Consider the following 57,671-nt stretch of genomic DNA (forward strand, 5'->3'; position numbering starts at 1 on the left):
GGGGGGGGCCGGCGGCGCGGGCGTCCGCCCACGATCGGGCGCCGGGTTTGTTTTTTCTGTTCTGCCCCGGTGGCCCCCCCGCCGCTTTGGTGTGGGGTTTTTGGGGCGGGCCCCCGCCCAAAAAACCCCAAGACCATCGCGGCTGGGGTCACAGCGGCTCAGAACAGAAAACTCATCCACGGCGCCGGATCGTGCGAGAACGCCCGCGCCGCGTGCCCCACCGCGCCCGGTCGCAGTTCGGCCACCAGACCCGCCCCGGCGAGCTGCGTCGCACTGGTGCCGCCGAGGAACAACGAGCCCAGCTCCCGGATGTCCAGGCGCAGATCCGCGGAGTCCGCCGTACGCTCGCACTTCGCGCTTTTCTCATCACCGGAAAGTCGCCACCGGCCCGCGTTCCACGGGCAGAAGCCGTCGACGACGTCGAGCACCAGATCGATCGGCGCACTGTAGGCACGGGACGCGAGCGCGCGGTCCACATCCACCAAGCGCACGTAGACTCCGTCGGCTGTACGGATCTGAGCCTTGCGCGGGTCCGCGAGCAGGAGGAACAGCGGGTCGTCCACTGGCAGGTGCTGCGCCCGCACCGACGTGGTCAGGTCGAGGTCGAGGAGGAACCGCCACAGCGCCGCATACGCCTCAGGATCACGCGCCAGAACTTCCCGCACGGAAACGGTGCCGTCCGGGCCACTCTCGCCCCACACCGGCGTTGTGGAGAAATACGCGTACCCCCGCACCCCGGTCCCGTCCTCGACCAGCACACAGCGCAGCGGCGAAGCCCCGTTGCGCGCCGAAGGCGGGTCCACGAGCTGCCGGGTGGCCCACGCGCCACTGCGCGAGATCATGCCGGGCCGGGTCGGCACAAGGTCTTCGTAGAGCGCCCCGCAGCGGTCGACCGACAGCGCCGGGTCGGCGAACCGCAGTCCCACGCCCCGGCCCAGCTCCGGGTCGCGCAGCGCGTTCGCGTCGCGGGGGACGGCCACCCCCGCCCGCCAGCTGGCGAGCCCGTACCCGAACCGGCCGTAGATCACCGGCTCGGAGGCGGTCAGTGCAGCCACCGGCTCCAGACCGGCCTCGTGCATGCCGTGCAGTTGATGTTTCATCAGGCCGCTGAGCAGGCCCCGCCGCCGGTGCGTGGGGAGCACCCCCGCCGCGCTGATCCCCGCCGTCGGCACCGTGCCCCCGCCCGGCACCGTCATGGAGAACGAGAACGACGCCGCGCCGCCGTTCACGTTGCCGTCCGGGTCGTAGGAGCCGATGCACCGCGCCGGCTCGGCCACCTGGGCCCAGAAAGCCTGCATCTCGGGTGCGGCGGCCCCGCCGAACGCCAGTGCGCTGGTGTCGCTCCAGCGGCGCCAGTCGGTGGGCCCGACGGTGCGGACGGGAGGCTTCCCGGCGAAAAACACTCTGGCCGGGACGGTGGCAGGTACGGCAGCAGGGACAGCGAGCGGGACGGCAACAGGGACAGCAGGTGGGACAGCAGGTGGGACTGCGGGGGGCTCAGTGCTCATCGCTCCTGCCTACCATCCGTCACGTTCTTCAGCGACAGTGTTTCCGGCCCTGCTGCGGCCTGGGACGGCCGGAACCGGATCTCGACCACGTGTTCGGGCCCCACGGAAACCGCCTGTGGTCGATAGGGTCGGCGATCGTGACGACCACGGCGCCCATGGCGGGCAGCACGGCCCCAACCGACGACCTCCCGTCGTCTCCGGCCGCACGGCCCGCGGAACACCGCAGCGGTGCGGGCCTCCTGCCCGCCCTGAACCGGGCGTGGAACTGGATCAGGCGCACCATGCTGCCCTCCGACAGGTTCGCGCTGGTCGTCCTGCTCATCGTGGTGACACTCTGCGGCGTCCTGCCCTCCTCCGCCGTCCGCTGGTTCCCGCCCACCGCCCTGGTCGTGCCGGTCCTCGTCGGCGGCCTGATGCTGCGGATGTCCAGCCTGCTGCTGCTCTACGCGGCGACCGGCGGCGTCCTCATCGCGCAGACCCAGGTGCAGGACCCGGGCACAGTGACCCCCGGCGCGCTCGGGGTGATCGGCGCGGTGGCGGCGATCGTGCTGCTCATGGCCCGGATGCGCACCCGGCTCGGCGTCCAGGGCACCCGCGGCGAGTCGATGCTGTTCGACCTGCGTGACCGCCTCCAGTCCCAGGGCAGGATCCCGCGACTGCCCGCCCACTGGCACACAGAGGCGGTTCTGCGCCCGGCCGGCGGCCAGTCGTTCTCCGGCGACTTCCTGGTGGCCACCCGGGGCACCAGCGGGCGCTACCTCGAAGTCGTCCTGGTGGACGTCTCCGGTAAGGGACTGGACGCCGGAACCCGCGCGCTGTTGCTCTCCGGCGCCTTCGGCGGACTCCTCGGCTCGCTGCCCCCGGCCGACTTCCTCCCCGCCGCCAACGCCTACCTGCTGCGCCAGGACTGGGAGGAGGGCTTCGCCACCGCGGTGTACGTAGTCCTGGACCTCCAGACGGGGGAGTACGAACTGCGGTCAGCCGGCCACCCGCCGGGCGTGCAGTGGACGGCGGGATCCGGTCAGTGGCAGGTCCGCGAGGAGGCCGAAGGCCCGCTGCTCGGCGTGATCGAGGGCGCGGAGTTCAACGTCGTCACCGGACGGCTCGACTCGGGGGACGCCCTGCTGCTTTTCACCGACGGCATGGTCGAAGTCCCGGGGCAGGACATCGCCACCGGAATCGACCGGCTGCTGGGCGTGGCCGAGCACCTGGTGGCGGTGAACTTCAAGGACGGCGCGCGGCGCATCGTGGAGAATGCCGGGCGCAACGTCAACGACGACCGGGCCGTGGTGCTGCTCCGCTGCCGCTGAGCCGAGCCCGGAATCCACCTGCGTCGATCATGTACAAAAGCCCCCTCCGGAGCGCAAAAAGGGACTTCTTCACCTGATCGAAACGGCGGACTTTTGTGATCTGGACCACGGGCCGACGTGTCGCCGCACGCACGTGGTCTGACACCTGATCAACACCTGAGGGCACCCGCGGAACGCGGGTGCCCTCAGTCATTTTCCGGCGATGTTGTGCCGCGTTGATTTCCGTTGTACGGAGTGCACCCGGGAAAAGCGCGTCAGCCACGGGTTTCGAAGGTCCGCCGCATCCCCGTGCGCCAGTCCACCGTGCACGGGCCGGTGACCGAGGCCCGCTTGGCGGTGTCCTGCACCTGGCCCCGCAGGGACCCGGGCTGCTCGCGGACGACGACCTCCGCCTTCAGGCCCGCCAGTTCACCGGTGTAGGCGACCCACTCCTGCACGCTCACCGGCTCGTCGCCGCCCCAGTTCACAATCGTCGCCGGAGTCGACGCGGCGTCAAGAAGGGCCTCGGTCTGCGTGTTGATGTCGTCCTGGTGGATCGGGCTGTACACGCACGGATCCCAGCGGGTCACCACCGGCTTCCCCCGGAGGACGGTGTCCAGGTGCATCGTCGGCAGCCCGCCGTTCGGCCCGTACGACGCGTTCATCCGCGCGATGGTCACCGGCAGGCCGAACGCCCGCGCGCAGTACCGCGCCACGGCCTCCTCGGCGATCTTCGAGATCGAGTACGTGGGGGAGTGGGCCGCGTGCACATCACCCAGCGGAGCGGACTCTCCGTACACGTGCAGCGGATCCCCGTGCGGACGCAGCACCGACGCCGTCGACATCACCAGCGCGCCCTTGGCCCTGCGGCAGTGCTGGAGGAGCAGACCCGTCCCCTCGGCGTTGACCGTCAAGGCGTGGTCGAAGTCGTCACCCGGGCCCTGGAAGGTCGCCAGGTGGACGACGTAGGTGAAGTCCTGCGGGAGATCGCCGAACTCCCCGGAACCCAGGTCGACCCGGCGGGTGGTGACACCCAGCGCGTCGACCTTCGCCCGCTGGGCCGGGTCCGAGAAGCGGGCGATGCCCCACACCTCGTTGTCCCGCGCGAGGTGCTCGGTCAGCGGGTAGGCGATCTGTCCGGCCGGACCGGTGATCAGGATCTTTTCTCCGGACAGCATTCCGGGCCCCTTCTCGGCTACGTGCTCATGAACGACCGTCATATGTCGCTACCCCGCGAAGGGGTGATGACGATGACCGTCATATCCAAGAAGAGGCCCGGATCACCGGCAAAGTGGCGCAGGTCTCCCGGCGCGGGGCCGGGCCCGGGCTCAGACTTCGAGCTCTTCTTCGACACTCTTGAGCTGGTGCCGGGCCATCGCGAGGTTCGCGCGCTGCTTGTCCAGGACCAGGTAGATGAACAGGCCCTTGCCCGCCCGCCCGGTCAGCGGCCGGATCACGTGGTACTGGCCGCCCAGCGTGATGAGGATGTCCTCGATGTGGTCGTTGAGGTTGAGCATCTCCATCGTGCGCATCTTCGCGCGCATCACGTCGGTGTTGCCGGCCGCCGCGACCGTGAGGTCGAGCTCCTTGCCGCCGCCGAGCATCCCCAGGGCCATGCCGCTGGTGTAGTCGACCAGCGCTACACCCTTGGCGCCCTCGATGCCCATCGCGTTCTTGAGTGCCGCTTCCATGTCTGCCATGTCGATGCTCCGCTCCGCGCGTCTGATAGGCCCGTGCTAGGGGCCTGGTGACACCGGCGACCCCTCCGATTCCGGAGCGTACGGTCGGTCCATGGTCACGTTGCCAGCTTTACGACTGAATTTGTCGAAACCGGGTGCAAGGCGTTGCCGATCAGTAAAATGTCGCTTCGGTCCGCACGCCGCCGCCCCGACCGCACGGTGCCACCCCGCCTTGCTCTTGATCAGCCCGCGACGCTACGGTCGCAACCGCCATGGTGCTCGGGAAACCGGTGGGCTGGACAACCTCGTCTACGAGGAGCCTCCAGCCAGTCCGGTGCGGCCCTCGCCACTGTGATCGGGGAGTTCCCCTCCACCCGCACGAACCTGTGCGGAAGCCACTGGACCACGCAAGTCGGTCCGGGAAGGCGGAGGAAGAACGTTACGACCCGTCAGCCAGGAGACCGGCCATGGCAACGGGCAACCGTCAGCAGGTCTCGCCGCCTCGCGACTCCTGACACGGCACCTCGCGTCGTCGCCCGCACACCGACGCCCCGGAAAGGGCGACGGTGCACGGCCGCCAAGCGAGGCACCGCGCCAGAAGCCGCTCCTTGACCGGCGATGCCGACTGACGGTCGCTCTTCCGTCCATCCACGAGGTGTGGGAGAGGGCTTAACAGCCATGCATATCGCCGAGGGTTACCTGCCCTGGGAGCACGCCGCCGCCTGGGGCGTCGCGTCTGCTCCCTTCGTCGTACACGGGGCCCGCGCGCTCAGCCGCGAAGTCCGCCAACGACCTGAGAACACGCTCATGCTCGGCGCGGCCGGAGCGTTCTCGTTCGTCCTGTCCGCACTCAAAATCCCCTCAGTGACCGGAAGTTGCTCGCACCCCACCGGCACGGGACTCGGCGCGATCCTGTTCCGCCCCCCGGTGATGGCCGTGCTCGGCACCATCACCCTGCTGTTCCAAGCACTGCTCCTGGCGCACGGCGGCCTCACGACACTCGGTGCCAACGTCTTCTCGATGGCCATCGCCGGACCGTGGGCCGGATACGGGGCCTACCGCCTCATCCGCCTGGCCGCACCCGAGCGCCCGGGCGGAGCCGCCCGGCTCGATATAGCGGTTTTCGCCGGGGCGTTCACCGCTGACCTGGTCACCTACTGCGTGACCACCGTCCAACTGTCGCTGGCCTTCCCCGACCCCAGCAGCGGATTCCTGGGCGCGATCGGCAAGTTCGGCGCCATCTTCGCCGTCACCCAGATCCCCCTGGCCGTCAGCGAAGGCCTGCTCACCGTCCTGGTCGTCCGCCTGCTCCGGCAGGCCGGGCGCGCCGACGTCCTGGAACCGGCGGTGGCGAAGTGAAGAAGTCCACGAAGATCAACCTGCTGCTCCTGCTCACCGTCGCGTTCCTCGCCGTCCTGCCGCTGCTCATCGGTGCCGCGGACGGCCACGAGGAGCCGTTCACCGGCGCCGACACCAAAGCCACCTCGGCGATCACCGAGAACAAACCGGACTACGAGCCCTGGTTCAGCCCGCTCTACGAACCGCCGTCCGGTGAGATCGAGTCCGGCCTCTTCGCGCTCCAGGCCGCCGTCGGCGCAGGTGTGGTGGGCTACTTCCTCGGTGTGGTCCGCACTAAGAAGCGCCTGGCGGACGCGGCAGACCCCCTGAAGACCGACGTCGTACGGGTCGACCAACCGCGCGCCGAAGCTCCCGGCACGGTGGACACCGGGTCCGCCGTACGAGCGAACCCGTAGTAGACGGCGATGCTGCCGATCGATGCGGCGGCCCACGCGAGTCCGTGGCGCCGCCGCAACCCCCTGGACAAAGCCGTACTCGCGTTCGGACTGCTCGGCTCCGCACTGGTGTCCACCGCCGCCGCGCTGCTCGCCGGAACAGCCGCCGTACTCCTGCTCCTCATCGCCGCCAGGGTCCCGCCGGTCCGGCTCTGGAAGGCGGCCCGCGCACCGCTCGGATTCGCCGTCACCGGCGCGGTCACCCTCCTCGTCTCCATCGGCGCCCACGGCGTCGGCTACGCCCCCGACGGAGCCCGGCACGCCGCCGAACTCCTCGCCCGCACCGTCGCAGCCTCCCTGTGCGTACTCCTGTTCGCCTTCACCACACCCCTGTCCGACGTACTCCCACGCCTCACCCGGATCGGCGTCCCCGCCCCCGTCGTCGACGTCGCCGCGGTGATGTACCGCATGGTCTTCCTGCTCCTCGACACGACAGGCCGCATCCACCAGGCCCAGGCCGGACGACTCGGCCACCAGACCCGCCGCGCCCAGCTCCGCGCCACCGCGGGCACCGGCGCCACCGTGCTCCTCCACGCCTTCGCCCGCGCCGAACGCCTCCAGACCGGCCTGGCCGGACGCGGCTACGAAGGCTCCCTGCGCGTACTCGTCGACAACCACCCCGCGTCCCCGCGCTTCATCACCGCATCCGTCGGCCTCACCGCCGCCCTCGTCTGTCTGGCCGTCACATGCTTCTGAGACTCCACCGCGCCGGCTACCGCTACGACCAGGGGCCCGACGTGTTCACCGAACTGACCCTGGACGTCCCGGAAGGCCGTACCCTCGCCCTCCTCGGCCCCAACGGCAGCGGAAAGACAACCCTCCTGCGGCTGCTCACCGGAAGCCACCAGCCTTCTGGCGGCACCCTCGAACTCGACAACGAAGCCGTCACCTACGACCGCAAAGGCCTCACCCGCCTGCGCCGCGCCGTGCAACTCGTCTTCCAGGACCCCGACGACCAACTGTTCTCCGCCGACGTCGCGCAGGACGTCTCCTTCGGCCCGCTCAACCTCGGCCTGGACGAGGCTGAAGTCCGTACGCGAGTGTCCGAAGCACTGGACGCCCTGGAGATCGCCCATCTCCGCGAGCGCCCCGTACACCTGCTGTCGTTCGGACAACGCAAACGCGTCGCCATCGCCGGGGCAGTGGCGATGCGGCCCCAGGTCCTGGTCCTGGACGAACCCACGGCGGGCCTCGACCCGGCAGGGCAAGAGGCACTCCTGGACACGCTGGACGGTCTGCGCAAGGGCGGAACCACTGTGGTCATGGCCACCCACGACGTCGATCTCGCACTGCGCTGGGCCGACGACGCTGCGGTCTTCGCCGGGGGAGTGCTGCACACCGGGCCGACCGATGACCTGCTCGCGGATACAACGCTGCTGAAGGCCGCCCACCTGCGCCCCACCTGGGCGCACGCCGTAGCGGCCGTCCTGGCCGCCCACGGGATCAGCGCCCCCGTCGCGCACACACCCGAAGCACTGCTCCGACTGTGTGACGAGCACCGGGCAGACCTGTCGCCCAACGATTAGGTTCGGATATATGCGGACACGCGCCGAGCGCTATCTCACGTGGGAGAAGGCCACCACCCCGTGGCTGACCGGGCTTGCGGTGGTATCCCTCGTGACCTTCGTCGTCAATGGCGCGGTCGAGGAGCGAAACGACTACGTCCACCTCCTCGACTACGGGATCTGGGGCATCTTCGTCATCGACTACGTGGTCCGGCTCAAGATCAGCCCGAAGAAGTGGTTGTTCATCCGCACCCACCCGCTGGACCTGGCCGCCGTGATCCTGCCCGAGGTCCGGGTCCTGCGCCTGGTCGGCATCATCGGCCGGATCGGGATGCTCTCCCGCCGGGGACGCGGCGAGCAACTGCTGCTGACCACCGCCGCACTCGCCGCCACGATCGTCGCGGCCAGCGCCGCCGCCGTCCTCGGCCCCGAGCGGCGCGCACCCGGCGGAAACATCGAGAACTACGGCGACGCTGTCTGGTGGGCGATAACCACCATCACCACCGTCGGGTACGGGGACCGCTTCCCGGTCACCGCCGAAGGCCGCACCATCGGCGTTGTGCTCATGGTCGTCGGAATCGCCACCATGGGTATGGTCACCGCCACCATCGCCGCCCGCCTGGTGGCCGACGGCGATGCCGCCTACCTCGCCGAGGATGACCGCCACGAACGGGGCCAGGACGACAAGATGGCGGCGCTGGAGACCCGGATGGCCGAACTGAGCGCGCTGATCAGGAAGAGCCACGGGGAACCGGGCGCCTGAGCTGTTGTCGTGCCGCGTTTGGTGATCACGCGTTTTCCACCTTTGAACGCAGCCTGAAACGTGGAAAACCCGTGATCACCGAGCGTGGGAAGATTCCGCTCTCCGCAGCTTGCCGCGCAGCGCGCGCCTGCCCAGCGGGCCCAGCTCGTCCAGCACCGCCGTCAGCGCGCCCAGTTGGTCGAGTGCGTCGAGGGCCTGGAGCGCCCCGGACCCGTCGACGCCCTCGTAGAGCTCAAGCCCCACAAAGGTCGCCGCGGCAGCCTTCGCCAGACCCGTGACGTCGACGAACTCAGCCAGCGGAGTGCCGGTCAGGACCCGCCCCAGGACCTGCTCGATCTCGGCGACCCACAGGTTCAGCCCGGCGGCGGTGGCGGGGGCCAGCTTCGCGTCGGTCTGCGCCCCGGCGAGCATCTGCGCGAGGAAGGCGACGTTTCCTTCGGCCTGCTCCTTGGCGTGCAACCTGCGCCCCAGGGACAGGAGTTCGCCCAGTGAGGAGACCTTGTCGAACTCCTCCCGCCACGCGGCGACCCGCTGCGCCGCGCCGTGCTTGCAGGCGGCGGCGAGCAGTTCGTCCACACTGCCGAAGTGGTAGAAGACCAACGCCTGGTTGACCCCCGCGGCGGTGGCGATCGCCCGCGCGGAGGCCCCGCTGATGCCTTGGGTCTTCAACGTCTCCAGCGCGCCCGCGAGCAGTTTGGCGCGTGTGTCGCTCATGGGACTCCCGCGGTTCAGCAGCGCACCTCCTCGCGCTGTGGTTTCACCGTACTGGGCACACCGTGCCCGGAGACATCGGCGTACGAAGCGGTGAAGGTCCCGCGATAGCCGAAGATCGGGCCGAATGTACGGTTTCCAACCTGAACGTCGATTCGGAAACACCCCGCGAGGCGGTCGGACTCAGACCAGGCGGCGGATCTCCCCCTGTGCCCGGTAGAACCCGCCCTGCCCCGACTGGCGGACGGCGTCGACCACGTACCGGGCCCCGGGCTCGCGGATGTCCTTGGGGAACTGGACGTTCCAGCCGCCCTCGTAACCCGGCGTACGGACGTGGACCCGCAGCTTGCCGCCGGACTCCACACACTCCACGAGCACACCGCCGCCGATCTCGGTGGTGGTCTCCGCGGTGACGGTCGGCAGCGCCGCCTCCAAGGTGGCCGCCTTCACGTCCCGGACCTCGGGGACAGTGCCCTCTTCGGCCGCCCGGACGGCCGCCTCGCTGACGTCGACGCAGGCGAGCGCGCCGGTGGTGGTCACCACGTACAGCCGGTCGTCGCGGTACTGCATCGAGTACGCCGAACCGCAGCCCGTGCCGAGCTTCCACAGCCGCTTCCCGGACTTGTCGAAGCAGTAGACCGAAGAGTGGCTGTCGCCGGCGAAGACGTATTCGCCGTCCTCGGCGGTCGCGCAGGAGAACACGGCCGCGTCGCAGTCATAGGTGGCCTTGAGCGCGCCGTCCTTCTTCGCGATCCGCTGCACCTTGTGACCCGAAGTCCCCGCGTACACGTCGTCCTCCTCCTGCCAACCGAACAGCACCGAGCCCCCGGTGCGGGTGTGCCACAGCGGTTTCCCGTCGACGGCGGAGAAGGCCTCCACGCCGTTCGAGTGCCCGTGGTAGACCGCGTCGGAGCCGCACCGCACCATCCAGGCGCTCGTACCTGATCCGCCGCGCGCCCACAGGGATTCGTCCTCGTGGTCGATCGTGGTGATGCCGCCCTTGACGTCGGAGACACCGAGCACGCCGTCGAAGATGTCGAGCCAGTAGATGTCGATGTTCCGGGCGATCGTGTACGCCGCACGCGGCAGTTTGCCGCTGATGTCGTAGACGTTGCCGTCGTCGCAACCGGCGTAGGTCCAGAAGTCGTCGGTCACGATGCATTTGACGCCGTCCGGGAGTTGGAGCCGCCCGGTGACCTCGCCGCTGTGCGTGAGCGTCCAGATGTCGCCCTTCTCGTTGCCGACGAGGACCCGGTCGTCGTCGACCGATATGCCGAACGCCGGGGCACCCGAGTTGTACTTCCACAGCACCGGCGCCCGCCGGGCTGTGGACGCCTGACTCTCGATCGCCCTGCGGGTCACCGCCCTGCGCTGCCGGCCCCCGCGCACGGCCGGGGCGTACCCCTTGCGGGTCTTCTCGCCGAGCTTCTTCCGCGCCGCGGCCTCGGCCTTCTCCACGGTGGCGAACGTCGTGGTCTTCGCCTGACCACCCTCGCCGATCCGCCCGTACGTGATCGTCACGTCGACACCGTCGACCACGACCTCGTAGAACTTGTGCGCACTTCCGGAGTCTTCGGACAGTTCGAGGTAGCTGCTGGTCCGGGGCATGCGAACTCCTTGGACGGGGTGGGGGTTGCCAAAACCGGCGGCCGGTGGGGCCTGCGCTTCGATGGTTCGGAACCTATCCACCGCCTCTGACAAGGGGCTGGCGGCTACGGAAACGACGAAGGCCCAGACCGGAGAGAATCTCTCTGATCTGGGCCTTCGTATGGAGCGGGCGACGAGAATCGAACTCGCGTGGTCAGTTTGGAAGACTGGGGCTCTACCATTGAGCTACGCCCGCAAGGGTGGCACGTGCACTGCGCTCGTGACATGCCTAGAGTAGCGGATGCGACCGCGTCGATGGCAACGTGATGAGTGCAGTGCAGACTTTACCGTGCAGTCCTCTAGACTTCGGCAAGCGCCACGGGGCGTAGCGTAGTGGCTAGCGCGCCTGCTTTGGGAGCAGGAGATCGGGAGTTCGAGTCTCCCCGCCCCGACCATGCGTGACGTGGGTCATGACGTGGACACAACGTGATCGCAAGAGGGCGGACCGGGCGACCGGTCCGGCCCTTCAGCGCGCGAAGCGGGAATACCCGGAGGCTCTCAGTCCGTTGGACTGGGAGAATCCGGGCATATCGCGTGTAAGCAGCGTAATGCCCGCAGGCAACCCAATGCCTGCGGGCTGCACAGACCAGAACTGCCCCCAGCAAGGAGACCGCAACCGTGAAGAGCGCCGTCGAGACGTTGAACCCGACTCGGGTCCGACTCACCGTTGAGGTTCCCTCCGAGGAGCTCAAGCCCAGCCTCGACGCGGCGTACAAGAAGATCGCCGGTCAGGTGTCGGTTCCGGGCTTCCGTAAGGGAAAGATCCCGACCCGCATCATCGACCAGCGCTTCGGCCGCGAAGCGGTCTACGCCGAGGCTTTTGACGACATCCTCTCCACCGCGTACGGCAAGGCCGTCGAGGAGAACGAGGTTCGCGTCCTGGGTCAGCCGGAGATCACCGAGGTGACGGACGTCGAGGAACTCGCCAAGGGCGGCGACCTCAAGTTCACCGCGGAACTGGACACCCGTCCGGTCATCGAGCTCCCGGCGTACGAAGGCATCGAGGTCGAACTCGATGACCTGACCGTGTCCGACGACGACGTGGACAAGCAGCTCGAAGAGCTGCGCGGCCGCTTCTCCTCACTCGTCACCGTCGAGCGCGCCGCCGAGGAGGGTGACACCCTCACCCTCGACCTCGAGGCCAAGGTCGACGGCGAGGTCCTCGAAGACGGTGTCGCCAAGGGCATGACCTACGAGCTCGGCACCGGCCGCATGCTCGACGGTCTGGACGAGGCCGTCACCGGCGCGTCGGCCGGCGAGACCAAGACCTTCTCCACCGAGCTCCAGGGTGGCAGCAAGGCCGGTTCGGCCGCGGAGATCACCGTCGTCGTCGAGTCCGTCAAGGCCAAGGAGCTCCCGGAGCTGGACGACGAGTTCGCCCAGACGGCCAGCGAGTTCGACACCATCGTCGAGCTGAAGGCCGACCTTCGCGAGAAGGCCGAGCACACCAAGCTCCACGAGCAGCAGGCCGACGGCCGGGACAAGGTCCTCGAGGCCATCCTGGCGCAGATCGAGGTGCCGCTCCCGGAGAAGGTCGTCGAGGCCGAGATCGCCGAGCGCAAGTCCCAGCTGGAGCAGCAGCTCGGCTACATGGGCATGGACCTCGAAGCGTGGCTGAAGATGCAGGAGAAGACCAAGGAGGAGTACGACTCCGAGGTCGACACCGACATCCGCAAGGGCATGCGCGCCCAGTTCGTCCTGGACGAGATCGTCAAGAAGGAAGAGATCTCGGTCAACCAGGAGGAGCTGACCAAGCACCTCATCGAGCGCTCGCAGCAGTCCGGCATGAGCCCGGACCAGTTCGCGCAGCAGGTCATGCAGTCCGGCTACGTTCCGGTGCTGGTCGGCGAGGTCGCCCGCGCCAAGGCGCTTGAGGTCGTCTCCAAGGCCGCCAAGGCCAAGGACTCCGCGGGCAACGAGATCGATCTGGTCAAGGACCTGCACGCGGACGACAAGGCCGCTGAGGCCGTTGACGCCGCGTCGGACGAGACCGCAGAGGTTCCGGCCGAGGCCTGATCCGACCCCGTACGCCCCTGGGGCGTGCGGTGCGACATGAACAGGACCCGGGCACCGTAAAGGTGCCCGGGTCCTGTGTGTTCCCCGGGGTGCGGCCCGACTTGAATGCGCTCACGGCGAACAATGCGGAGTCCAGGATTCTTCTGGCCGGTCAGCGCGTTAGGGTCGCTGTAAGAGGGGGCCATTGCGGCACTGGTCCGCAGCCCCCAGTCAGGTCGACGTCATGACGGCTCTGAGTCGCCGTCGGAAACGAGCAGGTGGATACGTGACGAATCCGCAGATCGTAACTCCGGGGCCCTCCATGCGCAGCTCGCAGGGTGGTATGGGGCTTGAGGACGGGGTCTACAACCGACTGTTGCGCGAGCGGATTATTTTCCTCGGCTCGCAGGTCGATGACCAGATCGCCAACTCGCTCTCCGCACAGCTGCTTCTGCTGAACGCCGAGGACCCCGACAAGGACATCTGGCTGTACATCAACTCGCCGGGTGGATCCATCACCGCGGGTATGGCGCTGTACGACACGATGCAGTACATCAGCAACGATGTCGCGACCGTCGCGATGGGCATGGCCGCCTCGATGGGGCAGTTCCTGCTCACCGCCGGCGCGCCCGGCAAGCGCATCGCGCTGGCCAACGCTGAGATCCTGATGCACCAGCCGTCCGCCGGTCTCGGTGGTTCGGCTTCGGACATCCAGATCCAGGCCGAGCAGCTCCTGCGCACCAAGGCCAAGATGATCCGGCTGATCTCGCAGCACTCCGGGCAGAGCCAGGAGAACATCGAACGCGACTCCGACCGCGACCGCTGGTTCAGCGCGGAGCAGGCCAAGGACTACGGCCTGGTCGACCATGTGGTCACCAGTGCCGCCGAGGTGCAGAACACGGGTAGCACCAGCTGATTCCACCGGGCGATACCGCAGTGGTAGCCCAGCCTGTCCGCCGCTGATCCCAGATGGTCGGCACAGCACTCAGCAGTCCGGAGGATGAAGAAAACCATGAGTGGCATGAACGAACTTTCGCGACCGTACGGTGTCGCGCCGACAGGGGCCGAGAGCCGGTACGTGCTGCCGCGTTTCGTCGAGCGCACGTCGCAGGGCGTCCGTGAGTACGACCCGTACGCCAAGCTCTTCGAAGAGCGCATCATCTTCCTCGGCGTCCAGATCGACGACGCCTCGGCCAACGATGTGATGGCGCAGCTGCTCACGCTGGAGTCCATGGACCCCGACCGTGACATCTCCATCTACATCAACTCGCCCGGTGGATCGTTCACCGCGCTGACGGCGATCTACGACACGATGCAGTTCGTGCGCCCCGACATCCAGACGGTCTGCATGGGTCAGGCGGCTTCGGCGGCGGCGATCCTGCTGGCCTCGGGAACTCCCGGCAAGCGAATGGCGCTTCCGAACTCCCGGATCCTCATCCACCAGCCGTACAGTGAAACGGGACGGGCGCAGGTCTCCGACCTGGAGATCCAGGCCCGCGAGATCATGCGGATGCGTGCGATGCTCGAATCGATGCTGGCTGAGCACACCACGCAGCCGATCGAGAAGATCCGCGAGGACATCGAGCGCGACAAGATCCTCACGGCTCAGGATGCACTGGCGTACGGCATCATCGACGAGGTCACCTCGCCGCGGAAGTCGCCCGTCCGTTCGAAGAACTGATCCGTACCGACCGGTCGCACCGTGCAGGCTTGCGCGGCACCGTGCGACCGGCCGGGCCGGCGGGGCGGACCCCTCGTTTGTGGGCCTGATGGTCGAAACCACCGGGGTCGGCAGCGATGACGGGGTAACGTCGAAGACCAGCACCAGGTCCGGCATCCGTCGGGGCCTACGCGAAGGAGATGCACCTCGTGGCACGCATCGGTGACGGTGGCGACCTGCTCAAGTGCTCGTTCTGCGGCAAGAGCCAGAAGCAGGTGAAGAAGCTCATTGCCGGTCCGGGTGTCTACATCTGCGACGAGTGCATCGACCTGTGCAACGAGATCATCGAGGAGGAGCTCTCCGAGGCGACCGAGTTGCGCTTCGACGAGCTTCCCAAACCGCGGGAGATCTACGAGTTCCTGGACGGCTACGTCGTCGGCCAGGACACCGCGAAGAAGGCGTTGTCCGTCGCCGTCTACAACCACTACAAACGGGTGCAGGCGGGCGAGAACGGCAAGGCGTCCGGCCAGGACGGCGTGGAGCTGGCGAAGTCCAACATCCTGCTGCTCGGCCCCACCGGCTGTGGCAAGACCCTCCTGGCGCAGACCCTGGCCCGGATGCTGAACGTGCCGTTCGCGATCGCGGACGCCACGGCGCTGACGGAGGCCGGCTACGTCGGCGAGGACGTCGAGAACATCCTCCTCAAGCTCATCCAGGCCGCTGACTACGACGTCAAGAAGGCCGAGACCGGCATCATCTACATCGATGAGGTCGACAAGATCGCCCGCAAGAGCGAGAACCCGTCGATCACCCGCGACGTGTCCGGTGAGGGCGTCCAGCAGGCGCTGCTGAAGATCCTGGAGGGGACGACCGCGAGTGTCCCGCCGCAGGGCGGACGCAAGCACCCGCACCAGGAGTTCATCCAGATCGACACGACGAACGTGCTCTTCATCGTCGGCGGCGCGTTCGCCGGCCTGGAGAAGATCGTCGAGGGCCGGGTGGGCCGCAAGGGCATCGGCTTCGGTGCGCAGATCCGCTCGCGCCACGACGTCGACACGCTCGACATGTTCGCCGACGCGATGCCCGAGGACCTGCTCAAGTACGGGCTGATCCCCGAGTTCATCGGCCGCCTCCCGGTGCTGACCTCGGTGCACAACCTGGACCGCGAAGCGCTCATCCAGATCCTCACCGAGCCGAAGAACGCGCTGATCAAGCAGTACCAGCGGTTGTTCGAACTCGACGGCGTGGAGCTGGAGTTCGACCAGGAGTCCCTGGAGGCCATCGCCGGCCAGGCGATCCTGCGGGGCACGGGGGCGCGCGGACTGCGGGCGATCCTCGAAGAGGTGCTGATGTCCGTGATGTACGACGTACCGTCCCGCAAGGACGTGGCGCGGGTGGTCATCACCGGCGACGTCGTGCTCAAGCACGTCAACCCGACGCTGGTCCCGCGCGACGTGCTGCGTCGCGAGCGCCGCGAGAAGAGCGCCTGAGAAAAAGTCCTCCGTACGGGAAAAGGCCGGGCCCCATGGGGTCCGGCCTTTCCTGTGTGTCCGGCCGTCAGCTCATGACCTGCATCGCTGTGCGGAGCTGTTTGGTCGTCTCAGCGAGGGCGGTGAGGTCGGGCTTGTCCAGGTGCTTGGGGTTGTAGTCGAAGGTAATCAACATGAACCCGGAGTCGGACACCCAGACGCAGGTGCCGATGGCTTTGGATGAAACCTTGGCGGTGAAGGCGCCGCACTCCAGGACGGAGCCCTTCATGCCAGCGTCGAAGGACTTGCGTTCCCCCACGGCGCCGGAGCTCTTGCCGTCCGTGAAGAAGACTTCCGCTTCAGCGGCGGGGAGCAGGACCCGGGCGGTGCGCGCGTTGACCAGGATCGTCGGGGAGGCCGCGCCGGACGGCCCGTAACCGGTGATCACCTGTTTGGTGACCACGGCGGGTACCGGGGTGTTCTTCCGGGTCTCTGTGACGACGGCTGAGTCGTCCATCTTCTGGAGCGAACCGACGGTGTCCGGGGCGATGATGTCGGAGGTGCCCGTTTTGCGGGACGGGGGAGCGGACGGCGACGGGGTCGAGCTCTTGGTCCACGACGGCGTCGGGCTGGCGTTGCCGTTGTTGGCGAACGGGCCGGCGGACGTCGTGGGTGAGTCGCTCGTCTTCGCCACGTTGTCTTTGTCGTCCGAGCCGCCGCGCAGCACCAGCACCGTTCCGACACCCGCGACGATCACCAGGACGATGCCGGCGGCCACCAGGCCGATGAAGCGGTTGCGGTTCGGCGGCGGCTGCGGGGTCCAGCCGCCGGGCGCGCCGTAACCGGGCTGCTGCGGCGGCTGCTGGCCGTAGCCGCCGCCGGGCGGCGGGGGAGTCCCGTAGCCGGGCTGGCCGCCGTAGGGCGGCTGCTGGCTGTAACCCGGCTGACCGCCGTACGGGGGCTGCTGGCCGTAACCCGGCTGACCGCCGTACGGGGGCTGCTGGCCGTAACCCGGCTGACCGCCGTACGGGGGCTGCTGGCCGTACCCGCCCGCCGGCGGGCCGTACGGGCCGGGGGGAGGTCCGGGCGGCGGAGGGGGAGAGCCCATCGTTTTTCCTGTCCCTGGTGGTGAGGCTTACGACGCTTGCGGTGCTTGCGGTGCGCCGGTGAGTCCGGAGACAGATTTTGTACGGAGATCTCGCCCGGCGACGAATGTTGGGCTGATCGTGTCAGAACCCTGGCCGTGAAATGGAAGAAGACTGCCAGATTGAGACCGAAGTCCAGGGATCGCTCCGGGTGCAGCCTCCGGCGGAATCGGCCGGCGGCACCCGGAGCGATCTCCTCGGCAGGAGGCTCAGGAGCCCTCGACCGCCGTACGCAGGTTCCTGGTCGTCTCGGCAAGCGCGGGCAGGTCCGGCTTGCCGACGCGGGACGGGTCGGTGTCCACCGTGACGCCGAGGTATCCGGAGTCGGACACCCACACACAAGTGCCGATCTTCGACCCGGCGGGGGCCCCGGACGGGACGGACGCACCGCACATCAGGACCCGGCCGCCGACGTTCTCGACGGTCGTTTTGTCGGAGATTGTGCCGCCGCTGTTCGTCACGTCCTTGAAGTAGCTGTCCGCTTCGATCTGCGGGAACAGGATGCGGCCGGTCCGTACGGTGACCAGAAGGGCGGGGGAACTCGCCGCGGCCGGACCGTACCCGGTGATCTGCTGTTCGATCACCGCCGCCGGGACCGTGGTGGTCCGGCGGACCTCCTTCACCGCTGCGGCGTCGTCCATCTTCTGCAACGGACCGAGGGTGTCCGGGAGCACGATCTTCCCCGCGGAGGGCCTGGCCGACGGCTTCGACGGCGACGGTGAGGGGCCCGGGGTAGTCGGAACGCTCGGCGGCGGGTTCGGGACGTTGCCGGCGGACGCCGACGGGGAGACCGAGGGGGACGTGTCCGGCCCTGCCTTGTCCTTGCTGCCCGACCCGTCCTTCAGGACCAGCACGACCGCGACGACCGCGATGATCACCAGGACGAGGCCGGCGGTCACCAGACCGATGAGCCGGTTGCGGCCGGGTCCCGGCGAGGGCGGTGGTGGATTCCAGCCGCCGGGCCCGCCGGGGCCGTAGTTCCCGGGCCCACCAGGAGGGTTGCCCGGGCCACCGCCGTAACCGGGCGGCTGCTGCGGCTGGCCGTAGCCACCGCCGGGCGGCGGCGCGCCGTAGCCCTGGATTCCGCCGGGCTGCCCGCCGTACGGCGGCTGCTGGCCGTAACCTCCGCCGGGTGGCGGGTCGTACGGGCCTTGCGGAGGTCCGGGGGGAGAAGAGGGAGAGCCCATCGTGATCCTGTCCCGTCGTCGTAGTGCGCCGGTCGATCAGAATGCCGAGTACTGCACTGTGCCAAGCGGTGTCCTCGTACGTCTGCCCTTGCTTCGCCGCGGGCTGACGCCGGACACCGCGGCGAAAACCGGGTGGCCCCGGTGCCGGACGGTCTTGGAACGAACCGGCTTTCAGGTACTCGGCCGATCGTGTCAGAACCCTTGTCGCCTATGGAGAGAGCTTGGCAGATTCGTGTTGGCACCATTACAGATCGACGTACGGAAAAGCCCGCGCGGAAGACCCCGGGTCCTTCCGTAGACTTAGCCCCGTGACCCAGAACTCCACTGACGCGCCCGACGCGCAGCCGCAGCCGACCGTCGACCTGCCGACCCAGTACGCCCCGGCCGAGGTAGAGGGGAAGCTGTACGAGCGCTGGGTAGAGGCGGGTTACTTCCGCGCCGACGCGTTGAGCGACAAGCCCGCGTACACAATCGTCATCCCCCCGCCGAACGTCACCGGCCAGCTGCACCTCGGCCACGCCTTCCAGCACACGCTGATGGACGCGCTGACCCGCCGTAAGCGCATGCAGGGCTTTGAGGCCCTGTGGCTGCCCGGCATGGACCACGCGGGCATCGCCACCCAGAACGTCGTCGAGCGCGAGCTGGCCAAGGACGGCGTCTCCCGCCACGACCTGGGCCGTGAGGCGTTCACCGAACGCGTGTGGCAGTGGAAGGAAGAGTACGGCGGCAAGATCCTCGGGCAGATGAAGCGCCTGGGTGACGGCGTCGACTGGTCGCGTGAGCGCTTCACGATGGACGAGGGCCTGTCCCAGTCCGTCCAGACCATCTTCAAGAAGATGTTCGACGACGGCCTCATCTACCGCGCCGAGCGCATCATCAACTGGTGCCCGCGCTGCCTGACGGCGATCTCCGACATCGAGGTCGAGTACCAGGACGACGACGGCGAGCTCGTTTCCATCCGCTACGGCGAGGGTGCGAACAGCATCGTCGTCGCGACCACGCGTGCGGAGACGATGCTCGGCGACACCGCCGTGGCCGTCCACCCGGGCGACGAGCGCTACCGGCACCTGATCGGCACTGAGATCGAGTTGCCGCTCACCGGCCGCCGCATCCCGATCGTCGCCGACACCCACGTCGACCCCGAGTTCGGCACGGGCGCGGTCAAGGTGACCCCCGCGCACGACCCGAACGACTTCGAGATCGGCCGACGGCACAACCTGCCGTCGATCGCCGTCCTCGACGAGCGCGCGATCATCACCGTGCACGGCCCGTTCCAGGGCCTGGACCGCCTCGAAGCGCGCTCGGCCATCGTCGCCGCACTGCGCGCGGACGGCCGCATCGTCGCCGAGAAGCGTCCGTACCCCCACTCGGTGGGCCACTGCTCGCGCTGCAAGACCACCATCGAACCGCGCCTGTCCCTCCAGTGGTGGGTCAAGGTCGCCCCGCTGGCGAAGGCGGCCGGCGACGCGGTCCGCGACGGCCGGGTGAAGATCCACCCCGAGGACATGTCGAAGCGCTACTTCGACTGGATCGACAACATGCGGGACTGGAACATCTCCCGCCAGCTGTGGTGGGGCCACCGCATCCCGATCTGGTACGGCCCGAACGGCGAGACCGTCTGTGTCGGCCCCGGCGAGGAGCCGCCCACCGGTGACGGCTGGCGGCAGGACCCCGACGTCCTGGACACCTGGTTCTCGTCCGGCCTGTGGCCCTTCTCCACCCTGGGCTGGCCGGAGCAGACGGCCGACCTGAAGAAGTTCTATCCGACCGACGTCCTGCTCACCGGCCACGACATCATCTTCTTCTGGGTCGCCCGGATGATGATGTTCGGCCTGTACGCCATGGACGGCACCCCGCCGTTCCACACCATCGCGCTCACCGGTCTGGTCCGCGACCAGTTCGGCAAGAAGATGTCTAAGTCCTTCGGCAACGTCGTGAACCCCATCGACTGGATGGACGCGTACGGCACCGACGCCCTGCGCTTCACCCTGGCCAAGGGCGCGAACCCCGGCACGGACGTGCCGATCGGCGAGGACTGGGTCCAGGGCAACCGGAACTTCTGCAACAAGATCTGGAATGCCACCCGGTTCGCGCTGATGAACGGTGCCACGGTCGAGGGCGGCCTGCCCCCTGTCGAAGAACTGACGGCCGCCGACCGGTGGATCCTCTCCCGCCTCGACGCGACCATCGCCGAAGCCGATACGTACTACGACGACTACCAGTTCGCCCGACTGTCGGACACGCTCTTCCACTTCGCCTGGGACGAGCTCTTCGACTGGTACGTCGAGCTTTCCAAGGTCCAGCTCCAGTCCGGCGACGAGCGGGTCGCCGCGGCCACCCGCCGGGTCCTGGGCCACGCCCTCGACGTGACGCTCAAACTGCTGCACCCGATCGTCCCGTTTGTCACCGAGGAGCTGTGGACGACTCTGACGGGCGGCGAATCGCTGGTCATCGCCCAGTGGCCCACCGTCGGCGGCTTCGCCGACCAGGCTGCCGAGCAGGAGATCGCCGCCCTGCGGAAGGTGATCACCGAGCTCCGCAAGTTCCGCGCCGAGCAGGGCCTCAACCCCGGCCAGAAGGTGCCCGCGAAGGTGGCCCTCACCGGTCTGCTCGCCACCCAGGAGCCCGCCATCCGCGCGCTCGCCCGGCTCCAGCCGCCGGCTGACGGCTTCGCCGCCAGCGCCGACCTCGAAGTCGACGGCGTCACCGTCGAGCTGGACCTCTCCGGCACGATCGACGTCGCCGCCGAACGCAAGCGCCTGGAGAAGGACCGCACCCTCGCGGAGAAGGTCAAGGCCCAGTCGGAGAAGAAGCTCGGCAACGAGGGCTTCCTGACCAAGGCCAGCGACGAAGCTGTCGCCAAGGTCAAGCGCCAGCTGGCCGAGGCCGAAGCGGACATCGTCCGGATCGACGGGCAGCTGGAGCGCCTGCCCAAGGCGTAGCCCGTACGGAATCCTGACGAACGCGGGCACCGCACACGCGGTGCCCGCGCTCGTCTGTGCAGGCGTACGGAACGCTGCCCGGCAGCGCGCAGCACGTAGAATTGCCACACCCCCGCCGCACCCCACTGAACCGGTGAACCTGACGTGACCAACCCCGAAGCTGAACTCCGTACCGTCGAAGCCGAGCTCGTCGGCCGCTGGCCGGAGAACAAGCTTGAGCCGTCCACGGACCGCATCACCGCGCTCCTGGACCTCCTCGGCGAGCCGCAGAAGGCGTACCCGGTCATCCACATCACCGGGACGAACGGCAAGACGTCGACCGCGCGCATGATCGAGGCGCTCCTGCGCGCCTTCTCGCTGCGCACCGGGCGTTACACCAGCCCGCACGTGCAGTCGATGACCGAGCGGATCAGCATCGACGGCGCCCCCGTGTCGGCCGAAGTGTTCGTCGAGACCTACCGGGACATCGAGCCGTACGTCCAGATCGTCGACGCCACGTCCGCGAAAAAGGGCAAGCCGGTTCCGATGTCCTTCTTCGAGGTCGTGACGGGCATGGCGTACGCCGCGTTCGCCGAGGCCCCGGTGGACGTCGCCGTCGTCGAAGTGGGCATGGGCGGGGCCTGGGACGCCACCAACGTGATGGACGCCGTGGTCGCGGTGGTCACCCCGATCGGCGTGGACCACGCGGACAAGCTCGGTGACACCCCCGGTGAGATCGCCGTGGAGAAGGCCGGGATCATCAAGAAGGACGCCCTGGTCGTGCTCGCCCAGCAGCCGCTGGACGCCGCCGAGGCACTGCTCAAGCGGGCCGTCGAGGTGGACGCGACAGTCGCCCGTGAGGGCCTGGAGTTCGGCGTGGTCGCCCGCGACGTCGCGATCGGCGGGCAGCTGCTGACGCTGCGCGGCCTGTCCGGTGAGTACACCGAGGTGTTCCTGCCGCTGCACGGCCTCCACCAGGCGGAGAACGCCGCGCTGGCACTGGCCGCGGTCGAGGCCTTCTTCGGCGCCGGTCAGGGTGACCGTCCGGGCCTCACCAGCGCCGGCACGCTGGACCCCGACATCGTCCGCGAGGCGTTCGCCTCGGTGACCTCCCCCGGCCGCATGGAAGTCGTCCGCCGCGGCCCCACCGTGGTCCTGGACGCCGCGCACAACCCGGCCGGCGCGCGGGTCGCCGCCGTCGCCGTCAACGAGTCCTTCGACTTCCGGCACCTGGTCGGTGTCTTCGGCGTCATGAAGGACAAGGACGTACGGGGAGTGCTCGAAGCGTTCGAGCCGGTGCTCTCCGAAGTCGTGGTCACCCAGAACTCCCAGCCGCGCGCGATGCCGGCGGACGAACTGGCCGCGATCGCCGCGGAGGTCTTCGGCCCCGACCGCGTCGAGGTGCACCCACGCCTGGACGACGCGATCCAGGCGGCCATCGACCTCGCCGAAGCCGAGGGCGACCTGGGCGGCGCCGGAGTCCTCATCACCGGGTCGGTGATGACAGTCGGTGAGGCGCGCGTACTTTTGGGAGGGAAGCCCGAGTCGGGCCCGGCGGCCGACGCACCGGTGCCGCCGTCGCGGACCAGCCGCAGCATGCGGCCGTCCACGGCCGACTCGCTCGACGACGCGGAGGAGTACTGATGGGGGAGCGGCAGACGGGCGACGGGAAGATGTTCCGCGCCTTGGCGTCCACCCACCTGATCGGCCAGGCGATGGTGATCTGCCTGGGCACCCTGGTGGCGCAGAGCCTGACCGACGTGTCCGCCGGAGTGCTGTGGGCGGTGGCCGGACCGGCCGCGGTGCTCAGCATCCTGCTGTGCGGATTCCTGACCAGGCCGTGGGCCGTCCCCACCGGCTGGGTGCTCCAGTTCGGCATGGTCGCGGCCGGTTTCCTCGTGCCGGTGATGTTCGTGGTCGGCGTGGTCTTCGCGCTGATCTGGTACTCCTGCGTCACGGTCGGTCAGCGGATCGACCGGGAGAAGGCCGAGTGGGTCGCGCGGGCGGACGCTGAGGACGCTGCCGCGGCGACGGCTCAGCCGGCGGTCGGGGCCGCCACCGCGACCGAACAGACGTCCGAAAGTGTCGCAGCTCAGTAACAGAGCAAGTGGGGCGGGGGGATCACTGCTAGCCGCGATCGTGACCCCGGATAGGCTTCTCGCGTTGACGGTGCGGTGTCCATTCCATGTGACCTGCCTGCCGTCCGGGCGTACGTCGCCATTGCGGCAGGTGTGGGTTACGCCTCCGCTTCCCAGCAGGACCCCGGGTACGGGTGTCCGTCTTTTCCATAAGGAGTTCCCGTGTCGGAGCGCACACTCGTCCTCGTCAAGCCCGACGGTGTCCGGCGCGGCCTGGTCGGCGAGGTCGTCGGCCGTCTTGAGGCCAAGGGCTTCACCCTCGCCGCGCTCGAGCTGCGGCTGATGGACCGTGAGACGATCGAGCGGCACTACGCCGAACACGTCGGCAAGCCGTTCTATGCTCCGCTGGTGGAGTTCATGACGTCGGGACCGTCGATCGCGATGATCGTCGAGGGTGAGCGCGTCATCGAGTCCTTCCGTACGCTCGCGGGCACGACCGACCCGATCACCGCCGCCCCCGGCACGATCCGCGGCGACCACGCGACGATCACCCGGGAGAACATCGTGCACGGCTCGGACTCAGTGGAGTCGGCTGAGCGGGAGATCAAGAACTTTTTTCCCGGCCACAGCTGACCCGCCTGAGCTGACAGCCGCTCACGCTTGAGGCGGAGTCACCGCCGCCGCTCGGGTTAATTGCCCGCAAGTCAGACAAAAACGGCACGTCGGTGTGTTGTTCATTCGCACACCGTGCCTACCATTGAGGCCGGTTGCACATGGCGCCCCAACTGTGCGGTGTCGCAGGCCGCTCTCTGTCCCCACGGTGTCCTTCAACACCTGACCCGACCTCGGGAAGGCCCTGGTTCTCCTCATATGAGCAACTTGTCTATGTCGTTCATCGGACGTGACATGGCAGTCGACCTCGGTACGGCCAACACGCTGGTGTACGTCAGAGGCCGGGGCATCGTACTCAACGAACCGTCAGTGGTCGCCAAGAACACCACCACTGGGGGCATCCTCGCGGTCGGTGCCGAAGCCAAGAAGATGATCGGGCGCACACCCGGCAACATCGTGGCGATCCGCCCCCTCAAGGACGGCGTCATCGCCGACTTCGAGATCACCGAGCGGATGCTCCGCTACTTCATCCTCAAGGTGCACCGCCGCCGCTACCTCGCCCGGCCGCGCGTCGTCGTGTGCGTGCCCAGCGGCATCACCGGCGTCGAACGGCGAGCCGTCGTCGAAGCCACCAGCCAGGCCGGCGCGCGCACCGTCCACATCATCGAAGAACCCATGGCGGCGGCCATCGGCGCCGGACTCCCGGTCCACGAGGCCACCGGCAACATGGTCGTCGACATCGGCGGCGGCACCACCGAGGTCGCGGTGATCTCCCTCGGCGGCATCGTCACCGCCCAGTCGATCCGGGTGGCCGGCGACGAACTCGACAACGCGATCATCAGCTATGTCAAGAAGGAGTACTCGCTGCTGCTGGGCGAGCGCTCCGCCGAACAGATCAAGATGTCGATCGGCTCCGCCTTCGACCTCGGCGAGGACTCCCACAGCGAGATCCGCGGCCGGGACCTCATCTCCGGGCTCCCGAAGACGATCGTGCTGTCCACCGGGGAAGTCCGCAAGGCCATCGAGGACCCGGTCGCCACGATCGTCGACTCGGTCAAGGCCACCCTCGACAAGTGCCCGCCCGAACTGGCCGGCGACGTCATGGACCGCGGCATCGTGCTCACCGGCGGAGGAGCCCTGCTCCGCGGCCTGGACGAGCGGCTGCGGCACGAGACCGGCATGCCGATCCACATCGCCGAGAACCCGCTTGACTCCGTCGCCCTCGGCGCCGGCAAGTGCGTGGAGGAGTACGAAGCGCTCCAGCAGGTGCTGGACGCCCAGCCCCGCAGATAACTGAACCTGACAACTGAACCCGAAGAACAGCGGGACGACCGCTGGCATCGGCTCGGTCCAAGCCGGACCCGCCAGATGCCGGCGCTGCCCGTCCGTACCCCCGCGGCGGCACACAGCGTTATCACTGCGTGTCACTGCGTAGGACGCTGACCCGCCGCAGGACTGAAACTTGTGATGCTGATGTGCTGCGATGAAGCAGCGGAAGGGGCCCAGCGCGCACCGTGAGAGACTCCCGCCACAGCCGGATCGTGCTCGTGCTGCTGCTCGCGATCTCCTTCGCCCTGATCACCGTGGACATCCGCGGTGGTGACGACTCCCCGGTCTCGCCGTTGCGGACCGCCGCCTCCGCCGTCTTCGGACCGGCCGAACGCGGCGTCGCCGCCGCCGTCGACCCGGTCGGACGCGCGGTCGGCGCGGTCAAGGACGCGGGCGGGTCCAAGGACGAACGCAAGCGCCTGAAGGACGAGAACGCCAGGCTGCGCCAGCAGATCGCCGACACCCAGCTGGACCGCAACCGGGCTGGCGAACTGGACAAGCTGCTCCGGGTCGCCGCCGCCGGACAGTACAAGATCAAGCCCGCCCGGGTGATCGCCGTCGGACCCGCCCAGGGCTTCTCCTGGACCGTGACCCTCGACGTCGGCACCCGCGACGGCGTCAAACCCGACATGACCGTGCTCAACGGCGACGGACTCGTCGGCCGGATCACCCTCGTCGGTCCGCTCACCTCCACCGTGCTGCTCGCCGTCGACCCCTCCTTCTCGGTCGGGACGCGCATGGCCGGGTCCATGGAGATAGGGATCACCACCGGGCAGGGCGAAGGCCCGCTCAAACTCCAGCTCCTCAACGGCCAGGCCCAGGTGAAGAAGGGCGACCGCCTGGTCTCCTTCGGCTCCGAGGCCGCCAAGCCGTTCGTGCCCGGCGTCCCCGTCGGCGAGGTCAGCGAAGTCGCCTCCACCCCCGGCTCGCTGACCCGCACCGTCCAGGTCAAGCCGTACGTCCGGTTCACCGCGCTCGACACGGTCGGTGTGGTGGTCGAACCGCCGCGCACCAACCCGCGCGACGCCGTACTTCCCCCGCCGCCCGCCGCGACGACAGCCCCCGTGGCCGTCACTCCGCCCGCACCCGAGGAGAAGAAGGACCCGGGCAAGGACGACAAGACGAACAAGGCAGGCAGCAAGACCGACAAGACCGATAAGACTGACAAGACCGACAAGAACACAGACAAGAACAACGCCGCAGTCCCGGCCGGCAGACCCGCCGACACCTCCGATGCCAACAACAGAGCCGCCGGACCAGCCGCCACCGGCCAGACCAACGCCGGAAGGGACTGACCTGTGCGCGTGTCCCGTGTGCTCTTCGCCATCGTCGCGATCTTCATCGGCCTGGTACTCCAGGTCAGTGTGTTCGCCCGCCTCGGCCTCCCGGGCTCCGCCCCGGACCTGCTGATGCTCATCGTCCTGGGCATGGCCCTGACGTACGGTCCGGCCTTCGGCGCGGGAGTCGGCTTCGCCGCCGGACTGTGCGCCGACCTCGCCCCGCCCGCCGACCACGCCGCCGGACGCTACGCCTTCGTGCTGTGCGTCGCCGGCTACGCGGCCGGGCTGTTCGCCGACCGCTCCCGCCGCTCCGTGCTGGGGATCATCGGCATCGTGCTGGTCGCCGCCGCCGTCACCACCGTGCTCTACGCGGGGGTCGGCTCACTCGTCGGCGACACCGCGGCCCGGCACGCCGGACTCGGCAAACTGCTGCTCACCGCCGTGCTCTACGACGTGATCCTCGCGCCGTTCGTCGTCCCCCTGGTCACCCACCTGTCCCGGCGGGCCGACCCGCAGCCGCTGCTGAGCATGTGAGCAACTGAGCATGTGAGCAACCGAGCATGTGAGCAACTGAGCATGTGAACAACCGAGCTTTGAACAGCACCAGTCTTTGAAGAACTGTTCCACGTACGAAATGGGGTCCCCCGACCATGATGCCGAGCCTCGCCAACGCCGGCCGGTCGCGTGGTGACGGCGCACACGGCGTACGGCTGCGCATGATCGTGCTGCAGGTGCTCGTCCTGTCCCTGATCCTCACCCTGTTCGGGCGGCTGTGGTTCCTGCAGATCCGCGAAGGCGACCACTACGCCGCCGCGGCCAACCAGAACCAGGTCAGGAAAGTCGTCACCCAGGCCGTACGGGGTCAGATCCTGGACGACCGGGGCCGCCCGCTGGTCAACAACCGCACCGCCCTGGTGGTGTCGGTCAGCCGGACCGACGTGATGCGCATGCCCGACCGCGGCAACGCGGTGCTCACCCGGCTCGCCGAGGTGCTGAAACTGCCCGCCGACCAGGTCAAGTCGCGGGTCCGGCTGTGTGCCAGGGACGTCCCGAAGCCGTGCTGGAACGGCTCGCCGTACCAGCCGATCCCGGTGACCGACAACGCCACCACCGAGCAGGCCCTGCAGATCATGGAGCACCGGGAGCAGTTCCCCGGAGTCACCGCCGAACCCACCGCGGTGCGCCAGTTCCCGGCACCCGACGGGACCAACGCCGCGCACATGCTCGGCTACCTGTCGCCGGTCAGCGACGAGGAACTGACGGAGCAGAAGAGGGCCGGCAAGGACGTCCTCCAGCGCAGCGACGAGATCGGCCGTTCCGGGCTTGAACGCACGTACGACACTGACCTCCGCGGTCAGAGCGGCATCACCCAGCTGGCAGTGGACCACCTCGGGCGGGTCACCGGAGTCGCCGGGCAGAACGCTCCGGTGCCCGGCAACAACCTCGTGACCAGCATCGACTCAAGGATCCAGAAGGTCACCGAGGACCAGTTGCAGGCCGCGCTCGAACGCGCCCGCGGGCTGACCGACACGAACACCGGCAAGAAGTTCACCGCCGACTCCGGCGCGGCCGTGGTCATGGACGTCAAGACCGGCCGGATCGTCGCGATGGCCTCCGCCCCGACCTTCGACCCGAACGTGTGGATCGGCGGTATCTCGCAGCAGGACTACCAACTGCTCAGCGACCAGAAGGCCGGGGTCCCGATGATCTCCCGGGCCACCCAGGGGCAGTTCGCCCCCGGCTCGATCTTCAAGGTGGTCACGTCGTCGGCGGCGCTTGAGGACGGCTTCTCCAGCAAGTCGAATTACCCCTGCACCTCGGACATCGCCGTGGGCAACATGAACTTCCACAACCTGGAGTCGAAGGGCTACGGGGACATCTCCCTGCAGCGCGCCCTCGAAGTGTCCTGCAACACGGTGTTCTACGGCCTCGGCTACAAAATGTGGCAGAAGGACGGCGGGATCAACGGCAAGAACCCGAAGGAGGCGCTGGCCACCATGGCCAGGGCGTACGGACTGGGTTCGAAGACCGGCATCGACCTGCCCGGCGAGGCCGCCGGCCGGATCATCGACCGCGCCTACCGGAAGAAGGACTGGGAGCAGAACAAGGACACCTGGTGCAAACGGACTGATCAGGTCTCGCGGGAGAACTGCGTGGACGGCTGGCAGTTCAAGCCCGGCGAGTCGGTCACCACCGCGATCGGGCAGGGCGACACACTCGTCACCCCCCTCCAGATGGCCCGGGTCTACGCGGCGATCGCCAACGGCGGCACCGTCTACAAGCCGTCCATCGGGAAGGCCATAGTGGGTCCGGACGGCAAGCTGGTCCGCGAGATCAAGCCCGAGGTCCAGGGCAAGCTGCCGATAAGCGCTGACACCCTTGAATACCTCCAGAAGGCCCTGGTCAGCGTCTCGAACAACGGCACCGCGGCGGGTGTGTTCGGCGGCAACTGGCCGATGGACAAGCTGCCGATAGGAGCCAAGACCGGCACCGCGTCGGTGGAGGGTCAGCAGTCCACATCGTGGTTCGCCACGATGGGCCCGGCCAACGACGCGCAGTACGCGGTCGTGATGATGGTCAGCCACGGCGGCACCGGCTCCGGCACTTCGGGTCCGTCGGTGAAGAAGATCTACGAGGCGCTGCTCGGCGTGGACGACAAGGGCAAGTACGTGCCGGAGGCGGCCGTCCTGCCGCACCCGCCGACCGCGCTCCCCGTGTTCAACGCCGACGGCAGCATCAAGCCCGCCGCGTACCCGGTCTCCGGGGGCGGCCCGGCTTCGGGTGACCCCCTGGGGCTCACGCGACTTGCCGCGCTGCCGCCCGAGCGGACCGCCTACCGAGGAGGCCGTACGCAGTGAATCTCAAACTCGGCACCAGCAAGCCTTCGGCCTACCGCCAGCCCGACCTGGGCAAGTTCTCCGCGGCGTTCACCCCACGGGTCTCCACGACCAGGCGGCTGATCCGCGGTGACGCGCCCGCGCGCCGCCTGGACTGGATACTGTTCGGCTCGGCGTTCTCACTGTCCCTGGTCGGCGCGGTGCTGGTGTGGTCGGCGACCAAGGGCCGCACCGGCCTGACCGGCGGGGACCCGAACGCGTTCCTGAAGAAGCACCTGCTCAACCTGTGCATCGGCCTGGTGCTCTTCACCCTGACCGCGGCTGTCGGCCACCGCCGGCTGCGGGCCTTCGTCCCGTTCGTCTGCGTCGCGGCGCTCGGCCTGCTGATGGCCACGCTGGTCATCGGCAGCGAGATCAACGGCCAGAAGGCGTGGATCGTCCTCGGCGGCGGGTTCTCCATCCAGGCCGGTGAGTTCGCGAAGATCGCGGTGATCCTGGCGATGGCGATGCTGCTCGCCGAGCGGGTGGACGCCGGTGAGGCAGACGCGCCCACGAACAAACTGGTCCTCATCGCGCTGCTGGTCGCCGGAGTGCCGATCGGCTGCATCCTGCTGATGCCCGACATGGGCACCATCATGGTCATCGGTGTGATCGTGCTCGGGGTGCTGCTCGCCTCGGGAGCCCGCATCTGGTGGGTCGTGGGCCTGATCCTGCTCGCGGTGGTCGGCTCGGTCGCGATCTGGAAGCTGGGCCTGCTCTCGCCGTACCAGATCAACCGGTTCGCGGTTTTCGCGAACCCCGATCTGGACCCGCAGGGCGCCGGGTACAACCTCAAGCAGGCCGGCCTGGCCATCGGCGCCGGGGGACTGACCGGCCAGGGGCTCGGCCAGGGGCAGCAGACCAGCGGCCAGTTCGTGCCCGAGCAGCAGACCGACTTCATCTTCTCGGTGGCCGGTGAGGAACTGGGTTTCGTGGGCTGCGGGGTCATCCTCAGCCTGTTCGCCGTGCTCATGTGGCGGGGCCTGCGGATCGCCGCCAAGTCGGACGACCTCTACGGCACGATCATCGCTGTGGGCGTCGTGTCCTGGCTGGCCTTCCAGACGTTCGAGAACATCGGCATGAACATCGGCATCATGCCGGTGGCCGGGCTGCCACTGCCCTTTGTGTCGTACGGCGGTTCGTCGATGTTCGCCATATGGATCGCGATCGGACTGCTGCAGTCGGTGCACATGCGCGGGGCGAGCTTCAAGCACGGGCTCTAGGGCCTGTTCTGGAGTCTTTCCGTCCGGTGGTCACGGGTTCCCACGCTCCACGGTGAACTGAAGCGTGGAAAACCCGTGATCATCGCGTACGGGTCAACTGACGTGCCGGGTCAGCTCCCGCAGAACTTCTTCTCCGCCGCGAACGGGTCCGGCGGGATTCGCAGCTGTGTGCGGGACCAGGCCCCGGTGAGGTTTTTCCAGAAGCGTCCGGCGCTCATAGGTTCCCGTACGGAGTCCTGAAGTTCCTTGAGGTCACCGCAGGACAGTGCGTGCCGTGCCGCGGCCACAGCCTCGGGGGTCACCGGCTGGGGCTGGTAGAAACTGCCGAACGGGCTGACCGGGGCCGCCGGGTCGGCGTAGTCCGCGAGCATCCACGTGTGTGGCAGTGGCTTCGAGTGGCCGGGCTTGCCGACGGGGTATTCCAGGCGGGAGCCGACCGGATTGACCAGGCCCCAGAAGTCGACCACCCGGCCGTCGACGGGCGTGATCACGCCGACCACGCCCAGGAAGATGCCGATCACGGCGACCGGTTCCTTGTGCTCCGGGCTGAGCGGAACGACGACCTTGTCCGCGAACTGCGGTCCGAAGTAGATCAGTGAGCGCCGTCCCGCGGCGAGCTCCTCGTTGATCGTCAGGCGCAGGTGCTCCTGGGTGAACCGGTAGTCCTCGGCGTCCACGGGGTGGGAGTTGCGGGTGAAACCCGCGTAGTAGGCCCGTTCGTCGTCGATCGCGATGTCGTCCGGGGCGTACGAAACCCGCAGCGTCAGACCGCACACCACCGCCCACACAAGTGTTCCGGCGGTGACCAGCGGCAGCACACCACGTGTGAATGGGACGACCGAGACGGGGATCAGCAGGAGGAACAGCGGGGGCAGCAGCATGCGCGCGTGCATGTAGTCGCCGCCGACCTTCATCACGTACAGGATCAGGAGCAGCCCGGCCACGACCGGCGTCAGCAGGACGACCAGGTCCTTGGTGGTGCGGCGCAGTCCGTAGCCGAGGGCGAACAGGGCGACCGCGACGGCGAGCAGCGGAAGCCAGAGCCAGTACGGGCCGGCGAAGTCGGCTGCGTAGTCCCCGCCACGTGCCCACAGCGAGGAGCCGGCCTCCTTGGTCAGCGCCGGCATCGGGAAGACGATCCCGTAGTAGCCCATCCGGAAGATCTCGTACGCGACCGGCAGCGCGCCGGTCGCCGCCGCGCCCACGGCGGTCAGCTTCCAGGACGGGCGGACGATCAGCCACGTCGAGGCGAGGAACACCACGCTGACGATGGCCAGGTCGGGCCGTACGAGGGGACCCAGGCCGAAGACGAAGCAGGACGTGAGAAGCAGACGGCGGCCGTAGCGCTGCCGCAGTCTGACGAGCAGCCACCAGCACGAGGCCGTCCAGAAGGTGCCGAGGCCGGTCTCCAGCCCTGAGGTGGCGTACTCCCACACGGGGCGCAGGGCCAGCAGCACCAGGACGCCGAAGGGGAGGAGGATCCTGCCGGCGGACAGCGCGCTGTGCAGCCGCCTGGTCGCGTCGACCGCGACGGCGACACCGGCCGCCGACAGGAGCAGACCGAGGACCCACGCGATGCCCGAAGTGTCCTCTTTACCGCTGACGAACCCGCACAGGACGAGCAGCCACTGCCACAACGTGCTGGTGGACGCCTCGGCGCGCTCCCCGGGGGAGTACACCGGGCCGTTGCCGACCAGGATCTCCCGTACGGTGCGGGTGAAGATCAGCGCATCGTCACAGATCCACCGCAGGTGATAGCCGAGGACGAGCATCAGGATCGCGCTCACGAGGGCGATCGACCGGTTCCACCAGGTGATCTGAGAGCGCCGGCGGGCCCCTGGGGACGGCGGTTCAGGAACGGCCGCAAGGGCCTCCGCTGCTGAGGCGGTCGGCACGCTCATGGGGTGGAACTCCTTTCCTGGCGGGGCGGTCGACGTTCCTGGAGAGGCGGTCGGCGTACCTGGAGAGGTGATCGACGGGTCCCCATCTTCGCGCACGCACAAAGGGCGCCGTACGCGGGCGGGACGTGTCGGGCCGGGTTGGGGATATCCTGGGGGGCTGAATCTCCCTGATGTCCCGGAGGTCCGCTTATCCGCTCCGGGGCCGGTTGTGCAGAACCCCCGCCCCTGGAAGGTGGCATTCCATGCCCGTCGAGTCTTTGTTCCCCCGTTTGGAACCGCTGCTGCCGCTGGTGCAGAAGCCGATCCAGTACGTCGGCGGCGAACTCAACTCCACCATCAAGGACTGGGATGAGGCCGCCGTCCGCTGGGTGCTGATGTACCCCGACGCGTACGAGGTCGGGCTGCCCAACCAGGGCGTCATGATCCTGTACGAGGTCCTCAACGAGCTCAAGGACGTGCTGGCCGAGCGCACCTACGCGGTCTGGCAGGACCTGGAGAAGCTCATGCGTGAGCACTCCGTACCCCAGTTCACCGTGGACGCGCACCGCCCGGTGCGCGACTTCGACGTGTTCGGCATCAGCTTCTCCACGGAGCTGGGCTACACGAACATGCTCAACGCCCTGGACCTGGCCGGTATCCCCATCGAGGCCAAGGACCGTACGATCGACGACCCGATCGTGCTCATGGGCGGGCACGCGGCGTTCAACCCCGAGCCGGTCGCGGACTTCATGGACTGCGTGGTCGTCGGCGACGGCGAGCAGGCCGTCCTGATGATCACCGACATCGTGCGGGCCTGGAAGGCCGAAGGCCGCCCCGGCGGACGCGAAGAGGTTCTGTACAGGCTTGCCGTAACCGGCCAGGTCTACGTGCCGAGGTTCTACGATGTGGACTACCTCGACGACGGCCGCATCCAGCGCGTCGCCCCGAACCGGTCCGGTGTGCCGTGGCGGATCTCCAAGCACACGGTCATGGACCTCGACGAATGGCCCTACCCCAAGCAGCCGCTGGTCCCCCTCGCGGAGACCGTGCACGAGCGGATGTCCGTAGAAATCTTCCGCGGCTGCACCCGCGGTTGCCGTTTCTGCCAGGCCGGCATGATCACGCGTCCCGTGCGGGAGCGAAGCATCACCGGCATCGGCGAGATGGTCGAGAGGGGGCTGAAGGCGACCGGCTTTGAAGAGGTCGGTCTCCTCAGCCTCTCCTCCGCGGATCACTCCGAGATCGCCGAGATCGCCAAGGGCCTCGCGGACCGCTACACCGAGGACAAAGTCGGCCTGTCGCTGCCGTCGACCCGCGTCGACGCGTTCAACATCGACCTGGCCAACGAACTGACCCGCAACGGCCGCCGCTCCGGGCTGACGTTCGCCCCCGAGGGCGGCAGCGAGCGCCTGCGCAAGGTCATCAACAAGATGGTCAGCGAAGAGGACCTGATCCGGACCGTCGCGACGGCGTACGGGAACGGCTGGCGGCAGGTGAAGCTCTACTTCATGGTCGGGCTGCCCACCGAGACCGACGAAGACGTCATGGAGATCGCGGCGATGGCCAAGAAGGTCATCGCCAAGGGGCGCGAGGTCTCCGGCAACCGCGACATCCGCTGCACCGTGAGCATCGGCGGCTTCGTGCCGAAGCCGCACACGCCGTTCCAGTGGGCGCCGCAGCTCGACCCGGACAGCACCGACGCCCGGCTGCACAAGCTGCGCGACGAGATCCGCAAGGACCGGCAGTACGGCAAGGCCATCGGCTTCCGCTACCACGACGGCAAGCCCGGCCTCATCGAAGGCCTGCTGTCCCGCGGCGACCGCCGGGTCGGCAAGGTCATCCGCAAGGTCTGGGAGGACGGCGGCCGGTTCGACGGCTGGTCCGAGCACTTCTCCTACGACCAGTGGATGGCCTGCGCCGAGGCGGCCTTCGCCGACACCCCCGTCGACATCTGGTGGTACACCACCCGCGAGCGCCTCCAGGAGGAGGTCCTGCCCTGGGACCACCTCGACTCCGGCCTCGACAAGGACTGGCTGTGGGACGACTGGCAGGACTCCCTCGACGAGGTCGAGGTCGAGGACTGCCGCTGGGACCCGTGCTTCGACTGCGGCGTGTGCCCGCAGCTGGACCTCGACATCCAGATCGGCCCGACGGGGCGGACACTGCTGCCGCTGACGGTGGTCAAACAGTAGGTCGTATATACGAATAACGAGGGCCCGGGTGATGCAGTTCTGCTGTGTCACCTGGGCCTTTGGCGTTCCTGAAGGAAACGGTAGCTGTGCGGCTGGCTCATTGACTTGGCGATGATATATTTACGCCGCCGGGCAGTTTGGATATATCTAGACCTAGTGATTGGGTGATGCTTCATGTCCAAGACGGTCATCGATATAGACGACGCAGCTCTGGATCTTGCCGCTAAGGCCCTCGGCACGAAGACCAAGAAGGACACCGTCAACGCCGCGCTTGTGGCTGCGGGAGCGCGGCTACGCCGCGAACTGGCGCTGGAGAAGCAGCTCCGGCTTGCGGAGGACGGCGCTTTCGACAAGATGCGCGAGCCTGGATTCGAGGAAGAGGTGTGGCGCTGAGTGGTAGGCGTCGAGCACTACTTGATCGACAAGTCGGCGTACAAACGACTCAACAGGCCTGAGGCTCTGGTCGTCTGGCGGGAAGTCCTTCTGCAAGGGCGGATCGGGCTTTGTTGGCCGACGGAGGCGGAGATCCTCTACTCAGCACGGTCGCGTAGCGAATACCGCGCGGTGAAAGAGACCCTCGCGGATCTGTACACCTGGGTTCCGGTGCCTGACGACGTGGGCACCCAGGTCCTGGGCCTTCAGGCGGAACTCGCGGAGAAGAGCCAGCACCGGTCGGCCGGAGTGGTGGACCTGCAGCTCGCAGTCACAGCGAAGGCCCGCGGTCTGACCGTCCTGCACTATGACCGGGACTTCGACACGGTCGCTGACCTCACAGGTCAGCCGGTGCGCTGGCTGATGCCGCCGGGAACCTTCTGAGGATCGGCCGCGTGTACGCCCGGGGGAGGCGCGTACAGTTCGCCCGAATCGCGCCGTAGTCACCGGGGGACACAGGATGCAGCCTGAACAGCAGAATCCGTACGTCCACGAGCCACCTAAAGGCTGTCTCTACAGCGTCGTCTACTGGCCGGCGAAGATCATCGCGGTCATCGTGGTCGTGCCGCTGCGGCTGTTGTGGGAGCTGCTCTGCCTGATCGGCCGGGGGGTGAAGACCCTCCTGTGGGACTGGTTCCTCAAGCCCATCGGGCTCGCGCTGTGGAACTGGCTGCTGTTCCCCGTACTCAAGGGCCTGAAGATCCTGCTGTGGGACTGGCTCCTGTGGCCGGTCCTGCGCGCGGTCGGCTGGCTCGGGCGGATGACCTGGAAGTACATCCTGGAACCGGTGGGCCGGTTCCTGTGGCTCTGTCTCCTGCGTCCTTTGTGGCTCGGCCTGCTCTTCCTGCTGACCTGGCTGATCCTCAAGCCGCTCGAATACCTGATCTTCATCCCGCTGACCTGGCTGATCCACCAGATCCTCGTGCCGGTCTGCCGGGCCCTGTGGGACGCGCTGCGCTTCGCCTGGCGGATCTCCACGATCGTGCTGAACTTCCTGATCGTCCGGCCCCTGGCCTGGGTCTACCGGAACCTCCTCACCCCGGTCGGGCACGCGGTCTCCTGGGTGTTCCGGGTGCTGGTCGCGGTTCCCGTCGCCTGGGTGTGGCGCACCTTCGTCGCCCCGGTCGGACGCGCGGTGGGCACGGTGCTGCGGGCCCTGTTCGGCGGCTGAGGCCAGTGGCCGGGATCAAGGCCGGGATCAAGGCTGGCATCGAGGCCGGGATCGAGGCTGCGTTCGGGGCCGGGTCCGGCGGCTGAAGCGGGACGGCGGGCGCGGGATATCCTGCGGGCAGAAGAAAGCCCCCGGCTCGCCCCATTCCTCGCGGCGACTTGTCTGAAGGACTGAGTTCAACTGGCGAAACGTACGCCCGACGGGCCGCCCCCGGCGCCCGCGGTCCAGAAGCTGAGGCTCCGCTACGCCAAACGCGGACGGCTGCGCTTCTCCAGCCACCGCGACTTCCAGCGCGCACTCGAGCGGGCCCTGCGCCGCGCCGAAGTGCCGATGGCCTACTCGGCCGGTTTCACCCCGCACCCCAAGGTCAGCTACGCCGGTGCCGCACCCACGGGCGTGGCCTCCGAAGCCGAGTACCTCGAGATCGCCGTCACCAGGGTGCTCGACCCCGAGGAACTGCGGCTCAAGCTCGACGAGTCGCTGCCCCCCGGCCTCGACGTGCTCGAAGTCGTCGAATGCCACGGCGGCAACCTCCCCGAGCGCCTGGAGGCCTCGGTCTGGGAGCTGCGTCTGGCCGGGCTCACCCCCGACGACACGCGCAAGGCCGTGGCGACCTTCAATGCGGCTTCAGTCGTCGAAGTCGAACGCATGGGCAAGAACGGCCTGCGGAAGTTCGACGCCAGAGCCGCCGTGGCGGTCCTCGAAGTGGTCGACGCACCGACGGTTGACGCAGGTCACTCGACGGTTGATGGGCCCGACGGCGGTGCCTGTGCGATACTGCGACTGGTTGTACGGCACACCACACCCGCTGTACGACCCGACGACGTTCTGTCCGGCCTCCGGCTGGTCGCCGACCTCGTACCGCCCGCACCGCCTTCGGTGACGCGGCTGGCACAGGGGCCGCTCGACCCCGCGACCGGGACGGTGTCCGACCCGCTCGCAGCCGATCGCGCAACCTCCTGACCACTCAGGGGACTGCTGCGCACAGCTTTTAGCGCGGCGGCCCGGCGGAACAGTCGTTGAAGCCTCGAACCGGTGACGACCGAACGACCCGGGGCACTAACCGACAGACTTTCACCGGTGCCGCCGCCAGACGTGCAGTGGGACCTGTGAGTGAAACCAGCTTCTGTGCGGCGCCCGTCAACCGGAGCGCCCGGAAGCACGACGGGAGACGACACCCGCATGCTCGAGAACGAGTCGAACGGGACGGCGCCGGACGCCGCCCCCTTGACACCTACTGATTCCGAACCCCCTGCTGCCCCGAAGCGGCGCCGCCGGGCGGCGTCCCGCCCCGCGGGCCCGCCGCAGCCGGACCCGGCCCCGGCCACAGCAGCGGCCGGCCAGCCGGTCACCCCGGCGGCCGTACACGAAGAACCGACCGCTCCTGCGGCGACCCCCGAGGTCACCGAGGCAGCCCCGGCCAAGACCCCGCGCCGCCGGGCGACCCGCAAGGCGTCGGCCCCGGCCGTGGCCGCGGAGCCGGTGCTGGTCGAGGCAGCCGCCCCGGCCGTCGCCGAAGCCGCGCAGGCCGTTGTTGAGGCCGAACCCGCGCAGGACGAGGCACCCAAGCGCCGCCGTACCCGCAAGAAGGTCGCCGAAGCCGCGCCCGGTCCTGAAGCCGTCGTGGTCGAAGAGCCCCCGGCCGAGGCCGCGCCCGAGCCGGTCGCCGAGCGCCCCGCCCGGCGCACCCGCAAGCGCGCCGCGAAGACCGTCGAGCCCGCCACGGAGGTGACGACCGCTGACGAGCCGGTCGCCACTGAAGAGACGCTGTTCGGCACTGTCCCGTTCGACGCACCCGTAGCGGTGATCGAAGTGATCGTGGAAGAAGACCCGCAGGCCGCACCGGCCCCGGTCGAAGAACCCCCCGCGCGCGCGCCCCGGGCCGCCCGTCGCCCCGTGTTCCAGCCGCTGTTCCAGGCTCCGCAGGCACCTGTCTTCTCTCCGCCGACCGCGCCCGCCGCACCCGCGCCGGTCGACGCGCAGGACGAGGACGACGCACCGGACGACGACGCCCGCGGCGGCAGCCGCCGCCGCCGGGCCCGCCGCAGCCGGCTCGCCGCGCCGTTCACCCTTGAGGTCAACGAGGACGACGAGACGGTCGCAGTCCCCGTGGTCGCTGAGCCTCCGGCCGAGCCGGAGTCCGACACCGACTCCGACGCCGAAGGCTTCGCGGACGACGAGGACGACGACGAGGACGGCAACGACCGCCGCCGTCGCCGCCGCCGTGGGGGACGACGCCGCCGCACCCGCGCCGACGGTGCCGACCACCAGGACGAAGACGACGAGGACGGCGCGGACGAGCCCACCGGTGCGACGCACTCTCCGGACCCGGCGCCGCTTTCCACCGAACCCGCCGACGAGGACACGCACGCCGTCGAGGACGACTCGGACGACGAGGACGACGACGACGAGTCGGGCTCGGCCTCCAGCCGCCGTCGCCGCCGTCGCCGTCGCCGCACGGGTGTCGACGACGAGGTCCCGGCCGCCGACGACCCCGAGCGCACGGTCGTCAAGGTCCGCGAGCCCCGCGAGACCACCCGCAAGGGCCGGGGCCGCAACGGTGACGCCGCACACAGTGACTCCGCCGCCTCGGACAACATGTCCGAAGACGGTGTGACCTCGATCAAGGGTTCGACCCGGCTTGAGGCCAAGAAGGTCCGCCGCCGCGAGGGCCGCGAAGCCGGCCGTCGCCGGGTGCCGATCGTCACCGAGGCCGAGTTCCTGGCCCGCCGTGAGGCGGTCGAGCGCATCATGGTCGTCCGCCAGTCCGGCGAGCGCACCCAGATCGGCGTCCTCGAAGACGACGTGCTCGTCGAGCACTACGTCAACAAGGAGCAGTCCTCCTCGTACGTCGGCAACGTGTACCTGGGCAAGGTGCAGAACGTCCTGCCGTCGATGGAGGCCGCGTTCGTCGACATCGGCAAGGGCCGCAACGCGGTCCTGTACGCCGGTGAGGTCAGCTTCGGCGGCAACGGACCGCGTCGCATCGAGTCGGTGCTCAAGCCGGGCCAGACCGTGCTCGTGCAGGTCACCAAGGACCCGATCGGCCACAAGGGCGCCCGCCTGACCGGCCAGATCTCGCTCCCGGGCCGCTACCTGGTCTACGTGCCCGAAGGCAGCATGACCGGCATCAGCCGCAAGCTGCCGGACATCGAGCGCGCCCGCCTCAAGTCGATCCTCAAGAAGATCGTCCCCGACGACGCCGGCGTGATCGTCCGGACCGCCGCCGAGGGCGCCTCGGAGACCGACCTGGCCCGCGACGTCGAACGCCTGCACGCGCAGTACGAAGAGATCAAGCGCAAGTCGCAGATGATCACCTCGTCGGTGCCCGCGCTCGTCTACGGCGAGCCGGAGATGCGCACCCGCGTCGTCCGCGACATCTTCAACGAGGACTTCTCCAAGCTCATCGTCTCCGGTGACGAGGCCTGGCAGGAGATCCAGAGATACGTCACGCAGGTCGCCCCGGACCTGGCCCCGCGCCTGTCCCGGTGGACCAGTGAGGTTGACGTCTTCTCGACCTACCGCATCGACGAGCAGCTGATGAAGGCACTGGACCGCAAGGTCTGGCTGCCCTCCGGCGGCTCGCTGGTCATCGACCGCACCGAGGCCATGATCGTGGTCGACGTCAACACCGGGAAGTTCACCGGGCAGGGCGGCAACCTCGAAGAGACCGTCACCCGCAACAACCTGGAGGCGGCCGAGGAGATCGTCCGCCAGCTGCGGCTGCGGGACCTCGGCGGCATCATCGTCGTCGACTTCATCGACATGGTCCTGGAGTCCAACCGCGACCTCGTGCTGCGCCGCCTCATCGAGGCGCTCGGCCGGGACCGCACCAAGCACCAGGTGGCCGAGGTCACCTCGCTCGGCCTGGTGCAGATGACCCGCAAGCGGGTCGGCCAGGGCCTCCTTGAGTCCTTCTCGGAGACCTGCCACCTCTGCAACGGCCGCGGCGTGCTCGTCCACATGAACCTGGTCGAGCCGCCCAAGGGCAACGGCGACAAGTCGCCGAACGGTTCGAACGGTTCGAACGGTTCGAACGGTTCGCACGGTTCCGAGGGCACGGACGCTCCGCACGCGCACGGCGCGGACGGTTCGCACGAGGCTGTGCACGCTTCTGTGAACGGCACGGGCGACGAGCCGGCGCCGGAGTCCAACGGCAACGGCAAGCGCCGCCGCAAGGGCAAGGGCGGCCGTCAGCAGGACGAGGCCGTCGGGACGGCCGACGCCGGTACGGACGCAGCCCTGTTCGTCGACGTGATGGACGTCGCCGAGCCGGTCGGCATCGAACTGGTCGTGGTCGAATCGCCGGCCGTCGAGTCGCTTGAGGACCCGGTGGCCGCGACGGTCACCGAGACGGTCGTCAAGCCGGTCGCCACCCCGGTTGTCGAAGCGTTCGAAGAATTCGAGGAGCCGACGGTTCCGGCCAAGCGGACCCGGGCCCGTAAGGCGGCGGCGAAGAAGGCCGCGGTCAGGGCGGACGCCGAGGCCGCCGCCGAGGTGCCGGTCGTCGAGACGGTGGCCGCAGCGCCGGTCGCCCGGCGCGCGGCCCAGTCCACAGGGGAGCCTGTCGCGGACGTTCCGGCGAAGAAGGCGGTCAGGAACCGGCGCAAGGCGGTCAAGGCCGCCCAGGCGCCGGAGCCGGCCCCGGTCGAGGCCGCGCCGGCCGTCGCCCCCGCTGTCGCAGCGGTCGTCACGGTCCCGGCCGCAGCCGGACCCGCTGAGGAAGCGGCCGGGGCTCCCGCTGTCCGCAAGGTGGCGGCCCGGGCCCCGCGCAAGCCCTCCCGGCGGGCCACGCGCCCGGCGGGCGCCCCGCAGGCGGCTGACGCCGCCGGTGAGGCACCTGCGGGCTCTGCTTCCTGAGTTCCGTACCGAACACCGCCTGACTCCGGTCCGGCTCCCGTTTGAACCCTGTTTGACCCTGGTGAAGACCGGCCCCGCGCAGCACTGCGGGGGGCCGGTTTGACCCGGACAGGGCGGTATCCGTAACCTTTATCTTCGGCGTACTTCACGCCAAGCCACTGAGCAACCACCTCCCATACCTGCCGGGTCCTGAGGATCTGCAGCGGACGGGGGAGGCCCCCTGTGTGACCACGGGACTTCCGTACGGGATTTTCGAATCCTGGAAGCACCCGGCCCGGGCGGGCTGGCATCAGAGGTCCGTTGATCTTAAGAAAGCAGGTCCACGTGTACGCGATCGTGCGTGCCGGCGGTCGGCAGCTTAAAGTTGCCGTCGGCGATGTCATCGAGGTAGACCGTCTCCAGGCCGCGGCCGGCGAGACCGTTGACCTCAAAGTCCTCCTTGCCGTTGACGGCTCGGCTGTGACGAGCGACCCGTGGGTCCTCGCTGGGTGGAAGGTCGCGACTGAGGTCGTCGACCACACCAAGGGCAAGAAGATCAACATCATGAAGTACAAGAACAAGACCGGCTACAAGAAGCGCATGGGACACCGTTCCCAGCTGACGCTTCTCAAGGTCACCGCAATCAACTCCGGCAAGTAAGGGCGGGCTGAAGAATGGCACATAAAAAAGGCGCATCTTCCACCCGGAACGGCCGCGACTCCAACTCTCAGCGACTTGGTGTCAAGCGTTTCGGTGGCCAGCTCGTCAACGCCGGTGAGATCATCGTGCGCCAGCGTGGCACCCACTTCCACCCCGGCCTGAACATGGGCCGCGGCGGCGACGACACCCTGTTCGCGCTCGCCGCCGGTGCGGTCGAGTTCGGCAAGGCCCGCGGTCGTCGCGTCGTCAACATCGTGCCGGTCGCGGAGTAGTCTCCGTACCCGGACGTCCTCATCGCTCCTCCGAGAGGTAGCAACCGGAGTAAATTCCGTACGGACGTTGTTGCACGCATAGCTGACTAGATCTGAGGGTGGACCGTCACGCGCGGTCCACCCTCAGATTTTTGTGCGGACAGGTTCCGCCGTACGCACTATGTACATTTGATCCATACCGGGACCAAGGGAGACTCCTCCCCGGCCCGATCTGTTGGAGGTAACACCGTGGCCACCTTTGTCGACCGCGTCGTGCTGCACGTCGCAGCAGGTAGCGGGGGTCACGGCTGTTCCTCCGTGCACCGTGAGAAGTTCAAGCCGCTCGGCGGCCCCGACGGCGGCAACGGGGGCCGGGGCGGCAACGTCACGATCTTCGTCGACCCGAACGTCACCACGCTGATCGACTACCACCACGCGCCGCACCAGAAGGCCACCAACGGCAAGCCGGGCGCGGGCGACCACCGCAGTGGCGCCAACGGCATCGACCTGATCCTGCCGGTTCCGGACGGCACCGTGGTCAAGCGGATCAACGAGGACGGCACCGAGACCGAGGTCGGCGACCTCATCGGCAACGGCACCACCATGGTCCTGGCCGAAGGCGGCCGCGGTGGCCTCGGCAACTGGCAGCTGGCGTCCCCGCGCCGCAAGGCGCCCGGTTTCGCGCTGCTCGGTGAGAGCGGCCAGGGCGGGGAGTACGTCCTCGAACTGAAGTCGGTCGCCGACGTCGCACTCGTCGGCTACCCGAGCGCCGGGAAGTCCTCACTGATCGCGACGCTGTCCGCGGCCCGGCCGAAGATCGCCGACTACCCCTTCACCACCCTGATCCCGAACCTGGGCGTGGTCACCGCCGGTGAGGTCGTCTACACCCTCGCCGACGTTCCCGGGCTGATCCCCGGCGCGAGCGAGGGCCGCGGCCTGGGCCTGGAGTTCCTCCGCCACGTCGAGCGCTGCCAGGCGCTCGTGCACGTGCTGGACTGCGCCACGCTGGAGTCCGACCGCGACCCGATCAGCGACCTCGACATGATCGAGGCCGAATTGAAGGCGTACGGCGGTCTCGAGGACCGGCCCCGCATCGTCGCGCTGAACAAGACCGACGTGCCCGACGGCCAGGACCTCGCCGAGATCGTCCGCGCCGAGCTCGAAGCCCGCGGCCTGAAGGTCTTCGAAGTCTCCGCCGTCAGCCGGAAGGGACTGCGCGAGCTCTCCTTCGCGATGGCCGCGCTGGTCAAGGAGGCCCGGGACAGCGCGCCGCCGCCCGAGGTCGCCCGCATCGTGCTCCGCCCCATGGCGGTCGACGACAACGGCTTCACGATCACCCGCGACAACGAGTCCTTCCTCGTCCGCGGCACCAAGCCCGAGCGCTGGGTCAAGCAGACCGACTTCAGCAACGACGAGGCAGTCGGCTACCTCGCCGACCGGCTCGCCCGCCTCGGCGTCGAAGAGTCGCTGTGGAAGGCCGGCGCCACCCCCGGCGCCGAGGTCATCATCGGCAACCCGGAAGTCGACGGCGTCGTGTTCGACTGGGACCCGACCATCGCCGCCGGCGCGGAGATGCTCGGCCGCCGCGGCGAGGACCACCGCCTGGACCAGGCCCGCCCCGCCGCCCAGCGCCGCCTGGAGGCAGACGCGGAGTACCACGGCCGCAAGACGGTCGAGGCCGAGTACGCCGAGTTCGACCCGTTCGACCGCGAGATCGAGGACTGACAGTCCAGAGTCCGTAGTGCTCACTGCTGACCGGGTCCCCGGATCGTTCCGGGGCCCCGGTCAGCGGCGGATCCAGGGGGAGTTGGAACAGTGCGCGAGGACGTGACGTCCGCCAAGCGGATCGTTGTGAAGATCGGCTCGTCGTCGCTGACGACCGCCGCGGGCGGACTCGACGCGGACCGCGTCGACGCCCTCGTGGACGTCCTGGCCGCCAAACGCGCCGAAGGCGTCCAGATCGTCCTGGTGTCCTCCGGCGCGATCGCCGCCGGACTCGCACCGCTCGGGCTCTCCGTACGACCCAAGGACCTGGCCACCCAGCAGGCCGCCGCCAGCGTCGGCCAAGGGCTCCTCATGGCCCGCTACACCGCGTCCTTCGCCCGCTACGGGCACCGGGTCGGGCAGGTCCTGCTCACCGTCAACGACGTCGTGCGCCGGGCGCACTACCGCAACGCACACCAGACCCTCGAACGACTGCTCGACATGGGCGCGCTGCCCGTCGTCAACGAGAACGACACCGTCGCCACCGACGAGATCCGCTTCGGCGACAACGACCGGCTCGCCGCCATGGTCGCCCACCTCGTCCACGCCGACCTCCTCGTCCTCCTGTCCGACATCGACGGCCTGTACGACGGCGTCCCCTCCAGGCCGGGCACCTCCCGCATCGCCGAAGTCCGCGGCCCGGCCGACCTCGACGGCGTCGAGATCGGCAAGGCCGGCAAAGCCGGAGTCGGGACCGGCGGCATGGTCACCAAAGTCGAAGCGGCCTCGATCGCCACCGCCGCCGGCATCCCCGTCGTCCTCACCGCGGCCGCACACGCCTCGGACGCGCTGGGCGGCAAGGACACCGGCACCCTCTTCCGGCGCACCGGCGTACGCCAGGCCGACCGCCTCCTGTGGCTGGCCCACGCCACCACCGGACACGGCCGCCTGCACCTGGACCCCGGAGCCGTCGACGCCGTCGTCACCCGCCGCATGTCCCTCCTCCCGGCGGGTATCTCCCGCGTGGACGGCGACTTCACCGCGGGTGATCCGGTCGACCTGGTTGACGAAAACGGCCACACGGTCGCCCGCGGACTGGTCAACTTTGATGCGAAGGAACTTCCCGGGCTGCTCGGCCGGTCCACCCGTGACCTGGCCAGGGAGCTAGGCCCGGCGTACGAACGTGAGGTCGTCCACCGCGACGACCTCGTACTGCTGCGCCGCTGACCCGTACCCGGGCCCGCGCCGCGGTGTCGGGCGTCGGACCGTGGCGGAGCGCTGTAACGCACGACCGCTCCGCGGCGGGGCCGGACACCAGCCCGGCACCGCTGGACGAAACGCAGCGCCACTGCGCTGTCCGAGGACCTTCGGCACGTCAGGCCGCAGGGGAACGGCCCACCACAGGGCGGGCAGGGAACGGGACGCCGCGACGGCGTTCCGGGTGACGGGAGGCGGACCGGTGCCGAGTCGGGGTTCGGATCGTCGGAAACTTGGCAGGGACGCCCCGTGGGGCCGCCCCGACACGGCTTTGCCACGGGCGATGCCAGGCCCGGGAGCCGCCGGCGCCGACCCGCCCGGGGCCAGGGACCCCCGCCCCGTGCAGGCCGCGGGCTGCGGTGAACTGACCCGGATGTGGCACGTGACGCTCACGGTCGCCGGCGCCCCCGAACCGCCCGCCGTCGTCCGCGACGCGCTGCGCAGACTCGCCGACGCGCACCCGTTCCTGATGTCCGGGCGCTACGCCGGGGACCACGTGGAGGTCCGCTACTGGGAGCAGGCCCGCGACCTGCAGGACGCGGCGGCGATGGCACTGCGGCTGTGGGGGGAGCACCGGCGCACCGCCGGGCTGCCGCCCTGGGAGATCGTCGGCCTTGAGGTCGTCGACCGGGCCACCCACCGGCAGCGGGCCAACGGGGAGGTCACACCGCCGAGTGTGATCGCACCGGGCCGGATTCAGCCCTTCTGAGCTGCCGAGGTCATGTACAAAAGCTCCCTCTGGAGATCGTTGAGGGCACTTTTGTCCAGGATCCACGCGGCGGAGGGCGGGAAAACCAGGTGCCCCGCGCGGCGGTGCCCCCATAGCGTGGCCGGACCATGCGCTCCTTCCCCGTGGCCGACCCCGGCGATCCCGACATCCGGTCCGCGACCCGCTACCTGCTGTGGCTGGCCGCGCGCAACCGCAACCCCGTCCTGCTCGGAATGCTCTGGGGCACCATCTGGATGGTGGCGCACTCACTGCTCCCGGCCGCCATCGGCCGGGCAGTGGACGCACTGGCGACGACCCGTAGTGAAAGCGCGCTGTTCGGCTGGTCCGCCGCACTCCTCGGCCTGGGTGTGACCGCCGCCGCCACCGGCATCCTGCGGCACCGCAACGCACTGTCGAACTACCTCGACGCCGCCTACCGCACCGTGCAGGTGGTGACCAGGCAGTCCTCCAGGCTCGGCGCCGCACTGGCCCGCAAGGTCTCCTCCGGCGAGATCGTCGGCGTCGGTACGTCCGACATCAGCGCGCTCGGCCAGGCATTGGACGTCACCGCGCGGGGCAGCGGGGCCGTCGTCACGGTCATGGTGATCGCCTTCATGCTCCTGGCCATGTCGGTGCCGCTCGGCCTCCTGGTGCTGATCGGCGTGCCGGTCCTCACCGGGCTCACTTCCCTGCTGCTGCGTCCGCTGCACAGGCGCCAGCAGGCGTACCGCGACCTCCAAGGCGGCCTGGCCGGCCGCGCCGTCGACATCGCGGCGGGCCTGCGGGTCCTGCGCGGCATCGGCGGCGAGCGGACGTTCGCCGACCGCTACCGGCACGAGTCGCAGCAACTACGGCAGGCCGGCGTACGCACCGTCAAGGTCGAATCGATGCTGGAGGCCGCACAGTTCCTGGTCCCCGGCGTGTTCGTGTCCGTCGGTGTCTGGCTCGCGGCGCGGTTCGCCGTACAGGGCGATGTGACGGTCGGTCAGATGGTCGCCTTCTACGGCTACGCGGCGATGCTGGAGTGGCCGCTCGGCACGCTGACCGAGGTCGCGGACAAGTTCGTCCGGGGCCACGTCGCAGCCGGGCGGGTCGTCCGGATCCTGCGCCTGGAGCCGGGCGTGGCCGAACCCGCCGAAGCCGTGGAGATCCCGGCCCGGGGCGCACTCGAAGACCGCGTCTCCGGACTGCTGGTCCGCCCCGGGGAACTCCTCTGTGTGGCCTGCCGCGAACCAGGGGACGGCCCCGCGCTCGCCGACCGCCTCGGGCGCTACACCGACGCGGACGTCACCTACGGCGGAGTCAGACTCGACCGGTTCGCCGTCGCCGACGTCCGGCGCGCGATCTTGGTCGCCCACCACGAGGCCGCACTCTTCGCCGGCACACTGGAGGACGAACTCGACCCGCACCGCACCGGCTCACTGACCAAGGCACTGCACACGGCATCCGCCGACGACATCGTCGACGCACTGCCCGACGGCCTGCGCACGCACGCCGCCGCGCGCGGCCGGGACTTCTCCGGCGGCCAGGTGCAGCGGCTCCGGCTGGTCCGGGCGCTGGTGGACGACCCCGAGGTGCTCGTCCTCATCGAACCCACCAGCGCGGTGGACGCACACACCGAAGCCCGCATCGCCCACCGCATCCGGGAGTTCCGCGAAGGCCGCACGACCGTGGTGGTCACCACCAGCCCGCTGCTCCTGGCCGCGGGCGACCGCGTGGTGTACGTCGAGGACGGTCTCGTCGCCGCCACCGGCACACACCGCTCCCTGCTCACCGACGAGCCGCGCTACGGCGCGCTGGTCACCCGTACAGCCGACGTTGACGTTGCCCCTGCGGCCCCCACCGGCCCCGACGCAGCCAGCCCGATCCCCGTCAGCCCGATCCCCGTCAGCCCGACCCCCGGCAGCCCGACCCCCGGCAGTGAGGAAAAGTGAGCACCCAGACACTGCTGCCGGTCGCCGACGGCAAGCAGGTCCGCGCCCAAGCGGTGCGGCTGCTCGCCCGGCGGCAGCGCGAACTGGCCGTCACCGTCGGACTCTACGGGCTCGCCGCAGTCGCCGGGCTCCTCGCCCCGCGCCTCCTCGGCTCCCTCGTGGAGGCGGTGCGCGACGGCACCTCCCTGGGGCACGTCAACATGCTCGCCCTCGGGATCTCCGGCGCGCTGCTCGCCCAAGTCCTGATCATCCGTCAAGCGGCTGTGGCCGCCGGGCGGTTGGGTGAGGGACTGCTCGCGGAGATCCGCGAGGAGTTCATCGAACGGGTCCTCGCACTGCCACTCTCCACGGTGGAAGCCGCAGGCAGCGGCGACCTGCTCACCCGCGCCTCACGCGACGTCGACGCCCTGGGCAAGGCCGCCCGCCGGGCCGTCCCCGCAATCCTCGTCGGCATCGTCACCGTCACCCTCACGCTCGGCGCGCTCGCGCTGCTCAACCCCGTCTTCCTGCTGGCCCCCCTGCTCGTGGTGCCGCTGATCGTCCTGCCCACCCGGTGGTACCTCAACCGCGCCCCGCAGGGCTACCTGCGGGAGAACGCCAGCTGGGCGCAGGTCACCGACTCACTCGCGGAAACCGTCGAAGGCGCCCGTACGGTCGAGGCGCTGCGCCTCGAATACGAAAGGGCGCGACGCGCGGACGAAGGCATCGCCGGATCGTACGCGGCCGAGCGCTACACCCTCTCGCTGCGCATGTGGTGGTTCCCCGCGCTCGACATGTCATTCGTCGCCCCGGTGGCCTTCTCGCTGGCGATCGGCGGCTGGGCTTATCTGCACGGCTGGGCGACCCTCGGTGAAGTCACCGCCGCGGCACTGTACTTGCAGATCATGATCACGCCGTTGGACGAGCTGCTCAACTGGCTGGACGAACTCCAGGTCGCCGGAGCCTCGCTGGCCCGGCTGATGGGCGTCGCCGAGGTGCCGGCCGACCGTACGCTGACCGGTGAAGTCCCGAAGAGTCAACTTCTGACGGTCCGTGATGTCCGGTACGAATACGTGCCCGGACGTGAGGTCCTGCACGGCGTCAACCTGACCGTACGGCCCGGCGAACGCCTAGCTGTCGTCGGTCCGTCGGGCGCCGGGAAGTCCACTCTGGGCCGACTGCTCGCCGGCATACACCCGCCCACATCGGGCACCGTCGCCGTCGGCGGCGTGCCGCTCGTGGACCTGTCGCTGGACGGACTGCGCGGCCAGGTCTGCCTGGTCACCCAGGAACACCACGTGTTCCGCGGCACCGTGCGGGAGAACCTGCGCCTCGCCGCGCCCGACGCGCCAGAAGACGTCGTACGGTCCGCTCTCGCGGCCGTCGACGCCCTCGGCTGGGTCCTTGGGCTGGCGGACGGGCTCGACACGGTCGTCGGCGACGACGGGGCGGCGGCGCTGACCGCACCGCAGGCCCAGCAACTGGCACTGGCGAGGCTGGTACTGGCGGACCCGCACACGCTCGTCCTGGACGAGGCGACGTCGCTGATCGACCCGCGAGCCGCCCGGCACCTGGAGCGGTCGCTCGCGGCCGTGCTTGAAGGCCGTACGGTCATCGCCATCGCGCACCGGCTGCACACGGCGCACGACGCCGACCGGGTGGCGGTGGTGGAGGACGGGCGGATCGCCGAACTGGGCAGCCATGACGAGCTGTTGGCGGCGGGCGGGTCTTACGCGGCGTTGTGGGAGTCCTGGAACCAGTAAGGGGAAGGCGGGGGCCGGCCGGGGAGGTCGAAGCGCGTCGACCATGCCCGGGGCAGGGAGTCACGATGTTCCGAGCATGACCGACGCGGGCGGGCGGGGCTCGATCCAGAAGTGGGCGAGCATGGCGGCGCAGGAACGGCAGGGAGGCTCGTACACCCCGCGTTCAGGATCATCGGCCCGTCCCGCGCGGGTCACGGTGACGGTGGCCGCGCCCGAAGCGAAGAACTCCCGGGCCCAGAAGTCGTCCATCCGGCGGTCGCCCCAGTGCTCCTGCATCGCCCGGAGACGGTCGGAGACGAGGACGGCTTCGACGCACCGGCCGATGTGCGGCGTCCGGCTGCTGGGCCACATGGAGTCGAAGAACTCCCTGAGTACGGGGTGGAGTTGCGGACCAAGCCCATGGTGGGGCCCTGGGCGGCGGTGCGTGCGGCCGGCGAACTCCAGGACACCCAGGGTCGGGGGGAGACCGACGGCGGAGCTCTCCGGGAGGGGATCTTCGATCGGGATTCCACGTACATCCCGGACGAGTTTGATCAGTGCCTCATCGATGGACGCGCCTTCGTAGAAGTAGCCCCCGATGGGGTGGAACAGGTAGACGGCCCCCGTGTCGGCCATGTTGAGCAGGCTCCACTGCGAGTCGTTTCGACTGCTGCCGCTGGTGCCCAGGGGCAGTGTCAATCCGCCCAGCCACTCCCTGAGCTCTTCGGCGCTGGGCGCGTTCACCCGGACGGGGCTGTCGCCGATGGAGAAGTGGCTCCCGGTGCGGGTGACACCTGAACCCCTTGGCTTCGCCTTGATCCCGCCGAACTCAGCGAGGGCGGCTTCGAGTCCGGGGAACACCTCGCCGGGCACGCCCCGCGCTGTGAGCTCCGCGTTCATCCGGCGGATCCAGTCGGTGTGCTGTGCGCTGACATCCCGCCCGGGGGACCATCCGGCGGCGCGCAGGGCGGCGTCGACGTCGGGTGGGAAGCGTTCCGGTACGGGTGGGGGAGCTGGAGGCTTCGGGGCCGGGTAGACCCGCTTGCGTGGCTTCACTGCGGCTCCAACGGGTGGTGGCTCCAACGGGTGGTGGCTCCCACGGGTGGTGGCTCCCACGGGTGGTGGCTCCCACGGTCAGGGCTGCGGTTTCGTCCTTGCCCGGGGGTGCTGTTGTCACCCCTGCCTGGGCGCGGTAGGGCAGGGCTTGCCGGGTTGATCAGAGCTGGCTCTGCCGGGCCAAGTCAGCGTAGTGGTCGCGCAGTTCGCGCTTGAGAATCTTGCCACTGGGGTTCTTCGGCAGCGCGTCGATGATCACCGCGTACTTCGGCGTCTTGAAGCCTGCGAGGCGCCTGCGGCAGTGCTCGATGATCTCCTCGGGGGACGCCTTCTCACCCGGCTTCAGGACCACCACGGCGGTCACCGCTTCGATCCAGTACTCATGGGTGATGCCGAACACCGCCGCCTCCGCCACTGCGGGATGCGTGTGGATCGCCTCCTCCACCTCCCGGCTGGCCACGTTCTCGCCACCGGTCTTCACCATGTCCTTCTTGCGGTCGACGATGCTCAGGTATCCCTCGTCGTCGAACACACCCAGGTCGCCGCTGTGGAACCAGCCGCCCCGGAAGGCCTCCGCCGTACGTTCCGGGTCGTTCCAGTAGCCGAACATCGTATGCGGCCCACGGTGCACGATCTCGCCCACCGTGCCGGGCGGCACGGGGCGGTCCTCCTCGTCCACCACCCGCGTCTCGACGTTCAGCCCGGGGCGGCCGGCCGAACCCGCCTTCCGCGCCTGGTCCTGCGGGCCGAGGATCGTCGCGACCGGTGACATCTCGGTCTGGCCGTAGAAGTTGTACAACGCGAGTTCCGGGAGCCGGCGGCGCAGTTCGGCGAGTACCTCCACCGGCATGGCCGCGGCCCCGTAGTAGCCCTTGCGGAGGCTGCTGAGGTCCCGGGTGTCGAAGTCGGGGTGCCGCAGCAGCGAAATCCACACAGTGGGCGGGCAGAAGAGCTTGCTGACCTGTTCGGCTTCGACAGTGGCCAGGACCGTCGCCGGATCAGGCGCGGACAGGATGACCGACGTCGCCCCGAGGTAGACGTCCGGCGTTAGGAAACAGTGCAGTTGTGCACAGTGGTACAGCGGCAGCGCATGGATCTCCACGTCATCGGCCGTCATGCCCCCGTCGATGATCGCGGTGGCGTACTGAGCGACCAGGTTCCGGTTGGTCAGCACCGCACCCTTGGGGCGGGATTCAGTGCCGGAGGTGTACATGATCTGCACCGGATCGTCGTCCAGGATGTCGACGTCGGGTGCGGTGGTGTCCTCGTAGGAGGTCAGGGCGGTGAAGGGCTCCCAGAGAGCGGTGGGGAGGGGACCGGGTGCAGGAACGGGGCCTGGCGAGGCTTCTGCGGAGTTCCCGGCTCCAGATGCGGAGGGCTCGGTTCCCCGCACGGGGCCGGCGTTTCCGGGCACGGGGCCGGCGTTTCCGGGCACGGAGCCCGCAGGTCCCGGCACGGAGCCGATGACCGTACGGACCTTCAACTCCGGGCCCACCTCCCCGAGCGCCTCGTCGGCGACCGTCAGCAGGTCCGCGCCGGCGATGATCCCGGCCGCGCCGCTGTGGTCCAGGACGTAGGCGACCTCCGGGCCGCTGAGCATGAAGTTGACCGGTACGGAGACCGCCCCGATCCGGGCGAGGGCGAAGAAGGCGACCGCGAAGCTGTGCGAATTCCGGGCGAGGAGGAGGATCCGGTCACCCTTGCCCACGCCCCGTGCGGTGAAGGCGTTGGCAGCACGGGTCACGGTCAGATCGAATTCGGCGTACGTCTGCCGCAGCCCGCCGTCGACGATCGCGGTCTTGGCCGGGAAGCGGGCGGCGGTACGGCCCAGCAGGTCGGAGACTGTGTGGCGGCGGGCGAGAACGGCAGGTGCGAGTGGCGCTGTCACGTGGGTGCTCCCGACGGTCGTGGATGAGCGGCCTGGGACGAGCGGTCCTGGCTGAAACGGTCGTGGACGGGTGGTCGACGGCGGGGCCCGGGGCGCGCGGCCCACACCGATGCGAAGTGGGCCGCATTCTGGCCCCGGGCGGCTGCGGGCGGAAGTGGCACGGGGCCGCGCACCACGTCGGCCCGCCCTGCCCCGTGTCTCAGCCCGTGGAATTTCACCGGGACCCGGTACGGGCCGCAACTAAGCTCAGGGCCATGAGCGAATCGTCAGCAGTCATCGAGTCCGCCCGCCGCGCCCGGGAAGCCGCCGCCCTGCTGGCCCCGCTGCCGCGCGGCGCCAAGGACACGGCGCTGCTGGCGATCGCCGACGCACTCGGTGCCCGCGCGGGCGAGATCATCGCCGCCAACGCGCTCGACGTGGACAAGGCCCGTGCGGCCGGCACCGCCGAGTCGGTGGTCGACCGCCTCACGCTCAACGCCGGGCGGATCGCCGCGATCGCGTCGGACGTACGGGACGTCGTCGGCCTGGCCGACCCCGTCGGGGAGGTCATCCGCGGCTACACGCTGCCCAACGGCCTCGAAGTCCGCCAGCTCCGGGTGCCCCTCGGCGTCATCGGGATCATCTACGAGGCCCGCCCCAACGTGACCGTCGACGCCGCCGCGCTGTGTCTGAAGTCCGGCAACGCGGTGCTCCTGCGCGGGTCCTCCTCGGCGTACAACTCGAACACCAAACTGGTCGAGGTGCTGAGTGGGGCGCTGCGCACCGCGGGGCTGCCCGAGGACGCGATCCAGCTCGTGCCCGGTGAGACCCGCGACTCGGTGAACGAACTGATGCGCGCCCGGGGCCTGGTCGACGTGATCATCCCGCGCGGCGGCGCGGGGCTCATCCGTACAGTCGTTGAAAACTCCACCGTGCCGGTGATCGAAACCGGCACCGGGAACTGCCATGTGTATGTGGACGAGGCCGCCGACCTCGACATGGCCGTGGACATCCTCGTGAATTCCAAGGCCCACCGGGTTTCGGTGTGCAACTCCGCCGAGACCCTCCTGGTGCACGCGGCCGTCGCGGACGCGTTCCTGCCGCGGGCGCTCGAAGCCCTCAAGGCCGCGGGGGTCACCGTGCACGGCGACGCCGCGGTGCAGAAGGTCAGTGCCGACGTCGTGCCCGCGGACGAGGAGGACTGGGAGACCGAGTACCTCTCGTACGACATCGCCGCAGCCGTCGTCCCTTCCCTGGACGCCGCCGTGCGGCACATCCGGAAGTACTCCACGGGGCACACCGAGGCCATCGTCACCGGCTCACAGCGCGCTGCGCGCCAGTTCACCTCGCTGGTCGACGCTGCCGCGGTGATGGTCAACGCGTCCACCCGCTTCACCGACGGCGCCCAGTTCGGTTTCGGCGCGGAGATCGGGATCTCCACCCAGAAGCTGCACGCCCGGGGCCCCATGGGGCTGCCGGAACTGACCAGCACCAAGTACGTGGTGACGGGCGAAGGTCACATCCGGGCCTGAGCGCTTGATCGTGTGGATCCCCGGCCGCGTCGGCCGCGTCGGCCGCCCTGCCCCGTGCAGTCGGTCGGGTGATGTGTGCGGCATGCGGCATGCCGGGGAGCGGCTCCGGCCGCCCTCCCGGGGCCGGAAGTTTTGCTCCCGTGCAGCCCGGTCGGGTTGATTCACTATGCCGTGGGGGTCTCGCGGTAATAGTGTGCTGGTGTGCCCGATCCGGTAGGGCCCGAGTTCCCCGAGGGCTCAGATTTCGACCGCTTCACGGAGGAAGAACTCTCCTCTGTGGTGTTCGACGACGACTTCATCGCTGCCGCGCGCTACTGCGAACCTTCGGCGGGCGAACGACATCTGACGGCTGCCGCGGACCGGTCGGGCGTTTCCACCGACCCTGTGGTCGAGAAGGACGGCACCCCCGAGCCGGACAGCGTCGTCGAGCCGCCGGACCGGGCGTCCACGGACAGGAAACCGCCGGACAGGAAACCGCCGGACAGGAAACCGCCGGACAGGAAACCGCCGGACAGGAAACCGCCGGACAGGAAACCGCCGGACAGGACGCCCACAGCCCTGGGCCCCATCGGCCATCCGTACCTTGAGGACCCCTGGCGCGTCGGGCTGCCGCCCGGCTGGGAACCCTCCACCTCCCCCGGGCATGTGACGCCCGGTCAGGGCTGGTTCTTCGGCTTCCAGGGGGGTGAGCCCTGGGCGGGGTCCCGTCGTCGCTGGCACCGCCCGGTGGCGTGGCTCCTGGCCCTCCTGATGGCTCTCGGCGTCGTCGGCGTGGCCGTCCTGGCGGTCTACCGGGGTTCGTCCCACGGAGACCCGCCCAGCCCCGGCCCGCAGTCGTCGGTCAGCGGTGTCCCGTCGGCGCCCGCCGCCGCGACAGGGGCCACCGGAACGGCCGGGGCCGTGGCTCCGGCCGCGGACGGACATCCGGTCACGATCGGATAGCCCGCAGTCGTCCCCGTATCTGATCGATCTTCAGTTCGATAAGCATTCGCGCGTGTCGAGCAGTGATAACGGCGCGGGGACCACCGACCCGCTGGATTCCACGTCGGGCCGTACGTCAGCGGAGTCGGGCCGTACGTCAGCGGAGTCGGGCCGTACGTCAGCGGAGTCGGGCCGTACGTCAGCGGAGTCGGGCCGTACGTCAGCAGACCGGAGCGCCCCGGACGACCCTTGCGCAGGCCCCACCCGGGAGCGCCCGTTCGACGGTTCGCCCGCTGTCGGCTACGCCGACAACGCCTCCGGGTTCGTGCTGCCCGGGGCCAAGGAAATCCCCGGCTACACCGCTGCGGACGTGCAGCGCGCGCTGGAGACGACCCGGGACCTGATGATCGCGGGCCGCCTCGATCCGGCCACGCTGCGCGGCGGGGAACCGGCCAGGTATCTGGACCTGCTCGACTCGGGCGACGACACCCCGGATGCACTGCGCACCGCGCTCAAGACCCCCACCCGGGAGCACGATCCGGCCTCCTGGGTAAACCGCTTCGATCCGCGCGAGGCAGTGCTGGTCGGCCCGGTGGTCAAAGTCAACGGAGTCATGACCTACGCACCGGACGGCGGCGGCGCGTCCGGTGCCCCGATCGACCCCTACAACCGGGACAGGCCGGTGGACACCCTGGGCGAATGCGGACGGATCAGCCGAGTCTGACCTACCGTCAAGATCCGTCGGTACGGGGCTGGCCGGCATATCCGGATGGACGTCCCACGACCTACGATGGAACACATGACCGGGCGGGATGGGCCCCCCGAAGGGTTTCGTGGGGGCGGGCCCGACGGCGAGGACGAATACCGGGCCGTCGTGTTCGATGAATCGTTCGTCCAGGCCGCCGAGCTGCATGAGCCGACGGCTCAGGAGCGGCTGCGCACCGGCAGGGGCCCGCGGCGACTGCGCCGGGTCCTCGGCCTGCCCGCGCACAGCTTCCGGCTGCTCGCGTTCAGCCTGCTGGTCGTCGTCGCGATGTCCAGCGCGCTGTACCTCGGTGCCCGCTCCGCGCCGCCCCCGCAGGTGCGGTACGCCGACAGCCCCGTGCTGCTCGAACAGGTCTCCCTCCAGGCAGCCGGTCCCGACGTCGTGCCGGCGGGGGCCGCCGACGCGTTCGCCGGGACGCCCGTCGCGGCCTGGGCCGACGGTGCGGCCGGCCTGGCCTACCCGGACAGCCTGGGGACCGCCCGGTTCTCCGCCGCGCAGGTCGGTGAGGCGCTCTACCTGGCACGTGAGTTCGTCACCGAGACGCAGCTCGACCCCGATGTGCTGGCCGGTGCCCGGCCCTGGAACGCGGCCGGACTCCTGGGACCGGTCCAGCACGTCCAGTTGCTCGCGGCCCTCGACCGGCCCCGGGGCGACGGGACGTACGACGCCACCGGGTTCACCGCCCGCTTCGACCCGCAACAGATCAAGATCGCCGACCCCCGGGTCAAAGTCTCCGGGCGGATGACCGTCGCCGAACCGTACGACGGTCAACTGGTGGTGACCGTGGACGCGGCGTTCGTGTACGCGCTCCAGGACCGGGGCGGCGGCGACCGGGTGCGGTTCACCGTGCACCGGCTGTGGGAGTTCCAGAACGACCACACCACCTTGCGCGCGGGGCACCTGCGACTGAGCAGGGTGCGGACCGCCGCCGGGCCCCAGTCGTGCGGAGCCGACAGCGCGGGCTGGTTCCGCCCGATCCTCGTCCGGGTCGCAGGCCCCGTGCCGACCGTCCCCGGCATCGACCCGCACCGCACGGGGCAGACACCGGGGACGTCGTGCGGGGACTACGTGACCGGTTGACCCCGGTGGTCGGTCCTGTCGGCTCCGGCCGGCCGGGCACTGCTGCCGGAGTTCACACCGAAGGATCGTCGTACGGGCTTTCATCCGGTTTGGTGTCGTTGCCCGCCTTGCTCTCCTTCGCGCCGGACGGCTGCTTGGGGACGAACCGGTCCCGCAGTTTGCCCCCCATGTCAGCCGCACCGCCGGCCACATCGCGCAGCAGACCGAACAACGGGTCTGCGGTGTTCCGGGCCGAGTCGCGGTACGCGGACGCCGAGGCCTTCGCCTCCGAGCGGACGGACGCGCGCGGATCGTCCTCCCGGCGCGGGTAGTCGCCGTCGAGGATCCGCCGGTAGTCCGGCGAGTCGGCCCACTTCTTCAACTCGGCCACCCGGACGACCGGGAACGGGTGCGAACTCTGCAACAGGCTCATCAGCTTGAGCACGCTGTCGCGCAGGTCGCCGGCTCCTTCGTACTCCTGCGCCTGCTCCAGGAACGCGTCCACGCTCATCTCGTGCAGCCGGGACCCGCCTGCGATCTTCATGAGGGCGCGCATGGACACGTCCGGGTCCTGCCCGACAAGCAGCCCCGCGCGGTCGCAGGACAGCTCCGACTTGCGGAACCACTCCTGCAGCGCGGCCACGATCGCGTTGACCCCCAGGGCGCCCAGCGGGATGCCCGAGACAGTCGTCGCCAACCCGGTGAGGATCAGCAGCATGGTGCGGTAGACGGCGTGCCCCGACAGGATGTGCCCCGTCTCGTGCCCCACGACCGTACGCATCTCATCTTCGTCGAGCAGCTCGACCAGACCCGACGTGACGACGATGAAGGGTCTGTCCATCCCCACCGCCATCGCGTTCGGCTGCGGATCGAGCGTCACGAACAGCTCGGGGACCTGCGGGAGATCGAGGATGTACGCGGCGTCGCGGGCGGCCCCGTGCAGCGGCCGGAACTGGGTGTCGCCGGTGCGGACCGCCCCGGCCAGGAACGACAGCCGGATCGCCCGCTCCGACAACATCCCCGACAACTGACGGAGGACCGTGTCGAAAC

The 57,671-nt window shown here is 69.2% G+C and carries 47 protein-coding genes, 2 tRNA genes, 1 pseudogene and 1 riboswitch (1 of these 51 running past the window's edge); of the genes and pseudogenes, 37 read left to right on the plus strand and 13 right to left on the minus strand.

Going from position 1 to position 57,671, the window contains the following annotated elements; genetic code table 11:
- Nucleotides 1–158: 158 nt before the first annotated feature.
- On the minus strand, nt 159–1,403 hold the full coding sequence (locus tag AC0Z36_RS12985; protein WP_485462978.1) for a GNAT family N-acetyltransferase: 1,245 nt from the start codon (nt 1,401–1,403) through the stop codon (nt 159–161).
- 260 nt (nt 1,404–1,663) lie between these two features.
- Here AC0Z36_RS12985 and AC0Z36_RS12990 point away from each other — a divergent pair, with 260 nt between their 5' ends.
- Entirely contained in the window at nt 1,664–2,818 is a 1,155-nt protein-coding gene (locus AC0Z36_RS12990; protein WP_485463046.1) for a SpoIIE family protein phosphatase, read from the plus strand.
- A gap of 254 nt (nt 2,819–3,072) precedes the next feature.
- On the opposite strand, the gene AC0Z36_RS12995 is transcribed toward AC0Z36_RS12990, so the two are convergent.
- Nucleotides 3,073–3,975 (minus strand): NAD-dependent epimerase/dehydratase family protein, encoded by a 903-nt coding sequence (locus tag AC0Z36_RS12995; protein WP_485462979.1) that lies wholly within the window; start codon nt 3,973–3,975, stop codon nt 3,073–3,075.
- Between the two features lie 150 nt (nt 3,976–4,125).
- On the minus strand, nt 4,126–4,497 hold the full coding sequence (locus tag AC0Z36_RS13000) for a hypothetical protein (RefSeq protein WP_485462980.1): 372 nt from the start codon (nt 4,495–4,497) through the stop codon (nt 4,126–4,128).
- Nucleotides 4,498–4,732: 235 nt separating this feature from the next.
- Nucleotides 4,733–4,960: riboswitch (cobalamin riboswitch) on the plus strand.
- A gap of 194 nt (nt 4,961–5,154) precedes the next feature.
- On the opposite strand from AC0Z36_RS13000, the gene AC0Z36_RS13005 reads away from it, so the two are divergent.
- The 5 genes from AC0Z36_RS13005 to AC0Z36_RS13025 are packed head-to-tail and all read left to right on the plus strand — an operon-like array spanning nt 5,155 to nt 8,537.
- Nucleotides 5,155–5,835 (plus strand): energy-coupling factor ABC transporter permease, encoded by a 681-nt coding sequence (locus AC0Z36_RS13005; protein WP_485462981.1) that lies wholly within the window; start codon nt 5,155–5,157, stop codon nt 5,833–5,835.
- The gene (locus tag AC0Z36_RS13010) at nt 5,832–6,230 is read left to right on the plus strand and encodes an energy-coupling factor ABC transporter substrate-binding protein (protein WP_485462982.1); all 399 of its coding nucleotides are present in this window, start codon (nt 5,832–5,834) and stop codon (nt 6,228–6,230) included. Before AC0Z36_RS13005 ends, AC0Z36_RS13010 begins: the two co-directional genes overlap by 4 nt.
- A gap of 9 nt (nt 6,231–6,239) precedes the next feature.
- Nucleotides 6,240–6,965, plus strand: a complete 726-nt coding sequence (gene cbiQ, locus AC0Z36_RS13015; RefSeq protein WP_485462983.1) for a cobalt ECF transporter T component CbiQ — start codon at nt 6,240–6,242, stop codon at nt 6,963–6,965.
- Nucleotides 6,956–7,795: an energy-coupling factor ABC transporter ATP-binding protein gene (locus tag AC0Z36_RS13020; protein ID WP_485462984.1), complete on the plus strand. Its 840-nt coding sequence runs from the start codon at nt 6,956–6,958 to the stop codon at nt 7,793–7,795. Before cbiQ ends, AC0Z36_RS13020 begins: the two co-directional genes overlap by 10 nt.
- 10 nt (nt 7,796–7,805) lie before the next feature.
- Nucleotides 7,806–8,537: a potassium channel family protein gene (locus AC0Z36_RS13025; RefSeq protein ID WP_485462985.1), complete on the plus strand. Its 732-nt coding sequence runs from the start codon at nt 7,806–7,808 to the stop codon at nt 8,535–8,537.
- 75 nt (nt 8,538–8,612) lie between these two features.
- On the opposite strand, the gene AC0Z36_RS13030 is transcribed toward AC0Z36_RS13025, so the two are convergent.
- The 4 genes from AC0Z36_RS13030 to AC0Z36_RS13045 all read right to left on the minus strand — a co-directional run bounded on the left by AC0Z36_RS13030 (nt 8,613) and on the right by AC0Z36_RS13045 (nt 11,091).
- The gene (locus AC0Z36_RS13030) at nt 8,613–9,251 is read right to left on the minus strand and encodes a TetR family transcriptional regulator (RefSeq protein WP_485462986.1); all 639 of its coding nucleotides are present in this window, start codon (nt 9,249–9,251) and stop codon (nt 8,613–8,615) included.
- A 14-nt stretch (nt 9,252–9,265) separates the two neighbouring features.
- On the minus strand, nt 9,266–9,403 hold the full coding sequence (locus AC0Z36_RS13035; protein WP_485463047.1) for a hypothetical protein: 138 nt from the start codon (nt 9,401–9,403) through the stop codon (nt 9,266–9,268).
- Between the two features lie 28 nt (nt 9,404–9,431).
- Nucleotides 9,432–10,856, minus strand: a complete 1,425-nt coding sequence (locus AC0Z36_RS13040; RefSeq protein WP_485462987.1) for a WGR domain-containing protein — start codon at nt 10,854–10,856, stop codon at nt 9,432–9,434.
- 161 nt (nt 10,857–11,017) lie between these two features.
- Nucleotides 11,018–11,091 (minus strand) — tRNA-Gly (locus AC0Z36_RS13045).
- A gap of 123 nt (nt 11,092–11,214) precedes the next feature.
- On the opposite strand from AC0Z36_RS13045, the gene AC0Z36_RS13050 reads away from it, so the two are divergent.
- The 5 genes from AC0Z36_RS13050 (at nt 11,215) to clpX (ending at nt 16,040) form a co-directional block, all read left to right on the plus strand.
- Nucleotides 11,215–11,290: transfer RNA gene (locus AC0Z36_RS13050), tRNA-Pro, on the plus strand.
- 223 nt (nt 11,291–11,513) lie between these two features.
- Nucleotides 11,514–12,911, plus strand: a complete 1,398-nt coding sequence (gene tig / locus AC0Z36_RS13055; RefSeq protein ID WP_485462988.1) for a trigger factor — start codon at nt 11,514–11,516, stop codon at nt 12,909–12,911.
- A 301-nt stretch (nt 12,912–13,212) separates the two neighbouring features.
- On the plus strand, nt 13,213–13,806 hold the full coding sequence (locus tag AC0Z36_RS13060; protein WP_485462989.1) for an ATP-dependent Clp protease proteolytic subunit: 594 nt from the start codon (nt 13,213–13,215) through the stop codon (nt 13,804–13,806).
- 96 nt (nt 13,807–13,902) lie between these two features.
- Complete coding sequence (locus tag AC0Z36_RS13065) at nt 13,903–14,571, plus strand: ATP-dependent Clp protease proteolytic subunit (protein ID WP_485462990.1); 669 nt, start codon at nt 13,903–13,905, stop codon at nt 14,569–14,571.
- Between the two features lie 188 nt (nt 14,572–14,759).
- On the plus strand, nt 14,760–16,040 hold the full coding sequence (gene clpX / locus AC0Z36_RS13070; RefSeq protein WP_485462991.1) for an ATP-dependent Clp protease ATP-binding subunit ClpX: 1,281 nt from the start codon (nt 14,760–14,762) through the stop codon (nt 16,038–16,040).
- A gap of 67 nt (nt 16,041–16,107) precedes the next feature.
- Here the strand turns inward: clpX and AC0Z36_RS13075 are convergent, their stop codons facing one another.
- Both AC0Z36_RS13075 and AC0Z36_RS13080 read right to left on the minus strand, forming a co-directional pair.
- A complete protein-coding gene (locus AC0Z36_RS13075; protein ID WP_485462992.1) occupies nt 16,108–17,127 on the minus strand; it encodes a hypothetical protein in 1,020 nt (339 codons plus the stop codon).
- A gap of 246 nt (nt 17,128–17,373) precedes the next feature.
- On the minus strand, nt 17,374–18,351 hold the full coding sequence (locus AC0Z36_RS13080) for a hypothetical protein (protein WP_485462993.1): 978 nt from the start codon (nt 18,349–18,351) through the stop codon (nt 17,374–17,376).
- A 308-nt stretch (nt 18,352–18,659) separates the two neighbouring features.
- Here AC0Z36_RS13080 and AC0Z36_RS13085 point away from each other — a divergent pair, with 308 nt between their 5' ends.
- The 9 genes and pseudogenes from AC0Z36_RS13085 to rodA all read left to right on the plus strand — a co-directional run bounded on the left by AC0Z36_RS13085 (nt 18,660) and on the right by rodA (nt 30,670).
- Nucleotides 18,660–21,293, plus strand: a complete 2,634-nt coding sequence (locus AC0Z36_RS13085; RefSeq protein ID WP_485462994.1) for a valine--tRNA ligase — start codon at nt 18,660–18,662, stop codon at nt 21,291–21,293.
- 144 nt (nt 21,294–21,437) lie between these two features.
- Nucleotides 21,438–22,916 carry a bifunctional tetrahydrofolate synthase/dihydrofolate synthase gene (gene folC / locus AC0Z36_RS13090; RefSeq protein ID WP_485462995.1) on the plus strand — a complete coding sequence of 493 codons (1,479 nt, stop codon included), beginning with the start codon at nt 21,438–21,440 and terminating at the stop codon, nt 22,914–22,916.
- Complete coding sequence (locus AC0Z36_RS13095; protein WP_485462996.1) at nt 22,916–23,371, plus strand: DUF4233 domain-containing protein; 456 nt, start codon at nt 22,916–22,918, stop codon at nt 23,369–23,371. The genes folC and AC0Z36_RS13095 overlap by 1 nt, the downstream gene beginning before the upstream one ends.
- Nucleotides 23,372–23,572: 201 nt before the next feature.
- The gene (gene ndk, locus AC0Z36_RS13100; RefSeq protein WP_485462997.1) at nt 23,573–23,983 is read left to right on the plus strand and encodes a nucleoside-diphosphate kinase; all 411 of its coding nucleotides are present in this window, start codon (nt 23,573–23,575) and stop codon (nt 23,981–23,983) included.
- A gap of 252 nt (nt 23,984–24,235) precedes the next feature.
- On the plus strand, nt 24,236–25,255 hold the full coding sequence (locus AC0Z36_RS13105; protein ID WP_485463048.1) for a rod shape-determining protein: 1,020 nt from the start codon (nt 24,236–24,238) through the stop codon (nt 25,253–25,255).
- A 221-nt stretch (nt 25,256–25,476) separates the two neighbouring features.
- Nucleotides 25,477–26,586, plus strand: a complete 1,110-nt coding sequence (gene mreC, locus AC0Z36_RS13110; protein ID WP_485462998.1) for a rod shape-determining protein MreC — start codon at nt 25,477–25,479, stop codon at nt 26,584–26,586.
- Nucleotides 26,587–26,589: 3 nt separating this feature from the next.
- Nucleotides 26,590–27,093: pseudogene (mreD, locus tag AC0Z36_RS13115) on the plus strand (rod shape-determining protein MreD); the annotation flags it as partial.
- Nucleotides 27,094–27,224: 131 nt separating this feature from the next.
- Entirely contained in the window at nt 27,225–29,429 is a 2,205-nt protein-coding gene (gene mrdA, locus AC0Z36_RS13120; RefSeq protein WP_485463049.1) for a penicillin-binding protein 2, read from the plus strand.
- A gap of 47 nt (nt 29,430–29,476) precedes the next feature.
- A complete protein-coding gene (gene rodA / locus AC0Z36_RS13125; RefSeq protein ID WP_485463050.1) occupies nt 29,477–30,670 on the plus strand; it encodes a rod shape-determining protein RodA in 1,194 nt (397 codons plus the stop codon).
- 110 nt (nt 30,671–30,780) lie between these two features.
- Here rodA and AC0Z36_RS13130 read toward each other — a convergent pair whose 3' ends face one another.
- Complete coding sequence (locus AC0Z36_RS13130; RefSeq protein ID WP_485462999.1) at nt 30,781–32,571, minus strand: arabinofuranosyltransferase AftB family protein; 1,791 nt, start codon at nt 32,569–32,571, stop codon at nt 30,781–30,783.
- Between the two features lie 242 nt (nt 32,572–32,813).
- Between AC0Z36_RS13130 and AC0Z36_RS13135 the strand changes: the two genes are divergently transcribed.
- From AC0Z36_RS13135 to AC0Z36_RS13195, 13 genes are all read left to right on the plus strand, one after another.
- Nucleotides 32,814–34,742, plus strand: coding sequence for a TIGR03960 family B12-binding radical SAM protein (locus AC0Z36_RS13135; RefSeq protein WP_485463000.1), 1,929 nt, complete (start codon nt 32,814–32,816; stop codon nt 34,740–34,742).
- Nucleotides 34,743–34,916: 174 nt separating this feature from the next.
- Nucleotides 34,917–35,135 carry a type II toxin-antitoxin system VapB family antitoxin gene (locus AC0Z36_RS13140; RefSeq protein ID WP_485463001.1) on the plus strand — a complete coding sequence of 73 codons (219 nt, stop codon included), beginning with the start codon at nt 34,917–34,919 and terminating at the stop codon, nt 35,133–35,135.
- Nucleotides 35,136–35,558: a PIN domain-containing protein gene (locus tag AC0Z36_RS13145; protein ID WP_485463002.1), complete on the plus strand. Its 423-nt coding sequence runs from the start codon at nt 35,136–35,138 to the stop codon at nt 35,556–35,558.
- 76 nt (nt 35,559–35,634) lie between these two features.
- The gene (locus AC0Z36_RS13150) at nt 35,635–36,345 is read left to right on the plus strand and encodes a hypothetical protein (protein WP_485463003.1); all 711 of its coding nucleotides are present in this window, start codon (nt 35,635–35,637) and stop codon (nt 36,343–36,345) included.
- Between the two features lie 180 nt (nt 36,346–36,525).
- Complete coding sequence (locus AC0Z36_RS13155; RefSeq protein ID WP_485463051.1) at nt 36,526–37,308, plus strand: TIGR03936 family radical SAM-associated protein; 783 nt, start codon at nt 36,526–36,528, stop codon at nt 37,306–37,308.
- Between the two features lie 219 nt (nt 37,309–37,527).
- Nucleotides 37,528–41,205, plus strand: a complete 3,678-nt coding sequence (locus AC0Z36_RS13160; protein ID WP_485463004.1) for an Rne/Rng family ribonuclease — start codon at nt 37,528–37,530, stop codon at nt 41,203–41,205.
- Between the two features lie 324 nt (nt 41,206–41,529).
- Entirely contained in the window at nt 41,530–41,844 is a 315-nt protein-coding gene (gene rplU, locus AC0Z36_RS13165; RefSeq protein ID WP_485463005.1) for a 50S ribosomal protein L21, read from the plus strand.
- A 14-nt stretch (nt 41,845–41,858) separates the two neighbouring features.
- Nucleotides 41,859–42,116, plus strand: a complete 258-nt coding sequence (rpmA, locus tag AC0Z36_RS13170) for a 50S ribosomal protein L27 (protein WP_485463006.1) — start codon at nt 41,859–41,861, stop codon at nt 42,114–42,116.
- A 228-nt stretch (nt 42,117–42,344) separates the two neighbouring features.
- Complete coding sequence (obgE, locus tag AC0Z36_RS13175) at nt 42,345–43,820, plus strand: GTPase ObgE (protein ID WP_485463007.1); 1,476 nt, start codon at nt 42,345–42,347, stop codon at nt 43,818–43,820.
- 102 nt (nt 43,821–43,922) lie between these two features.
- Nucleotides 43,923–45,026, plus strand: coding sequence for a glutamate 5-kinase (gene proB, locus AC0Z36_RS13180; RefSeq protein WP_485463052.1), 1,104 nt, complete (start codon nt 43,923–43,925; stop codon nt 45,024–45,026).
- 313 nt (nt 45,027–45,339) lie between these two features.
- Entirely contained in the window at nt 45,340–45,765 is a 426-nt protein-coding gene (locus AC0Z36_RS13185; protein WP_485463008.1) for a hypothetical protein, read from the plus strand.
- A 128-nt stretch (nt 45,766–45,893) separates the two neighbouring features.
- On the plus strand, nt 45,894–47,699 hold the full coding sequence (locus AC0Z36_RS13190; RefSeq protein ID WP_485463009.1) for an ABC transporter ATP-binding protein: 1,806 nt from the start codon (nt 45,894–45,896) through the stop codon (nt 47,697–47,699).
- Nucleotides 47,696–49,441, plus strand: coding sequence for an ABC transporter ATP-binding protein (locus AC0Z36_RS13195; protein ID WP_485463010.1), 1,746 nt, complete (start codon nt 47,696–47,698; stop codon nt 49,439–49,441). Before AC0Z36_RS13190 ends, AC0Z36_RS13195 begins: the two co-directional genes overlap by 4 nt.
- Nucleotides 49,442–49,501: 60 nt before the next feature.
- Here AC0Z36_RS13195 and AC0Z36_RS13200 read toward each other — a convergent pair whose 3' ends face one another.
- Together AC0Z36_RS13200 and AC0Z36_RS13205 are read right to left on the minus strand one after the other, a co-directional pair.
- The gene (locus tag AC0Z36_RS13200; RefSeq protein ID WP_485463011.1) at nt 49,502–50,476 is read right to left on the minus strand and encodes an SUKH-3 domain-containing protein; all 975 of its coding nucleotides are present in this window, start codon (nt 50,474–50,476) and stop codon (nt 49,502–49,504) included.
- A 160-nt stretch (nt 50,477–50,636) separates the two neighbouring features.
- A complete protein-coding gene (locus AC0Z36_RS13205) occupies nt 50,637–52,364 on the minus strand; it encodes an acyl-CoA synthetase (protein ID WP_485463012.1) in 1,728 nt (575 codons plus the stop codon).
- Between the two features lie 254 nt (nt 52,365–52,618).
- On the opposite strand from AC0Z36_RS13205, the gene AC0Z36_RS13210 reads away from it, so the two are divergent.
- The 4 genes from AC0Z36_RS13210 (at nt 52,619) to AC0Z36_RS13225 (ending at nt 56,642) form a co-directional block, all read left to right on the plus strand.
- Nucleotides 52,619–53,875, plus strand: coding sequence for a glutamate-5-semialdehyde dehydrogenase (locus AC0Z36_RS13210; RefSeq protein WP_485463013.1), 1,257 nt, complete (start codon nt 52,619–52,621; stop codon nt 53,873–53,875).
- A 201-nt stretch (nt 53,876–54,076) separates the two neighbouring features.
- A complete protein-coding gene (locus tag AC0Z36_RS13215; RefSeq protein ID WP_485463014.1) occupies nt 54,077–54,817 on the plus strand; it encodes an SCO2584 family spore wall biosynthesis protein in 741 nt (246 codons plus the stop codon).
- A gap of 52 nt (nt 54,818–54,869) precedes the next feature.
- On the plus strand, nt 54,870–55,520 hold the full coding sequence (locus tag AC0Z36_RS13220) for a hypothetical protein (RefSeq protein WP_485463015.1): 651 nt from the start codon (nt 54,870–54,872) through the stop codon (nt 55,518–55,520).
- 75 nt (nt 55,521–55,595) lie between these two features.
- On the plus strand, nt 55,596–56,642 hold the full coding sequence (locus AC0Z36_RS13225; RefSeq protein ID WP_485463016.1) for an SCO2583 family membrane protein: 1,047 nt from the start codon (nt 55,596–55,598) through the stop codon (nt 56,640–56,642).
- Between the two features lie 52 nt (nt 56,643–56,694).
- Here AC0Z36_RS13225 and AC0Z36_RS13230 read toward each other — a convergent pair whose 3' ends face one another.
- Nucleotides 56,695–57,671, minus strand: the 3' portion of a protein-coding gene (locus tag AC0Z36_RS13230; protein WP_485463017.1) for a M48 family metallopeptidase. 115 nt of this gene lie beyond the right edge of the window; only the last 977 of its 1,092 coding nucleotides appear in the window; the start codon falls outside the window, past its right edge — the gene reads right to left on this strand; the stop codon is at nt 56,695–56,697.

This window comes from Kitasatospora sp. UYEF31 (assembly GCF_057291755.1).

Bases quoted from the DNA above. Each gene is read 5' to 3' on its own strand.
- AC0Z36_RS12990 (WP_485463046.1), top strand. From the start codon at position 1,664: ATGGCGGGCAGCACGGCCCCAACCGACGACCTCCCGTCGTCTCCGGCC.
- AC0Z36_RS12995 (WP_485462979.1), bottom strand. From the start codon at position 3,975: ATGCTGTCCGGAGAAAAGATCCTGATCACCGGTCCGGCCGGACAGATC.
- AC0Z36_RS13000 (WP_485462980.1), bottom strand. From the start codon at position 4,497: ATGGCAGACATGGAAGCGGCACTCAAGAACGCGATGGGCATCGAGGGC.
- AC0Z36_RS13005 (WP_485462981.1), top strand. From the start codon at position 5,155: ATGCATATCGCCGAGGGTTACCTGCCCTGGGAGCACGCCGCCGCCTGG.
- cbiQ (WP_485462983.1), top strand. From the start codon at position 6,240: ATGCTGCCGATCGATGCGGCGGCCCACGCGAGTCCGTGGCGCCGCCGC.
- AC0Z36_RS13020 (WP_485462984.1), top strand. From the start codon at position 6,956: ATGCTTCTGAGACTCCACCGCGCCGGCTACCGCTACGACCAGGGGCCC.
- AC0Z36_RS13025 (WP_485462985.1), top strand. From the start codon at position 7,806: ATGCGGACACGCGCCGAGCGCTATCTCACGTGGGAGAAGGCCACCACC.
- AC0Z36_RS13030 (WP_485462986.1), bottom strand. From the start codon at position 9,251: ATGAGCGACACACGCGCCAAACTGCTCGCGGGCGCGCTGGAGACGTTG.
- AC0Z36_RS13040 (WP_485462987.1), bottom strand. From the start codon at position 10,856: ATGCCCCGGACCAGCAGCTACCTCGAACTGTCCGAAGACTCCGGAAGT.
- AC0Z36_RS13060 (WP_485462989.1), top strand. From the start codon at position 13,213: ATGCGCAGCTCGCAGGGTGGTATGGGGCTTGAGGACGGGGTCTACAAC.
- AC0Z36_RS13065 (WP_485462990.1), top strand. From the start codon at position 13,903: ATGAGTGGCATGAACGAACTTTCGCGACCGTACGGTGTCGCGCCGACA.
- AC0Z36_RS13075 (WP_485462992.1), bottom strand. From the start codon at position 17,127: ATGGGCTCTCCCCCTCCGCCGCCCGGACCTCCCCCCGGCCCGTACGGC.
- AC0Z36_RS13080 (WP_485462993.1), bottom strand. From the start codon at position 18,351: ATGGGCTCTCCCTCTTCTCCCCCCGGACCTCCGCAAGGCCCGTACGAC.
- AC0Z36_RS13095 (WP_485462996.1), top strand. From the start codon at position 22,916: ATGGGGGAGCGGCAGACGGGCGACGGGAAGATGTTCCGCGCCTTGGCG.
- AC0Z36_RS13105 (WP_485463048.1), top strand. From the start codon at position 24,236: ATGTCGTTCATCGGACGTGACATGGCAGTCGACCTCGGTACGGCCAAC.
- mrdA (WP_485463049.1), top strand. From the start codon at position 27,225: ATGCCGAGCCTCGCCAACGCCGGCCGGTCGCGTGGTGACGGCGCACAC.
- AC0Z36_RS13130 (WP_485462999.1), bottom strand. From the start codon at position 32,571: ATGAGCGTGCCGACCGCCTCAGCAGCGGAGGCCCTTGCGGCCGTTCCT.
- AC0Z36_RS13135 (WP_485463000.1), top strand. From the start codon at position 32,814: ATGCCCGTCGAGTCTTTGTTCCCCCGTTTGGAACCGCTGCTGCCGCTG.
- AC0Z36_RS13140 (WP_485463001.1), top strand. From the start codon at position 34,917: ATGTCCAAGACGGTCATCGATATAGACGACGCAGCTCTGGATCTTGCC.
- AC0Z36_RS13150 (WP_485463003.1), top strand. From the start codon at position 35,635: ATGCAGCCTGAACAGCAGAATCCGTACGTCCACGAGCCACCTAAAGGC.
- AC0Z36_RS13160 (WP_485463004.1), top strand. From the start codon at position 37,528: ATGCTCGAGAACGAGTCGAACGGGACGGCGCCGGACGCCGCCCCCTTG.
- rpmA (WP_485463006.1), top strand. From the start codon at position 41,859: ATGGCACATAAAAAAGGCGCATCTTCCACCCGGAACGGCCGCGACTCC.
- AC0Z36_RS13185 (WP_485463008.1), top strand. From the start codon at position 45,340: ATGCCAGGCCCGGGAGCCGCCGGCGCCGACCCGCCCGGGGCCAGGGAC.
- AC0Z36_RS13190 (WP_485463009.1), top strand. From the start codon at position 45,894: ATGCGCTCCTTCCCCGTGGCCGACCCCGGCGATCCCGACATCCGGTCC.
- AC0Z36_RS13210 (WP_485463013.1), top strand. From the start codon at position 52,619: ATGAGCGAATCGTCAGCAGTCATCGAGTCCGCCCGCCGCGCCCGGGAA.
- AC0Z36_RS13225 (WP_485463016.1), top strand. From the start codon at position 55,596: ATGACCGGGCGGGATGGGCCCCCCGAAGGGTTTCGTGGGGGCGGGCCC.